Raw genomic sequence first — 56,129 nt, 5'->3', positions numbered from 1 at the left:
CCCGCAATGTTGCTTCGGCGCAGCGCCGGTGGTCGCTCCGAAAACCTTGCGTGAAACGATAAATCATTACGGACGGTAACCGAAACGCTGCTACCCGCCGCATTGTGTGTGCGGCGGGTGAGGTTAACGGAAGATGTCCGCCCCCCTATAGGGGTCTAGGCGATAGCGCCGGGCGGCAGCTTCAGCTTGAACGGCAGCGTCGTCACGAGCGCGAGGTCGGACGCTGTCTGCCGCATCAACGTGGGCGCGTTGCGCGAGCCGGGCTCCGGCAGGTCGAGGAGCCGGTCCACCGCCTCGACCAGCGGTCCCTCGTAAATCCACACGGCCTGGGCGGCCCGCTGGCTGTCCCGCACGGCAGGCAGGCGACCGGCGCGGGCCTCCGTCTCGGACCAGAACAGGATCGAGTCGATGAACCCTCTGCGCTGCTTGAACGCCATGATGCGGTCGAGCTGTCCGTCCTCGTCCCGTAGGTGGAGGAACTGGAACCCGCTTTCGCGCAGCTCGATGACCTTGCTCAGTGCGAGATCCATGACGCACCTACCTCTTGTTCCGAGGTCCCCTAGCAGGTACCGGTCGTACGACCCGAAATGATCGTACGGCAAGTGGACAATCCGCCATAGGGACTAGGCCGGTGGGGCGGTCTCAATGTGGGATCCGCCGTCATCTCGTTTCGATACGGATCGCAGCACCCGAACGGTTCGCACTAAAAAAGCGAGTGCGCCCAAAGTGACCAGGCTCACAGTGGGCCACATCCTGTTCCTCCACTGCATCGGGTGTCTTGTCACCCGAAGAGACGTCCGCCATGCGTGCGGGGTTGCACGATCAACGGCTCGTCAATCCCTACCTTCGCGTGAACCGCGAACGGGTGACGGCGCCGCCGGCTACGCTGTTCGGCGTGAGCATCGACCCGCCCAAGAGCCTCCCGGCGGTGCCCGAGTCGTTGCTACCCCACGAGCACGCGCTCTACCGGCCCCGGCACAGCAGCCGCCAGCGCTCGGCGTTGACGATGGCCGCCCTCTTCTTCTGCGCGCCAGCCCTGATGCTGATCGTCGGCGTCCGCCCGGCGGAGTTCGAGAACCGGAAGCTCGCCGACTTCCCGTCGGTCACCGCCGGCTGGGGCTTCTTCACCGGCCTCAACGCCTGGGCCAACGACCACATCCCGCTTCGGGATCACGCCGTCGCCGCCGCCAACGGCATCAGCCGCGGTGTGTTCGGCGAGGCCCCGCCGGTCGCCAAGCCGCCGCACCAGGAGCCGAACGGCCCGATCCCGCTGCCGCCCAAGGACCCGTCGCTGGACCGGCCCGAGCCCACCGCCTACGTCCGCGCCATCGAGGGCAAGGGTGACTGGCTCTACCTGGGTGAGGACATCGAGCGCGCCTGCGAGCCGCTGCTCCCGGTCCCGGAGGTCTTCGACCGGCTCCAGGCGCTGCGGACGGCGGTCGAGTCGTCCGGCCGGAAGATGGTGCTCGTCGTCGCGCCGGACAAGGTGACGACCGTGCCGCAGAACCTGCCCTCCAAGTACTTCGGCGCGCAGTGCGCGACCAAGGCGCGAGAGGCGTTCTGGCAGTCGGTCACCCGCGAGACCGGCGCGCTGGACCTGCGGGACGGCCTGCGTGCGGAGGCGGAGAACCGCAAGGAGCCCGTCTACCACCAGCTCGACTCGCACTGGACGACCGAGGGCGGCCTGGTGATGGTCCGCGCCGTCGCCGAGCGGATCCAGCCGGGCGTCACCAAGAGCTGGGACTTCCGCTCGGCGGGGTCGTCGGAGGCCGACGCCGGCCTGCCGCCGCTGCTCGGCCGCACCGGGAAGATGACGATCAACAACTACGACCTGGCGCCGGACGGCAAGACCGTGCGGGGGAAGAAGCTCGACGAGCCGTTCCCCGCGCCGCAGCGCTCCACCCAGACCGCGGGCACGGGCGTGGTGCGACCCAAGGTCGTCATGCTCGGCGACTCGTTCGCCGCACCCATGGCCGAGTACATGTCGGCCGCGTTCGCGGACTTCACCTTCATCCACCTCAACACCGCGGCCAGCGACCCGAAGCCCACCGGCCAGATGATGGCGACCGCGGACGTGGTGGTCGTCGAGGTGGTGGAGCGCAACATGCTGTCCGGCAACAGCTCGGTGATGTCGAGCCGGCACCTGGAAACCTTCAAAGCCGAACTCGCCAGGCAACCCCGCTGAGTAGAGTCCTCACGTGCACGAACTTCACCCCAAGCCGTCAGGCGGAACCATCGGGCTGTGGTGCGGCAGCGACCTGCCCGGCCTGGGTGACCAGATCGCCGCCCGCGTCCTCGCCCGGGAACTGCGGCACCGGCTCGGCGACTGGCAGGTACGCACCCTGGCGCCGTTCGGCTGGACCAGGCCGACGCGCGCCGACGGCGGCCTGGTAGCCGAGCCGCTGGGCGGGCGCACCCCCGGCCGGGTGCGGGAACTGGTCGAGTCGCACCACCTGAACGTGGTCGCGCCGTCGTTCCCGCTGGGTGCGGACCTGTCCGGGTGGTACGGGGAGGACGTTCCCGCGCAGGAGTTCTTCACCGGCGGGCTCGGGGTGGAACCCGAGGCGCTGTGCCTGGCCGTGCGGGTCGCCGAGGAGGTGCCCGCCGGTCTGGTCGAGTGGATGGCGCGGCAGCCGTTGGCGTCCGTGCGCGACGAGGTGTCGCGGGACCGGCTGCGCGCGGCCGGCCTGTCGCCGGACGTGGCCGTGGTGCCGAGCCCCGCCCTGCTGGTGGACCGGCTGCTGCCGGCGGGCGACATGCGCACCAGGGCGGCGCAGTTGCGCCAGCTCGGGCAGCTGCCGCCGGAGGGGCGCAGCTACCTGGTGGTCCACGTGCCGCACACGTCGTTCACCGCGCTGCGACCGGCGGTGGCGAAGACCGCCGAGCTGCTGGCGATCGGTGACGTCGTGCTGCTGTCCACCGGCGCTCCCGTGCCACCCGACACGGGTTGGCGAGCGTTGCCCGCGGACACGGTGCTGGAGGACCGGCTCGCAGTGCTGTCCGGCGCGGCGGCCGTGATCGCCGTTGACGAGCACGTGGCCGCCGCCGCCCACGCGTACGGGCGGCGCTGGGTGTTGTTCGACCCGAAGGCCGCCGACCGGGCCGCGGTGGAGCAGTTCGCGTCCGCCGACCGCGTGGTGGCCCGGCCCAGCGGGCTGGCCGCGGCGTTCCGGCGCACGTTGAAGGACGACGACGACCGCGCGCCCAAGGCGGTGCGGAGGCTGGACGAACACCTCGACGCGGTGGCGGTCGCGGCCGAGGAGGCCTTGGCCGCGCGCGGGGGCTGTGCCACGCCCCGGCTGGCGGCGCTGGTCGAGGAGAACCGGGCGCTTCGCCTGGCGCAGCAGCGGATGCGGGACCGGATCGTCGCGGACCGGCACGTGCTGGCCGAACGGCTGCTCGCGGTGCGGCCCGGCGGACCGGAGCTGGCCGAGGAACGCCGGCTGCACGGCGAACTCGCCCGACGGCACGAGGAAGTCCTGGCCCAGCTGGAAGCCGAACGGCGCGAACTGGCCGCGATGCGCGCCACCAAGCTGTTCCGCTGGACGCGCCTGCTGCGCGCTGCGTACGGGCGGCTTCGGTGACCCCGCGCGTCACGTTCGTCCTGGTCACGTACGGCGGCGGCGAGCTGGCGAAGCACTGCCTCGAAGTGCTGGCCCGGCACACCGACGTGCCTTACGAGGTGGTCGTGGTGGACAGCGCGTCCCCGGATGGCACCGGCCAGTGGCTGGAGGACAACCTCACCGGCGCGACCGTGGTGCGGATGGCGGAGAACCTCGGGTTCGGCGCGGGCTGCAACCTCGGGGTGCAGCACTCGCGCACCGAGTTCGTGTGCTTCCTCAACGCCGACGTCGAGGTCACGCCGGGGTGGCTCGCACCGCTGCTCGACTTCCTCGACCGCACGCCCGCCGCCGCGGCCGTCGCGCCGCTGATGGTGTTCCCGGACGGCCGGGTCCAGGAGGCGGGCAGCCTGCTCGGTGGCGACGCGTACAGCCGGGGCTGGGGCGACGGCTGGACCGACGTGACTTCCCTGTACCCCAGGGTGGTCGACTACGCGTCGGCCGCGTGCCTGGTGCTGCGGCGGCACGCGTTCCACGAGGTCGGCGGGTTCTCCCCGGAGTACCACATCGCCTATTACGAGGACGTCGACTTGCAGTTCCTGCTGCGGGCGCGCGGGTGGCAGGTGTGGGTGCAGCCGTCGTCGCACGTGCTGCACGTGCGGCACGGCACGTCGTCGACCAAGCGCGCCGAGGAGCTGTCCGACATCAACCGCGAGGTGTTCCGCCGGCGCTGGGCGGACGACCTGGCACTCCGGCCGCCGTCGGTCGGCGTCCACGAGCACCCGCACCGGTTGTGGTGGCTGCGTGATCAGCCGGCGTCGGTCCGCGTGCTGCTCCTGGCGTCACGGGTGCCCGGTGCCGAGGACGGGCGGACCGCCGCGATGGTGGCCGAGTGGCGCCGGTCCGATCCGGCCGCCGCGATCACGCTGCTCGCGGTCGGAGGTGCGGGCGAGGCCGCTGCCCGGTGGCGGGAGGTCGGGGTCGAGGTCGAGTCGGCCGACGACTGCGCGGTGTGGAGCCGGGACCGGGTGGGGCACTACGACGTGGTCGTGGCGCTCGGCACGGACGTGCCCGCGATCGAGGTGACCGAGTGGCAGCCCACGGCGGTGCGGGCGTTGGACCTCGGATCGTTGGCGCACCGGGAGTGGGAGAAGCGGTTCGCCGGTACCCGCGCGCGTGCGGACGCGGTGCGGGCGGGGGAGGCGCGGGCGGCGGCTGCGGCGTTGCTGGAGTGGGCCGAGGTCGTGTCGTGCCGGGACGAGGAGGACTCGTCGTGGGCCCGGCAGAGCGGCGGCCGGTCGGCGCACGTCGTTCCGGACCCCGGGCCGGATGCCGTCGTGACGGGGGAGTTCCGGTCGGCGATGGCGAAGGTGCTCGTCGAGTGCACGGTGGTGCCCACCGGCTGACCGCCGCCGGTCGGCCGGTCGTTCGGCACCGGTCGTTCGTGCGCCGGTAGTTCGTGCGCCGATAGCTCAGCGCTGAGCGCGACGCAGCAGGGCGGCGGCGAGGAGGCGGCGTTCGGCGCCCGCGGTCTGCGGCCGTTCCTCGCCCTCCAGCGCGAGCCGGACCAGCGGCCACAACCGGTGCTCGGCCGCGGCCAGGCGGGACAGCCGTGCCTGGTCCTCGACCGTCAGCCGGTCGTCGTTCCGCATCAGCAGCACGGCCGCGAACTGCGCGATCCGCCGCAACTCGTGCTCGGTGATGTGGTCCAGCTCCGCCTGCCGCGCGGCGATCCGGCCGACCCCGACCCCGACGCCCGCGGCGGCCAGGCCGCGCAGTCCGGGCAGGCCGTCGGCCAGGCGCGGAACCTGCCAGCCGGTGACGTTCGCGCCGTGCTGCCGGTAGGAGTGCAAGGGCCGGTCGACGAACGAGATCGTGCCGACGGACAGCGCGGTCGCGGCGATCCACTGGTCGTGGTACGCGCTCAGCGTCCCCGGCGGCAGCGGCAGCACCCGTTCCCGGACCAGGTCGGCGCGCACCACGGAGGCGGCGCCGGTCACCGTGTTGAGCAGCAGCAGCTGTTCCAGGTCGGTGAACTGGTTCACGCGGTTCGCCCACACGCTCTCCGCGACGACCTCGCCCGCGCCGTCCACCAGCCGCATGTCGCAGTACGCGAGCTGCACGGCCGGGTCGGTGAAGCGGGAGACCAGCACGGCGAGCTTGTCCGCGTCCCACAGGTCGTCCTGGTCCGACAGCGCCACCAGGTCCGCGTCCGCGGGCACGAGCGACAGCGCGCGCTCGAAGTTCCGGTAGAAGCCGACGTTCTCGTCGTGCTCGACGATGACGAACCTCGGGTCGTCGCCGACCACGTCGCGCAGCACCGCCACGCCCTCGTCACCGGAGCCGTCGTCGCTGATCACGCACACCCAGTTCGGGTGCGTCTGCGCGCGGATCGACTCGACCTGCTCGGCGAAGTGCAGGCGGGGCGCGCGGTAGGACGCCAGGCAGATCGCGACCCGCGGCCCGTCGCCCGGCCAGTCGACCTCGACCGGCGCCGCGTCCGAACCGCCTCCCCGCACGGCGGGCAGCTCACGCCGGAGCACCGTGCCGTCGACCAGCGTGACGAGGAGTTCGAGCCGCACCAAGCCCTCGCGGACCGGCACCCGCACCCGGAAACCGCTGTTCGCCTCACCGCCGATCGCCGCCGCCACGTCCGGCCGGGGGTGGCCGGTGGTCGCCCGGCACGTCTGCCCGTCCGCGACCACGGCGACCTGGCGCACCGGCAGGTCGGCGTGCGCGACCCACCCCTCGAGGTCGATCACCTGGCCGCGGCCGACGTTCACCATCGCGGGCACGTCCACCGCGTACATCAGCCGGTCGTCACGTCGGGTGACCGGCCGCACCCGGCTCGCCAGCAACGGCGTCACCGCGGGCACGCGCTTGCCGACGCGGCGCAGCACACCGTCCGGCTCCTGCCCGCCCCGGCCGAGCAACAGGTCACGCGTGCCGCGAGCGAGCCGTGCCGCCGGCCACAGGAAGTCCTCGCCGGCCCGCACCAGCGCCGACGACGTCAGCCGGTCCAGCTGCGCGCGCAGCCGCGCGTTCTCCGCGGCCAGCTCCTCGGCGGCCGTGCGCTGCGCGGCCAGCTCCCGCTCCGCGTCGGCGCGCTCCGCGTCGGCGGACGCCAGTTCCACCAGCGCCCGGCCGAACTCGCCGTCCACCCGGGCCACGTCGGCACGCAGCCGCCGTTCCGCCTCGGTGTGCTCCTCGCGTCGAGCCCTGACCACGTCCGGCAGCGAACCGGTCGTCGCGCCCAGCTCTGCCCGTGCCTCGATGATCTCGCGGTGCGCCTCGGCCAGGACGTGGCGCGTCTCGGCCAACTCGCCCGCCAGCCGCTCGCGGTCGTCCAGCGCCGCGCGAACGTCGTCCAGGCCGCCCCGCTCCCACAGCCGCATCCGGCCCGGCGCTTCGACGTCGGTGTCCAACGCGGCCCGCACGTCGTCCGCGGGGGTGCCGCTGACCAGCTCCTGGAGGGCCGACTCCGCCTCGATCAGCTCGGCCCAGCGGGAACGGGCCGCGTCGTCCAACCCGATCAGGGTCGCCAGGTGGACCACCAACTGCCGGGTGGAGGTCTCGGCGGGCCACGGGTGGGCCGCGCCGCAGCGCAGCACCTCGCGGGCGAACTCGACCAGCGCGCGCACGAGCACCAGCTCGGCGTCAACGCCGACACCCGCCAACCACTCCAGGTCGACCCGGCGGGGCGTGCCGTCCGGCAGGACGATCACGTTGCCCGGGTGCACGTCCAGGCAGTCCGGCGGCAGCACCGGCACGTCCGGGCGGCCGGGCAGGAACGGGTGGGTCTCGTCGTCGGCGAACGGCCGCGCGTCGACCAGGCAGCAGTCGCGCCACTGCTGGAGCAGGTCGCGGGTCGTGTCGAGGTCGTGCCCGGCCAGCGCGTTGAGCAGCAGCCGGTCCAGGGGCGCGCCCGGCAGCAGCGGCTCGTCCGCCGTCGGCTCCTGGCGCAGCCACCCGGTCGCGCTGCCCGTGCGGTGCGGCTCGGTCAGCCGCAGGTCCTCGGTCAACCGCCGCGACCGCCGCCACTCCGGCAGCCGTTGCGCGTTGACGAGCCACCCCAGATCGGGGCGCACGGCCTTCGCGACCGCCTCGGGCGTGCGGCCCGCGATCACCAGGAACGACGGCGCGACCGCGACGCCGAAGCCGTTGGCCACCGCCTGCCGGTGCGGCGACCGCACCGCGACCGCCGGCGACGGGCCGCGGAACACTCCCAGCAGCGGGTCGCGGACCAGCTTGTCCACCAGGTCCGACGCGTCGGGGAGGTCGTGCACGCGCTCGTCGAGGATCACCCTCGGCAGCTTGTAGTCCGGGTACGGCAGCAGCCAGCGCTGCGCGGTCAGGCCCGCGTCCGCGAGCATCGCCCGCAGCCGTGCCCTGCTCCACGTCTTCGCGCCCGGCGCCGGGTAGTCGGCCAGCCCCATCCATGCCTTCGCGTGGTGGTCCTCGGGCTGGCCGAGCAGGTAGCCGATGCCGAGCTGGTTCTCGATCGCGATGACCACGACGCCGTCGTCGGCGAGCGCGCCCGTCACGTCGGCGAGCATCGCGGCCGGGCCGTCGCCGTAGACGGGCGAGTACTCCAGCACCCCGCACAGCAGCGCCAGGTCGAACGTGCCGTGACGGCTCAGGCCGGACGCGTCCCCCGTGACGATCCGCACGTCCGGCAGGTCGCGGCAGCGTTCGGCCGCCGCGGCGGCGCGCGTCGGCGTGCCCTCCACGCCGACGACCCGCGCCCCGGCCTCGCCGAGGGCGCGGGTGAGAACGCCGCTGCCGCAGCCGACGTCCAGCACGCGCAGGCCTTCGCGCACGTCGAGCGGTGCGAGGAGCGCGGTCCGCTGCGGCGAGAAGTGGTAGGTCAGCTCCCAGTCGGTGAGGCCGGCGGCCAGTTCGGCCGAGCCGGCGCTCACGTCCTGGGCTGCCCGCAGCCGGGCGAGGACGTCGTCCTCGGCGCCGTCCGCGTACTCGGGTCCGCCGTTCATCAGCTGACCGGGAACTCCCTGACGACCGTGCCGCCGAACTCCTGGAACTTCTTGATCAGTTCCTTGTCGTCCACGCCGATCGGGGTCTGCACCGTGCCGACCCGAACGACCTTGGTGCCGGTGACGTAGACGCAGCGGTAGAAGCCCGGCTCGCCCTTGCGGACCAGCTGGTGGACCGTCGAGCTCTGCGGCATCACGCCCTTGGCGCCGGGCACCATCTTCGCCTTCAGCTGGAGCTCGACCAGCGCCTCGGCCAGTGCCTCGGCCTTGTTCGCGTCCTCGGCCTCGAACACCATCGCCTCGTACGTGAACGCGGCCTCGGTGCCGCCCTTGAAGTTCACCTCGGTGATGCCCGCGGCTTCCATCGCGGCGGCTTCCTCCGCGGTGAGGATCTTCGCCTCGACCGCCTTGGCCGCCTCGACGACGCCGTTCTCCGGGTTCGGCGTGCCGGGGGGCGCGGGCAGCAGCTCGATGGGCGGTTCGGTGGTGGTCGTCGTCGGGGCCGCGCTGGAGTTCGTCCCGGCCGCGGTGGTCGACCCGCCGCCCCCGGGCGTCCCGGAATCGCGGAAGCCGAAGAACCAGATCGCGCCGCCGATCAGGGCGATCACCAGCACGACGCCGACGATGGCGAAGACCTTCTTGCCGCCGCCGCCGGACGTGTCGTCGAACACCTCGGGGCCTTGGCGCAGCCAGCTGTCGCCGGACGTCGTCGCCCACGGCGCGGAGGTGTCACCACTGCCCCACGGCGAGGCCTGGGGCTGCGGCTGCGCGAACCCGTGTGGCGGCGACGGCTGGCCGTACTGCGGCTGAATCCCACCGCCGGGGACGACCTGCGTGCGGTCGACGTCCTGGGGCGGTCGCGCCGCCGGTCTGCCACCGGCCACGACCTGGGTGGCGTCCGGGTTCGGCGGCTGGCCCTGGCCCGCGTCCGGCGCGACCGGCCGCAGGTACTGGGTCGCGCTGTCCGACGGCTGCTGCCCCTGCTGCTGGGCCGGCGCCGACGGTGCGTTCGCCTGCCACTGCTGCTGAATCGGCGGAACGACATGAGCCGAAGCCAGCACCTGGTCGCGGCGCGTCCGGTACTCGTCGGCCGAGACCCGGCCGGACGCAAGCTCCTCATCCAGCTTGCGCAGCTCATCCTGCCAGTTCACGCCGGCAGCCCCTTTCTGCGGTTCATGCGATCGTGGCCATTGTGCACGGGTGGTGACATGGTCGGGCGGGGCACCACCAAGTCGTGATGCGTCGCACCACCCGAGGTGTGCGGCATTGCTCTGGTCAGCGCAGCGGGCCCCGGCGGCGGACCCGGTCGTAGCGGGTCAGTGCGTGCACGGCCGCCTTGCGCAACACCGGCACCACCCGCTGTGACGGTGAGGGCCGCGGCGGTGCGACCGGCTCCGGGGCACGGCGGGACCGCCAGGTCGCGTGCGCCTCGGCGACGCGTTCCCGCACCCAGTCGGCGGTCACCTGGAAGTTCCGCTCGGCGAGCAGCTGCTCCCGGGCCCGCAGCCCCCGCTCGGCGGCCCGCACCGGGTCGTCGGCCACCTCGCGCATCGCCGCCGCCGCCGCGTCCAGGTCGGGGTCGGCCCATCGGGCGTCCGGCGGGTACGGCGGCGCCCCCGGACCGACCTCCGTCAACCGGTACGGCACCGGCCAGGCGTGCTGCGCCGGCACGAACTCGGCCGTGCCGGAGTAGTCGGTGCTGATGACCGGCAGCCCCAGCGCGATCGCCTCGGCGACGGTGAAGCCGTAGCCCTCGGACCGGTGCAGCGACACGTAGCAGTCGGTGCCCGCGTACAGGTCGTGCAGCTCGTCGGCGGTCAGGTACCGCTCCAGCAGCGTGATCCGGTGGTCGCCCGCCACTGCGGCCCGCAGCCTGGCCAGCTCGACCAGGTGCTGCCCGCCGTTGATCGCCTTGACCACGAGTTCGACGTCGTCGCGGCCAGGGAACGCCCGTTGGAACGCCTCGACCAGGCCGAACGGGTTCTTCCGCGCCGCGACGCTGTTGAAGTCCATGGCGAACAGGAACCGCACCGGCACGCCGGGCTCGCGGCGCGACCGGTCCACGGCGGCGGTCGGGCGCACGGGCATCGGGATGACCCGCACCGGCTTGTCCGTGTGCGCGGCGATCGACGCCCGGCAGAACTCGCTGATAGTCCAGACCTCGTCCACGCACTCGAACTCGTGCATCACCGACGGGAAGTCGTCCAGCTCCCACGCCCAGACACCGATCCGGTACCGCTCGTGGCCCACCTCGGGGTGCTGCCCCAGCACGCCGCGGACCAGGTCGGCGTTCACGCACAGCACGCTGACCGGGAACTCGGGCAGGCCCACGTCGTCCGGTTGGTCGATGTCGGTCCGGTTGGCCACGAACCAGTCTTCGACCACCGACGCCACCGGCACGTCCGCCCGGCTGAGCGCTTCGTGGATCACGCGGGCCAGCTCGCCGACGCCCAGCACAGCGGTCAGGTGGCCGACCAGGTTCACCCCGAACCGGTCTTTCGGCGGCTGCGGCACCACGTCCGGCCCCGGCGCGGCCCACTCGGGCAGCAAACCTTCGGTGATCGCGGACGTCCGGCACCAGTGCGCGAACCCCGGCGACCTCGGCTGCCCGAACACGCCGTGCAGGTCGACCCGGTGGTGCCAGATCGCGGCGGTGAGCCGGCTCAGGCCGTGCTGCGCGGTGCGCTCGGTGAGCCAGTCCCGGAACGCCTTGCCGGTAAACGCGTGCGGCGGCACGGGCGCGGGCTTGCGAGGCGCGCGCGACGCCCGGACGCCCGCCCGGTAGACCTCGCGCATCAGCGTGGTGAGGGGCGTGCCGTCCGGCAGCTCCTCCAGCCACGACGGCAGCACGTCCACCTTCGACAGCCGGCCCGCCCCGGTGAGCCGCTCGGCGTAGTCGGCGGTCAGGTCGCGCAGGTCGGGGCGGTCGGACAGCAGGGTGGCCGGGCGGTTCGCGCACAGCTCGCTGAGCACCCAGGGCGTCTCCGGGTCGAAGCCGAACAGGTCGACGACCTTCGGCTCCACGCCGACCCGCTCGAACGCGTTCCAGGTGGTGAAGCCGACGGCGGGGTCCGTCACGGTGGTGCGCGGGAAGTGGCTGACCACGCGGTCGAACCACTCCTGGTCGCAGAACACCTCGCGGTCCAGGCGGATCGCGCGGTAGCCCAGCACCGCCTCGATCCACAGCTCCGCGAGCTCCGGCTCCGTGACCGTCAGGAAGCCGGGGTTGTGCACGCCGGCGCCGATCAGGTCCGCCTCGTCCGACTCGGCGTCGCGGCCCGTCACCGGGCGCAGGAAGTGCGGTGCGACGGTCAGCCCGGTCGCCTCCGGCAGCGGGCCCAGCACCAGGCTCGTCGGGCTCAGGTACGTGACGGACGGCGCGTCGGCCAACAGCCTGCGCAGCAGCCATGGCTTCACCGCCGCGGCCAGCTGCGGCGGCGTGTGCGCGGTGGCCAGCGCCAGGAACTCGTCCTTGGCGAGCCCGAACCGGTCCGGGCCGAGGAACGTGATCCCGTCCTCGTTCTGGACGCCGTCCGCGCCGTCGAGCACCGCGATCGCGAACCGGTGGCCCGGGTGGTGCTCCAGGTAGGACCGGGCCAGCACGGTCGCCGCGGCCAGCCCGCTCTCGGGCGTCACGGTGAAGGCGATCGGGGCGTTCATGGGTTCGTTTTCACCTTCTGTCGTTCGCGCTCGCGGAACCACCGGGCGATCGGGTTCTCCACGAAGCGGTACAGCAGTTCGGACCCGACGGCGACGGCGGCCAGCGCCACGACCAGCGCCACCCAGAAGCCGGTCGTCGGGGTGAGCAGTTCGAGCACCGGGAAGCCGAGCGGGATGTGCAGCAGGTAGGTCGCGTAGGTCCGCTTCGCCGCCGCGCCGACCCACGGCTTGCGCACCAGCGGGTTGTCCAGCCGGGTGGCGAGCAGCACCACGAGCACCAGGATCACCAACTGGCGCGGGAACTCGTCCTCGGGTGGCCACACCTGACTGCCCAGGTCCGCCCGGATGAACAGGAGGAACTGCACGGTTCCGCACACGACGCCCGCCGCCGCCGGTATCCGGCCCGCCCGCACCAGGGTGATGAGCTGGCCGATGAACAACACCGGCAGGAACGTCACGACCATGCGGAACCCGTTCGAGGGCGGCCCGCCGTTCGCCGGGACCACCGCGAGCAGCACCGACACCAGCGCCACCGACATCGCGGGCGGCAGCCACGGCCACCGCTTGAGCAGCGGCATCGTGCCCGCGACGTAGAGGTAGAAGAACATCTGCACGACCAGCGTCCAGGTGATCGCGAGCACGGACGACGTGGCCGGCACGAAGAGGTTCAGCAGCGCCATGTTCAGCGGCAGGTCGTCGAGGTCGGGCGGGAGGTTGGCGGTGAGCAGGCCGTTCTCGACCAGGACCCACGCCAGCGCCACGGCCACCCACATCGCGGGCAGGAGCCGCACCACGCGGCGGACCATGAACTGACCGCTGGTCTCCCGGAACGCCACGTGCGTCACTACCATGCCGCTGACCAGCAGGAACGTGCCGACGCCGACACCGAACAGGGTGATCGGCCGGTAGAGGTGCAGCGGGCCGCTGACCAGGCCGTCCACGGCCTTGCCCACCGGGAAGTCGTGGCCGTTGAGGCGCAGCCAGTTCGCGTAGTGGGTGAAGATGACGGCGAGCGCGGCGAGGATGCGGACCAGGTCCAGGCCGTGCATGTACTTGTTGGTGGACGTCGTGGCCCGCACGTCCGGCGTGGTGGTCGTCATCGGCTGCGGCCCATCCAACCCAGTGCGGCGGTCGCGCCCAGCGTGGTCAGCACGCCGGCGACCGCGGTCGACGCGTGCATGACCGCGAACCCGAACACGCCCTGGAGCAGCGCGAGCCAGAGCGCGTTGGCGGCGAGCCACGCCACGATCCGGTTCTCCGCGATCTTCGCGGCCGTCGGACCGGCGAACACGACCGCCGCGGCGAGCAGCAGACCCGCGTACGCGGCGGCCACCGGGTACCACCACTTGGCGAGTTCGACGGGGTACTGGTGCTCGGCCAGCACGAAGAGCAGCCACGCCGCGGGCGCGAGGACGAACTGGAACCGGCCGCGCAGGGCCACCACTTGGCCGATCACGACGACACCGGAGAACGCCGCGACGGTGACCGCGCGGTGGTCGTGGTCCACCAGCAGGATCACGGCCGCGGCGACCGCGACGTGCGCGGCCGGGACGATCACCCGCGCGTTGCCGGGGAGTCGGCGGACCAACGCGCCCGTCGCCAACGCGAGCAGTTCCAGCAGCACGATCCAGCCCAGCGGCACCAGCAGCGGTTTGACCGCGATGACCTGGCTGATCAGGCTCAGGTTGCCCGCCACCGTGAGGGGTGACGTGTGGTCGGCGGACGGGATGGTCCAGATCGTCGCGCCCAGGATGACCATGCCGGCGGCGAGCAGCACGGTGACCGCGAGCGGCAGGTACGTCAGGACCGCGCGTCGCACGGAGGGCTTCCGGGTGACGCTCTCGTAGCCGGCCGCGGCCAGCAGCAGCATCGCGCCGAGGGGACCGAAGTCCTCGCCGATGCCGAGCGGCCGGTTCAGCAACTCGCGGATCGGCGCCAGGTCGCTGTTCATCCCGACGAGGTAGCCGTAGACCAGCAGCACCGCGCCGGTCGCGCGCAGCAGGACGACGGCGGGCGCGGTCGTCGTAGGTTCTGCCACCGGTGCTTCCCGGGAGGTGGTCGCGGTGGTCATCAGCCCTCCGCCGGGCTCAGCGCGAGCTGCCGGTCCGTCAGCTCGGTGATCGCGGACGCGCTGTCGGGGCCGTAGCCCTCCACCCGGAACACGTCGTTGCCGCGGCGGTAGTGGCCGTGGAAGACGTTGTCCTTGTGGCGCATGAGCAACCCGGGGTGGTCGGTCGGCCGGAGCTCGTGACCGCCCTGCCCGTACAGCCGGTCGATCGCGGTCAGGGCCGGTCGCGGGTCCGCGCGGGCGGTGAACCGCCACACACCCAGGGTGGTGCCCTTGGCGTCGCGGGTGATCCGGCCGGTGATGTGCACCACGCCGTTGTCCGCGAGGAGCTTCACCTCGGGGTCGGTCAGCACGCCGGAGCCCAGGAACTTCGCCGGCGTCGCCGCCAGCTCGAACACCAGCGGGTTGGGCGGGGTGACCAGCAGGTCCGGCAGCGGCTCAACGTAGGGCAGGCGCGGGGTCGGGTCGGCCACCACGGCCGCCGGCGCGGCCCGAGGCCCGTCCGGCCGGGCGACCCAGGCGGCGACGGTGACCGCGCTCAGCAGCACGAGCACGATGATGACGGACGCCGGCTTCACAAGTACTCCCCCACGGTGGTGTGCCGGGCCATTGTCGCTGATCAACCAGCTGCCCTGAGCCGCGTACCATCGGTGCCATGGCGTGGTTCGGGCGTGACAAGAGTCAGATGGTCGCACAAGCGGACGCTCTCCCGGGCCGGAACGAGCCCATGGCCGTCCCGGACCGGCACACCGTCTTCCCGGACCGCGGGATCACGCCCCCGTTCCCCGAGGGGTTGGAGACCGCGGTCTTCGGCATGGGGTGCTTCTGGGGCGTGGAGCGGATCTTCTGGCAGACCGCGGGCGTGTACACGACGGCCGTCGGCTACGCCGGTGGTCACACGCCGAACCCGACGTACGAGGAGGTCTGCTCGGGTCGGACCGGGCACGCCGAGGTCGTGCTCGTGGTCTTCGACCCCGCGGTGGTGTCGTTCGAGGACCTGATGCGGGTGTTCTGGCAGGGCCACGACCCGACGCAGGGGATGCGCCAGGGCAACGACATGGGCACGCAGTACCGGTCGGCGGTGTACTGGACGTCCGAGGCGCAGCGGCAGGTGGCCGAGGCCAGCCGGACGGTGTACCAGGAGGCGCTGAACGGCGCCCGCCACGGCGGGATCACCACCGAGATCGCGCCCCTGGGCGACTTCTACTACGCCGAGGAGTACCACCAGCAGTACCTGTCGGACGCGAAGAACCCGAACGGCTACTGCGGCGTCGCCGGCACCGGTGTCTCCTGCCCGGTGGGCCTGGCGACGTAACACCCGATCAGGCGTTGGCGAAGCGCACCGCTCGCTGACCTTGGTGTGCATCCCGCAGTCCGCGTGACGTGGAGCAGGGGCACAGCAGGGGTGACGAGGTGGCTGAGCGCGCTGACTGGCGGCAGCTCCGGGATCGGCGGATGTCCGAGCCCGGGGCGGTGGAGGCGTTCGAGGCCGCCCGGATCGCCTTCGAACTCGGCCGATCCGTGCGGGTGAGGCGTGAGCGGCGGGGCCGGAGCCGGACGCGCCTCGCCGAGGCTGCCGGGATAACCCGGTCCGCGGTCGCCCGGTTCGAGGCCGGTGGCACCGTGCCCACGATCCCCGTTCCGGAACGCCTGGCGCACGCGTTGGACCTGGAGCCGGTCGGCCGGCTCGCACCACGGACGTCGGCCGCCTGACCACCGCGCCGGCCTCGGGTGGCCGCTCGGACCAGGCGAAATCCGGTGGACCGCCCACCTAGGATGTGGGAGCGCTCCCCCGCACGGCGTGGTGCGGGTTTCCCGTGGCCCCCGGTTCCAGGAGCTTCCGCACCATGCCTGATGGTCCGCTCGACCACCGCTACCGCGGCGAGCACCCCGTCCGCACCCTCCTCTACCTCTTCCGCGAAGACCGCACCCAGCTCCTCCTCGGCGCGGGCGCCTTCTTCGTCAAGCACAGCCCCACCTGGCTGACCCCGGTCATCACGGCCCACGTCATCGACGTCGTCGTGGAGCGCAGACCGATCATCGGGATGTGGCTCGGCGCGGGCCTGCTGCTGGTCATGCTGGTGCTCAACTACCCGTTCGCCGTCCTCTACACGCGCTGGTGGTACGGCAGCGCCCGCCGCATGGGCATGCGGGTCCGGTCGGCGCTCAGCCGCCGCATGCAGCAGCTGTCCATCGGCTACCACGCCCGGGTCAGCGCGGGGGTGTTGCAGACCAAGGTCATCCGCGACGTCGAGGCCATCGAGACGTCCAGCCAGCAGGTCGGCGACCAAGGCCTCGCGGCGCTCGCCACGCTGAGCGGCGCGCTGGTCGTCATCGGGCTGAGCGCCCCCGCGTTTCTGCCGGTCTTCCTGCTCGTCGTCCCCGCCGCCGCCGTGCTCGTCATGTGGCTGCGCGGTCGGCTGCGCGCGTACAACGAGTCGTTCCGCCACGAGGTCGAGCAGCTGTCGTCCCGGGTCGGCGAGATGACCACCCTCATCCCCATCACCCGCGCGCACGGCCTGGAACGCACCGCCCTCAACCGGATGGACGGCACGCTGCGCCAGGTCCTCGCCGCGAGCCTCAAGCTGGACGGCCTCAACGTCCGCTTCGGCGCCCTCGCCTGGATTTTGCTCAACGCCCTGGGCGTCGGCTGCCTGGCCGGCTCCGCCCTCGCCGCCTACCACGGCTGGCTCGCCGTCACCCCCGGCGACGTGGTCATGCTCAGCGCCTACTTCGCCTCGCTGACCGGCGCGGTCACCATGCTGATGAGCCTCACCCCGGTGATCAGCAAGGGCCTGGAGTCGGTGCGCTCGCTCGGCGAGGTGCTGGAAGCGCCCGACCTGGAGCACAACGCCGGCAAGGCCCACGTCGACGTCGTGCACGGTGGCGTGCGGTTCGAAGGCGTCGGGTACGCCTACCCGGAGGCCACCCGGCACTCCATCACCGACTTCACCCTCGACGTGCGGCCGGGCGAGACGATCGCGCTGATCGGCGCGTCCGGCGCGGGCAAGTCCACGGCGCTGAACCTGGTCATCGGCTTCCTCCGGCCGACCGAAGGGCGCATCCTGCTGGACGGTGTCGACATGGAGGCACTGGACCTGCGCAGCTACCGGCAGTTCGTCTCCGTGGTGCCCCAGGAGTCGATCCTGTTCGAGGGCACCATCCGGGACAACGTCACCTACGGCTTGGACGACGTGCCCGAGGACGTCGTCCGCCAGGCCCTCGCCGACGCCAACGCCCTGGAGTTCATCGACCGCCTGCCCACCGGCCTCGACACCGTGGTCGGCGACCGCGGCGCACGGCTGTCCGGTGGCCAGAAGCAGCGGCTCGCCATCGCCCGCGCGCTGGTCCGCGACCCGAGGGTGCTCGTGCTGGACGAGGCGACCTCCGCGCTGGACAACAGGTCCGAGGCGCTGGTGCAGCAGGCGCTCGCCCGACTCGTCCACGGCCGCACCGTGTTCGTGGTCGCGCACCGGCTCACCACGATCCGCAACGCCGACCGCATCGTGGTGATGGAGGACGGCCGGATCGCGGAGATCGGCTCGCACGACGAACTGCTCCGGACGGGCGGCCTTTACGCCCAGGCCCAGTCAGTCCAGGCCCAGTCAGCCCAGGCCCAGTCCGCCTAGCCCGTCCCGGTTTCAGCCCTTCTTGGTGAGCAGGGTGGGGCCGACGATCCGGCGCGCGATCCGGCGCAGTCGGCTGCGCGGCTTCGCCGGTTCGGCCGGCTTGGCGGGGGCTGCGGCCGGTGCGGCGGCTGGGGCGGGGTCGGCGTCGGGAGTCGGTCCTGCGGCGGGCTCGGCGGCTGCTGGCTGGGCGGCTGCTGGCTGGGCGGGAGCCGCGGGAGCAGCGGGAATGCCGTTGACCGCGCCGTTGACCGCGCCGTTGCCGTTGGCGGCACCGTTGAGCGTGCCGTTAGGAGCACCGTTGAGCGTGCCGTTGGTGGCACCGCTAAGCGTGCCGTTGGCGACGCCGTTGAGCGTGCCGTTGGCGGCACCGTTCGGCGGGCTGAGCGGGCTGAGCGGGCTGGGAGGGACGTGGCCGTTGGTCGGCGGCGTCTGGGGCTCGAACGCGACACCGGACGCCGGGACCGGCGGGATGTTGGTCGCGGTCATCGGTTCGGCGGTGGGCCAAGCGGGCTCGGGGGTGGCGGCGACGGGCTGGATGCGGACCGTGGGGGTGTCGTTGCTTCGCTGGGTCTGAGTGGGCACCTGGCTGGACGTCACACCTCGATCTTGCCAAAACACGCTGTGTGATCCAGTCCCGGGGAATCAGCAGAAGATGAGCCCGCACGGTCTGCGGGTCGTCGTGGTCGTGGTCGTCGTGGTGGTGGGCCGCCGCGTGGTGGTCGTGGTCGGCCGCGCCGTGGTGGTGGTCGTAGTCGTGGTGGTGGTGGCGTCCGTGGTGGTCGCCGTGGTGTCCGTCGTCGTGCTCGACGAAGTGCTCGTCGAGGTGCTCGACGAGGCGGAGGAACCGGAGTGCGCCGACGAGGACGAAGAACCGCCGGTCACGGTCACCGTCCGGCTCGGCTGACCGCTGCGCTTGACGACCACGATCTCACCGCCGTTCGGCGGCGGCAGGCCCTGCGGGGACTTGGCCACGGCCGCCTGCGACACCACGAGGGCCGCCAACGCCGCACCGATCAGGGCGCCGAAGGCGAGCCGTCCGGAACCACCGAGCGCGGTGAGCATCCACAACGACTACCGGCCTCACTCGTTCGGGTCAAATCATCCGGGACATCTGGTACCGGCCTGACACTTCGGGTATCAGACCGGTACCAGGTGTCACCGGGTCACGCCAGGGTGGCGGTCAACGTGATCTCGGTGCCCGTCAGCGCCTTGCTGACCGGGCAGTTCTGCTTGGCGTTCTCGGCGGCTGCCGCGAAACCCTCGGCGTCGAGGCCGGGCACGACCGCGGTGACGGTCAGGTGGATGCCGGTGATGCCGGTACCGGGCTGGAACGTCACCTCGGCCGACGTGTCGACCTGCTCCGGCGGGGTGCCCGCCTGCGCGAGGCCGTGCGACAGCGCCATCGAGTAGCAGGACGAGTGCGCGGCGGCGATCAGCTCTTCCGGGCTGGTCTTGCCGTTCGCCGCCTCGGCGCGGGACGGCCAGCTCACGTCGTACGTGCCGATGCCCGACGACTCCAGGGCGACACTGCCCTTGCCCTCCAGCAGGTTGCCTTCCCAGTGCGTGGTCGCCTTGCGGGTGGTGGCCATGTCTGCAACTCCGTCTTCGATGAGGAAAACCCTTCGGGACCAACCTAATGGGCATCATCGACAGCCGCCGAAACCGTCGGCGTGAACGCGCAGTGTGATCCGGGACATGCGAAAGGCCCCCCGGCGCGCTGACACCGAGGGGCCTTGCAGAGCGGATGACGAGACTCGAACTCGCGACCCTCACCTTGGCAAGGTGATGCGCTACCAACTGCGCTACATCCGCCTGTTGCGGAGAACTATACCGGACGTTCGGAAGTGGTTTCGACAGGGGGGTCGGGCACCGGGGCGCCGGTCTCGGCCAACAGCTGGTCGACCTCGGACAACCGCTCCTTGGGCCACCGCCACTCCCACAGCGGGCGGACCCGGTCGACCACCTCGGCGGGCAGCCACGGCGCCACCTCGTCCCGCAGCGCCCACTCGTCGAACACGTGCTCGTAGAAGCTCACCACGGACGCGTCGGACAGGAACCGCTCCGGCTGCCGGAAGCACCAGTGCGCGAACCCGTACACCCGGCCGAGCACTTCGCGGTCGCCGTCCCGGTGCGCTTCCAGCGCGAGTTGCCACAACTCGGACAGGAACACGTGGCAGGACCACGACTCGCGCTCGACAACGGCGCTCAGCTCGGGGAGGAGGGCGGAAGCCCTTGTGCGCCAATCGACCACGCGGCAGGAGGTTACTCGTCGCGGCTGCGTTTGCCGCCCCGCGGACCATCACCTGACGCCCACCCGTGACCGCGCCGTCACCGACCGCTAGTGGTCCGATTGCGCTAGTCAGGTGCCTTGACTAGCCCGAACGTCCCACGTCGTCCGTCTGGTCTTCGGTATCGGCTCGCTATCGCTTCGGGCCGGAATCAGCCGACTGTGGCATCTTGACCACTGGACCGAAGGCGGGGCGGGAGGTGTCGGGCGGGATGGCCGACGATGCCGATTTCGACCGGGAACTGCTCGCCAGGCTCAGGGCGGGTGACGACGGCGCGTTCGGCGAGCTGTTCACCCGGCACGCCGACGCCGTCCGCCGGTTCGCCCTCCGGCACGTGCGCGAGCACGCCGAGGCCGACGACCTGACCGCGGAGGCGTTCTTCCGGGTCCTCCAGGCGATCCGCCGGGGCAACGGGCCCACCGACCACGTCCGCACCTACCTGCTGACCGTCGCGCGCCGCGTGGCGTGGGAGTGGAGCGGGCGGCGGCGGGACGTGCCGGTGGAGGACGAGGAGCTGAGCCGCCGCGTCGAGCCGTTCCCGGACGTCACGGCGAACCGGCCGGAGCACACGCTGATCTCCCGCGCGTTCACCAGCCTGCCCGAGCGGTGGCGCACGGTGCTGTGGCAGGTCGAGGTGGAGGGCGAGCGGCCCGCCGCGGTCGCGCCGCACTTCGGCCTGAGCCCGAACGCGATGGCCGCGCTGGCCCGCCGCGCCCGGGAAGGGCTGCGCGCGGCGTACTTGCAGGCGCACCTGGCCGAGGACGCCGGGCCGCGCGCGTGCAGCTCCGTGGTCGCGAAGCTCGGCGCGTACACGGCGGGTGGCGCGCAGGGCGGCGAGCAGAAGCGCATCCGCAAGCACCTCCGCACGTGCGCCTCGTGCAACGCGCTGCACGCCGAGCTGGCCGAGGTGTGCTCGACGCTCCGGGCGCACGCGGCGAGCATCGCCGTCCCGGTCGCCGCGACCGCGCTGCTCGCACCCGCGGTCCTGGGCACGTCGGTCCTGGGCACGTCGGCGCTGGGTTCCTCGGCGCTGGGTTCGGCGGTGGTGAGCAAGGCCGCGCTCCTCACCGGGCGGGTGAAGCTGGTGTTCGCCGCCGCCGCTTCGGTCGCCGCCGTCGGCCTGTTCGGGATGGTCGCCGGCTCGTTCACCGGCGCGCCCGGTCCGGGCCTGGTCCAGTCCGGTCCCGACGGCGCGCCCGGCGAGCACGTGCTGGCGCTGTGCTCGACCGGCCCGACCACGACCGTGACCGGCACGGCGACCAGCGCGACGTCACCCCAAGCCCTGCACGTCGCGCACACGAAGACCGTCAACCCGAAGCGCTCGGCGCCCGCGACCACCTCCGCCGCGGTCCCGACCACGCGCTCGGCGTCGACCTCCGCCTCGACCCCCGCAGCCGAACCGCGCACCCTGCCCATCGGCACGGCGTCGTCACCGGCCACCACGTCGCAGCCCGGCCCGGAGATCCTGATCAGCACCACCGGGAGCACCACGGCCACCACGACCGCGACCACCACGCCGACCACCACGGTCACGACCACCGGCACGGCCAAGTCGGGCGAGCCGCCGCAGCCGACCACGACGACCGTGACCCTCAAGCCGACGCCGAGCCGCCTCGACCCGGCGTGACTGCGGGTTTCACCCACGAGGTGCAAGACTTTGCCGGTAGCGTGGCAAACGCTGAGTGATCGCTCGACGTCTTGAGGAGACGGTGATGACGCGGCTGGTGCGCGGCGCGGACGGCCGGATGTGGACGGTGCGCAGTCAGATCGAGTGGCGCAACGCGTCGGCCGACGCCGACTTCGAACACGACGTGAGCGGCGGATACGGCCCCGGTGTGCTCATGCTCGCGATCGTCGTGGTGATGGGTGTCGTGCTGGTGTCCTGGACACCGGCGGGCGTGGTCGTGCCGGGCTGGCTGATCCTGGCGCTGATCCTGGTGTTCCTGTTCTTCCCGGTCCGCTGGGCGGTGCGCCGGCCGTGGCTGGTGGCCGCCGAGTCGAAGAAGACCGAGGAGCTGCCGCCGGAGCGGTGGGTCGGCTCGGTGCGCGGTTTCCTGACCGTGCGCAACGAGGTCGCCAACGTGGCCCGCAAGATCGAGATGTACTCGCTGCCCGACCTGGACGGCCCGCTGCAACCGGTCGACTGATCGCCCGCGCGGGGTGACACTGGTCCGGTGCCTGAACTCCCCGAGGTCGAGGCGCTCGCCCACCACCTGCGCGAGCACGCCGTCGGACGACGCGTGCACCGGGTGGACGTCGCGTCGTTGCAGGTGTTGAAGACGTTCACGCCGCCCTGGACCGAGCTCCAGGGCCGCGAGGTGACGGGTGCCGGCCGGTTCGGCAAGCACCTCGACCTGGACTGCGGCGGCCTGCACCTGGTGGTGCACCTGGCGCGGGCCGGGTGGCTGCGCTGGTCGGAGCACCTGTCGGCGGCGCCGCCGAAGCCGGGCCGCGGTCCGCTGGCGCTGCGCGTGCACCTCGGTCCGCCCGGCGAGGGGCCGGGGTTCGACCTGACCGAGGCGGGCACGAAGAAGGGCCTGGCCGCGTGGGTGGTGGACGACCCGGCGGACGTCCCGGGGATCGCCCGGCTGGGACCGGACGCGCTGTCGGTGACGCGCACCCAGCTCGAAGACCTGTTCGCCGGGCGCACCGAGCGGCTGAAGACCGCGTTGACCGATCAGACGCTCATGGCGGGCGTCGGCAACGCGTACTCCGACGAGATCATGCACACGGCCAGGCTGTCGCCGTACGCGACGGTGGGGAAGCTGCCGGCGGAGGCGTTGGACCGGCTGCACGAGGCGTTGGTCGGCGTGCTGACGGACGCGGTGGCGCGGTCGGTCGGCCAGTCGGCGGCGACGTTGAAGGGCGAGAAGCGGTCGGGGCTGCGGGTGCACGCGCGGACCGGCCTGCCGTGCCCGGTGTGCGGTGACACGGTCCGCGAGGTGTCGTTCGCGGACAAGGCGTTCCAGTACTGCGCGAAGTGCCAGACCGGTGGCAAGCCGCTCGCCGACCGGCGGATGTCCCGGCTCCTCAAGTAGAACCACACGGACGTGTGGGTTGGTCCATTTGCCGACTGGGCGCTCCTCCGTCGGGTAGTTCCCCGGGTGTCCGACCGACTACCTGGAGGAAGCGATGAACCAGCGTCTCGCCGCCGCGCTGATCGGAACCACGATGGGACTGGCCACGTTCGCCGGGTCGACCATCGCCGTCTCGGTCGCCGCGCCGGAGGAGGAACCCCGGCTGAGTCAGGACCAGGTCTCCAAGGTGATCTGCCGGGTGCTGGAGGACCTGGACCTCCTCGACCACCCGGAGCTGAAGGACCTGGTGAAGGAGTTGGGGTGCAAGAAGTCGGGCAAACCGACGAAGACCACCACCAAGACCAAGACCACTTGACCCCGGGTTGCCGCCGACGCGCGTGGGCGTCGCGGCGGTGTGGGTGCGACCCGGGCGATCGGGTCGCACCCACTCTCCGTGATCATGCCCCCCGTTGATCACCCGATCGGGTAAGCAGATCGCCACGGTTGCCGCCAATTCATCGGATGGGCGAGTCTCACTCATCCCAGCCCCTTGCCTCCGGGGCCACCACAGAACAGCATGGACGCCGTGCGGGACCTCCTGACCGAGCGCGCTGTGCTCGGCCTCATCGCGAGCCTGGCCGTCCTCGGCCTCTTCGTGATGCTGTGCCGTGCCCGCCGCGTCAGCACGTCCGTCGAGGACGCCGTGATGGACATGCTGCACCGCATGTCCAAGGCGTCGGCCGACCTGCGCGAAGGCCTGACCGAGGACGCGGCGGACAAGGCCACCCCGCACCTGCGCGAGATGCTGCGGTGCGTCGCGGTCGGCATCACCGACCACGAGGGCACGCTGCTGTCGTGGGACGGCGGCGCGAACGACCACTACGAGTTCCTCCGCTCCTACATCGAGCGGGCCATCGGTGAGGGGCACAAGGAGCACGTCGAGCACCGCAAGCTGGAGTGCGAACTGCCCGGCCCGTGCTCGCTGCACACCGCCGTGATCGTGCCGCTGGTGGTGGAGAACGAGGTCGCCGGCACGCTGATCGTGGTCAGCGGCGTGGCGAACAAGCGGCAGATCCGGATGGCGGAGGAGACCGCGCGGTTCGTCTCCACGCAGCTGGAGCTCGAAGTGCTCCAGAAGTCGCGGCAGGCGTTGGCGCAGGCCGAGGTCCGGGCGCTGCGCGCGCAGATCTCGCCGCACTTCGTCTACAACGCGCTGAACACGATCTCGTCGCTGATCCGCACCGACCCGGCGCACGCGCGGGAGCTGCTGCAGGAGTTCGCCGAGTTCACCCGCTACTCGTTCCGCACCGACGGGTTCTTCACCACGCTGTCGGACGAGCTGAAGAACATCCACCGCTACCTGACCATCGAGCAGGCGCGGTACGGGCCGAGGCTGAACGTGCGGCTGAAGGTCGCGCCCGAGGTGCTGCAGGTCGTGCTGCCGTTCCTGGTGCTCCAGCCGCTGGTGGAGAACGCCGTCCGGCACGGTCTGGCGAAGAAGCCCGGCGGCGGCGAGCTGACGATCATCGCCGAGGACAACGGCGCGGAGGCGCTGATCTCGGTCGAGGACGACGGCGTCGGCATGGACCCGGACCGGCTCTTCGAGGACCTGAAGGACGCGCACCAGACCGGGGCGCACGTCGGCATCGGCAACATCAACCACCGGATGCGCGCGGTGTTCGGCGACGACTACGCGCTGGTCGTGGAGACCGCGCCGGACGCCGGCATGAAGATCATCCTGAAGATCCCCAAGTACCGGCCGGGCGTGCGGACGAACCTGCCCATCGTGCCGCCGCGCCTGGAGGACACCACCGAACAGCCGGTCGTGCGGGCCTGACGGGGTTCTGGCCTGACGGGTTCGAACCTGACGGGTTCAGGCCTGACGGTTCGGGTGCCGGACGATCAGGCCGCCGCGATCGCCAGCACGGTCACCATCATGACCGCGCACACGCTCCACGAGACCCACATCCAGTAGACGTGCATCGAGGTCGGACCGTCGGCGTTCTGCCTGCCCCGGACGTCCCACCACTCGACGTAGCGCTCGAGCCAGCGGATCGGGTTGAACGTCACCCCTGCGATGGTAGCCGTGCCCGCCGGCGCTTCCAGGGCGCACCGGACCGGCGAGCCGACGTAAGGTCGAGGCCATGAGCGTCACGGACAAGATCGCGGCCCGGCTGCCCAGGATCGTGAGCGAGCGGACCGAGCGCGGTCCCGTGGTGGCCGCCGTCCGCCTGCACGGCGTCATCACCCCGACGCCCACGCCGATGGCCCGCAACACCATCAGCATGCAGAACGTGGAGAGCGCGTTGACCCGCGCGTTCGAGCACGACCGGCTGGTCGCCGTCGCGCTGCTGATCAACTCGCCGGGCGGCGCGCCGACCCAGTCGGCCCTGATCGCCGAACGGGTCCGCGAGCTGGCCGGCCGGAAGAAGGTGCCCGTCCTGGCGTTCTGCGAGGACCTGGCGGCCTCCGGCGGCTACTGGCTGGCCTGCGCGGGCGACGAGATCTACGCGCACGGCACGTCCCTGGTCGGCTCGATCGGCGTGGTGAGCGCCGGTTTCGGCCTCAACGGCCTGATCGAGCGTTACGGCGTCGAACGGCGCGTGCACACGGCCGGCGACAACAAGGTCCGCCTCGACCCGTTCAGCCCGGAGAAGCCGGAGGACGTCGAGTGGCTGAAGGGCCTCCAGGCGCAGATGCACGAGCAGTTCGCCGACTGGGTCAAGGAACGCCGCGGCGTGAAGCTCAAGGGCGCCGACGACGAGCTGTTCAACGGCGAGGTGTGGACGGGGGCGAAGGCGCTCGAACTCGGTCTGGTGGACGGCATCGGCACCATGCGCGGCGTGGTGGCCAAGCGCTACCCCGGCGCGGAGATCGCGATCGCCGAGCCGCGCCGACCCCTGCTGGCCCGGCTCGGACTCGCCGGCACGACCACCCGATCGGGCGACTTCCTGCTGGAGGGGTTGGCGGCGCTGGAAGAGCGGGCGCGCTGGTCGCGATTCGGCTTGTGAGGTCACGGCCTCGTGGCCGTCCGGCAACCGGCGTAGACAGCGACCCCGCCGGGTCGGCAAGATGCGCGGCACAGTGAGTACCCCAGTGAGCAGCAACCCAGTGAGCAATCGCGCGGACAGCGCCGGCCTCCTCGTTCTGGCGGTGGACGACGAGGCACCCGGTCTGAGCGAGATCAAGTACCTGCTCGAGAGCAGCCCGCACATTCGACGTGTGCTCACGGCCTTCGACGCGGCCGAGGCACTGCGCATCCTCCGGGGTGACTACGACGTCGAGGTGATGGACCGCACGAGGGCGGGGATGCCGCCGGTCGACGCCGTGTTCGCCGACATCAACATGCCCGGCCTGAGCGGCACGGACCTCGCGCGCGTGCTCGGCGCGTTCCGCGCGCCACCGGCGTTGGTGTTCGTCACGGGGGTCGAGCACTCGGAGGCCGTGGTGGCGTTCGAGGTGGGAGCCTTGGACTTCGTGACCAAGCCGATCAACGAGGACCGGGTGAACAAGGCGATCTCGCGGGTCGTCGAGCGGGTCGCGGCGACACCGGCGGTCACACCGGAGCCCGCCGCGGCGGATCCGCAGGACGACGAGGTGATCCCGGTCGAGCTGGGTGGCACCATCAAGCTCGTGCCCCGGGCCACCGTCCGCTACGTCGAAGCGCAGGGCGACTACGCGCGCCTGCACACCAGCGACGGTTCGAGCCACCTGGTGCGCATCCCGCTGGCGCAGCTGGAAGAGCGGTGGGAGAACGCCGGGTTCGTGCGCATCCACCGCTCGTTCCTGGTGGCGCTGCCGCTGGTGACCGAGCTGCGGATGACGTCGAACGGGTACGCGGTGGTGATCGGCTCCGGTGACGGGGCGAAGGAGCTGCCGGTCAGCCGGCGGCACACGCGTGAGCTGAAGGAGAGGATCGTGCGCCCCCCCAAGAGCAGTTGGGGATGACCAGCCACTCCGGCCCTCCCGGCCAACCGGACCAGCCGCAGCCGGCCGAACGCGATGCCTGGCTGTCGGTGTCGGCGCGCAAGAACCGCCGCCGGCGGGTGGTGCTGGCGGACCCGCGCGGACGCGGTCGGGTGCTGCGCACGATCATCGAGCTGGAGGAGCAGACCAGCGTCGGCGAGAAGCTGATCCGCGACCTGATCCGGCAGCAGCTGCGCACGGGTCTGCTGCTTGGCGGCGGCACGCTGCTGTTCCTGGCGCTGCTGCCGGTGGCGTTCTACCTCCTGCCGTGGCTGTCGGACGTGCAGCTGCTGGGCGTGCGGCTGCCGTGGTTGCTGCTGGGCCTGCTGCCGTTCCCGCTCTGCTACGGCGTCGGCTACGCGTACCGGGGGCTGGCGGAGAGGCATGAGCAGGACTTCGTGAGTTCGGTGGACCGGTGATCCAGACAGGGTGGAGCCTGGTCCTCGTCGGCGTCATGGCGGTCTTGACGTTCCTGTTGGGCTACGTGGGTTCCCGCCGGGCGAACACGACACCGGACTTCCTGGTGGCCCGCCGCGCCGTCCCGGCCACCCGCAACGCCGCCGCGATCTCCGGCGAGTACCTGTCCGCCGCGTCGTTCCTGGGCGTGGCGGGGCTCGTGCTGAAGGACGGCATCGACGCCCTCTGGTACCCGATCGGCTTCACCGCGGGCTACCTGGCGATGATGCTGTTCGTGGCCGCGCCGCTGCGGCGGTCCGGCGCGTACACGCTGCCCGACTTCGCCGAGGCGCGGCTGGGGTCGCTGCGCCTGCGGAAGTTCTGCACGTTCTTCGTGATCTGCATCGGGGTGCTGTACCTGGTGCCGCAGCTGCAGTCGGCCGGGTTGACCTTGAACACGATCACCGGCCTGCCGCCGTGGCTCGGCGTCGTGGTGGTGATCGCGATCGTGGCGGTGAACGTCCTCGGCGGCGGGATGCGCGCGATCACGCTGGTGCAGGCGTTCCAGTACTGGGGCAAGCTCTTCGCCATCGCCGCGCCGACGTTCGTGCTGTTCGTGCTGTTCCTGGGCGGGCCGGGCAACGGCGCGCAGCCGGTGGACTCGTCGGGCGTGCTGCGGTTCCCCGAGGACGCGAAGGTGACGACCGTCGACGAGGTGCGGGTCCGGGTCGACGTGGCGATGGAGCTGTCCGCGACGGGGGTGCTGAACGGGTCGTACGCCGACGGCTCCGTGTACTGGCGGCCCGGCCTGTACGAGGTGGGCGCGCAGACCGAGCTGCGGTTCACCGCGGGCTCGCCGGTGCCGGTGGTGGAGGGCTCGCCGACGTCGAACCACGACTGGCTGCGGCCCCAGACCGACGGGCTGTCCGGGCTGTTCGAGACGTACTCGCTGATCTTCGCCACGTTCCTGGGCACGATGGGGCTGCCGCACATCCTGGTGCGCTTCTACACGAACCCGGACGGGCGGGCGGCGCGGCGCACGGCGTTGCACGTGCTGTACCTGCTGGGGCTGTTCTACCTGTTCCCGACCGTGCTGGGCGTGATCTCCCGGCAGTACCTGCCGCGGCTGCTGGTGACCGGCAAGACGGACACGGCGGTGCTGCTGCTGCCGAGCACGATGCAGCCGAACCTGCTGGGCCAGGTGCTGGGCGCGGTCGTGGCGGCGGGTGCGTTCGCGGCGTTCCTGTCCACGTCGTCCGGTCTCGTCGTGTCGGTGGCCGGTGTGGTGTCCACGGACATCCTGCCGGGCAAGGTGCGCGACTTCCGGTGGGCGACGGTGATCACGGGCGGGTTGGGGATCGCGCTGGCGCTGGCGCTGCCGGGGGCGGACGCGTCGCTGACGGTGGCGATGTCGTTCGCGCTGGCGGCGTCGACGTTCTGCCCGTTGCTGCTGCTGGGCATCTGGTGGCGCGGGCTGACGTGGGTCGGCGCGATGGTCGGGCTGGTGGTCGGCGGCGGGCTGGTGATCGGCGCGCAGGTGGTGACCGTGATCAGCTCCTACACCGGCAAGTGGGCGGCGTCGGTGTTCTCGCAGCCGGCGCTGGTGACGGTGCCGGTGGCGTTCCTGACCATGATCATGATCAGCAAGCTGACCGCGCGCCGGCGGCCGGAGGACGTCAGCCGGATACTGCTGCGGCTGCACGCGCCCGACCCGCTGGGGTTCATGCAGGACCGGGACGTCCAGCGGTTCGGCACGGCGGAGGAGAAGGCCCGCCAGGACGAGAACAAGCGCCGCGACGACTCCGCGTCACCGCCGCTGTCCTGACCGGCCGCCGGGCCCGAGCGGGTGTCCGGTCGTGAGTTCGCTCACAGGTGATCCGGCGTCGACCGCACGGTCCGGACCGCCCGCCCGGCGCTCCGGCGACCTTTCCGCGACGATGACCAGCGGGATACCGTCGGGCCTTCCGTCGAGGTTGCGCGGAGTTCCTATAGGTCTCAATCGGGTGAAGATATACCCACCGATCCGGTTACCGGTGATTCTGATCACCCGAGTGGTTGTTCGTCTCAGCATTCCTACCGCTCATCGCATCACCCGACAGTTGAGCGCAAGTCCACACCAAAGGTCTTTCTCGCGTGAGCCAGGTCTCCCTACGGTGCACCGCGTATCAGGAACGCACCAGGAGGACTTACGTGTCGTTCACACCGTCGTCAAGTACGCGAGGAGGGGACCGTGAGCACCTCTGAGCAGCACACCCCCGATGCCCCGGGCGATCACGTCTGGGTAGATGTGCAGAACAGCCCCGACTTCGTCGAACTGCGTCGGCGGCTGCGGAGCTTCGTCTTCCCCATGGCCGGCCTCTTCCTGGCCTGGTACGTGGCGTACGTGCTCCTGGCCGACTACGCCCACGGCTTCATGTCGACCAAGGTCGTCGGCAACATCAACGTGGGCCTGATCCTCGGCCTGCTCCAGTTCGTGTCGACGTTCGTCATCACGACGCTGTACGTGCGGCACGCGAACAAGAACCTCGACCCTTTGGCGGAGAAGCTCCGCAACGAGCTTGAAGGGGGTCAAGCGTGAACGGCAGCGCCCTGCTCAACATCGGCATCTTCGGCGTCTTCGTCGCGGCAACCCTGGTCGTCGTGATCCGGGCCAGCCGCAACACCAAGACGGCCGCCGACTACCTCGCCGCAGGCCGCGCGTTCACGGGCCCCCAGAACGGCATCGCCATCGCGGGCGACTACCTGTCCGCGGCTTCGTTCCTCGGCATCGCGGGCGCGATCGCGCTGAACGGCTACGACGGCTTCCTGTACTCGATCGGCTTCCTGGTCGCGTGGCTCATCGCGCTGCTGCTGGTCGCCGAACTGCTGCGCAACACCGGCAAGTACACGATGGGCGACGTGCTGAGCTTCCGCATGCGCCAGCGCCCGGTGCGCGCGGCGGCGGCGACGTCGACCATGGCCGTGTCGTTCTTCTACCTGCTGGCGCAGATGGCCGGCGCGGGTGGCCTGGTGGCGCTGCTGCTCGGCATCACCGGCAAGCTCGGCCAGGCGATCGTCATCGCCGTCGTCGGCGCGCTGATGATCGCGTACGTGCTCATCGGCGGCATGAAGGGCACCACCTGGGTGCAGATCATCAAGGCGGTGCTGCTGATCATCGGCGCCGGCGTGATGACGCTCTGGGTGCTGGGCAAGTACGGCATGAACCTCTCCAGCCTGCTCGGCGCGGCTGTGGACAACGCGCCCAAGGCGGGCGAGAAGCTCCTCGGCCCCGGTCTGGCGTACGGCAAGGACGGCACCACCAAGCTGGACTTCCTGTCGCTGGCCCTCGCGCTGGTGCTCGGCACCGCCGGCCTGCCGCACATCCTGATGCGCTTCTACACCGTGCCGACCGCGAAGGAAGCCCGCCGCTCGGTGGTCTGGGCGATCTGGCTGATCGGCCTGTTCTACCTGTTCACGCTGGTCCTGGGCTACGGCGCCGCGGCGCTGGTGGGTGCGGACAAGATCAGCAAGGCACCCGGTGGCCCGAACTCGGCGGCTCCGCTGCTCGCCGAGGCGCTGGGCGGCCCGCTGCTGCTGGGCCTGATCGCGGCGGTCGCGTTCGCCACGATCCTCGCCGTGGTGGCCGGTCTGACGATCACCGCTTCGGCGTCGTTCGCGCACGACATCTACGCCAACATCATCAAGAAGGGTGAGGCGGAGGACAAGGACGCCGAGGTCAAGGTGGCGCGGCGGACCGCGATCGTGATCGGCATCGTGTCGATCCTCGGCGGTATCGCGGCCAACGGCCAGAACATCGCGTTCCTGGTGGCCCTCGCGTTCGCGGTGGCGGCGTCGGCGAACCTGCCGACCATCCTGTACTCGCTGTTCTGGAAGCGGTTCAACACGTCCGGCGCGCTGTGGAGCATCTACGGCGGCCTCGCGGTGACGATCACGCTGATCGTCCTGTCGCCCGCCGTGTCCGGCACCCCGAAGTCGATGTTCAAGGACGTCGACTTCTCGCTGTTCCCGTTGTCCAACCCGGGCATCGTGTCGATCCCGGTGGCGTTCCTGCTGGGTTACATCGGCACCGTGCTGTCGAAGGAAGACGACAAGGAGAAGTACGCGGAGATGGAGGTGCGGGCGCTCACGGGCGTCGGCGCCGAGAAGGCGTCCGTCCACTAGGCGCTTCCTCCGCTGGAGACCACGCCGGCCGTCATCCCTTCGGGGGAGGGCGGCCGGCGTGCTTCCTTATCCCCGGTTTATCACCCGCATGGCAGCATGGACCCGTGACCGTTCCCAGCGTTGAAGTGTCCGAGGTGCCGGCCGAGCTGCCGGTGGGCAAGGTCCTGCTCGACGTGCGCGAAGCCGACGAGTGGGTGGCCGGCCACGCTCCGGGCGCCCTGCACATCCCGATGAGCGAGCTGGCCGGCCGGCTGGGCGACCTGCCGGGCGACAGCGAGTTCTACGTGGTGTGCCGCGCCGGCGGCCGTTCCGCGCGGGTCACCCAGTACCTGAACGCCAACGGCTGGGACGCGACGAACGTCGACGGCGGCATGCAGGTGTGGGCCGTCACCGGTCGTCCGCTGGTCGGTGAAGTCGACGGCGCGGAGCCCGAGGTCATCTGACATGGCGCTGCGACCGATGCGCGTGGACTGGGTGGCGAGCCCGCCACCCGGCGCCTACACGCAGCGTCGCCTCGGCGCGCCCCACCGCCGCTACACGGGGCCGCCGTCCTACCCGGTGCCACCGCGCTGGGGTTTCCCGCTGCTCGCGTGGCGCTGGCCGACGTCCGTGGCGACGGACGACGACCGGCCCGTCGACACCATCGACCAGGCCCAACGCGTGGCGCGCACGGCGTCCCACGCGCTGGGGCTGGCCGCGTTGACGGCGCTGTGGGCGGCGGGCAGTGAGATCTGGCGTTACGTGCTGTTGCTGCTCAGCCGCTTCGGGACGCTGTCCGCGACGACCGTGGGCGTGTCGGACGCGATGGTCGTGTCGTCGTCGGTGGTGACGTTCGTGGCCTGCGGGATGGGCCTGGTGTTCACCCTGCTGTGGCTGCGCCGGGCGCGGAACGCGGCGGCGACCGAGGCCGGCTACCGACCGTCGAGGTCGGACCGGGAGGTGCTGATCAGCCTCGTCGTGCCCGGCGTGAACCTGGTCGTGCCCGGTGCGGTGCTGGCCGAGCTGGAGCACGCGGCACTGCGCCTACCTGCGGAGACCCGCCCCAGGCCGTCCAAGGTCGTGCGCTGGTGGTGGGGCCTGTGGGTGGCGATGGGCCTGTTCTTCGCGTTCACGGTGATCTGGTCGTTCCGCTCCGGCGTGCAGGCACTGGCGGACGGCGTCCTCTTCCACGCCGTCGCCGACCTCCTGGCCGCCGCGGTCGCGATCGCGACCGCCGTCGTGGTCCGCCACATCACCGCGCTGCTGCTCCCGGTGGACGCCGCCGCCATCCGCCGCCTGCGCGTGGTGGACGTCAAGGACGCCCCGACCCCCACCCTCCGCGCCACCCGCCCCTCGGGCTCCCCCCGCTAACCAGAGAGTCCTACGTTCAGAACCCGTGAGTCCTACGTTCAGAACCACCGAGTTGAACGCTCAGGACCCCCGAGTTCAACGCTCAGAACGCGCGCGCAGGAAGTCCTCCCACGTCCGCGTGCCCACGTCGGCGCCGTCGAGCGACAGGTTCTCGCCGGCCCGGTAAGCGCGACCGGCCTTCCCTGGCATCCGGACCGGCACCATCAGCCGACGCCTGCCCCGCGCCTCCAGGTACCCGCGCACCAGGTCACCCAGCCCGTACACCTCGGGCCCGGCCAGGTCCGGCACCAGCCCGGCCGGCTCACCGAGCGCCAACGCCACCAGCCGGTCCGCCACGTCCCGCGCGTCGACCGGCTGGAACCTGAGCCCACCGGGCACCGGCACCACCGGCGACTTCGCCAGCTTCGCCACCACCGTCAGCACCAGGTCGTGGAACTGGGCGGCACGCAGCGTCGTCCACGGCAGCCCTGACCCCGCAACCGCCCGCTCCGCGTCGGCCTTGGCGCCGAACCACCCCAGCGGCACGCGGTCCGCCCCGATCACCGAGATGTACACGAGGTGCCGCACACCACCGGCGTCCGACGCCGCGCGCACCAGGTTCGCGGTCGCCTCGGCGTCACCCTTCGGCCCGCCGGCGAGGTGGACGACGATCTCGGCGCCGTCGACGGCAGCGTCGAGGCCTTCGCCCTTCACCAGGTCACCGACCACGTAGTCGACGCCGTCCACCGGCTCGTGCGGCTGCCGGCTGAGCAGCCGCACCGTCCCGCCGGCCGCCGCCAGCAGGGGCGTGACGAGCCGCCCGAGTGTGCCCGTGCCACCGGTGACCAGGATGGGTGTCATTGTTCCTCCGAACGGGTCGAGGTCGGTTTTCGTGGACCTGCTGCCATGACCCGCCGCGAGGAAGGAATGTGACACGGTGGACGACCGCGATCGGCCGGCCGAGCGTTTCGAGGAGCACCGGCCCCGGCTGCGCGCGGTGGCCTACCGGATGCTCGGATCGGTGGCCGAGGCCGACGACGCCGTCCAAGACGCCTGGCTCCGACTCGCCCGCACCGACGTGACCAGCGTGAACAACCTCGGCGCATGGCTGACGACCGTCGTCGCGCGCCTCTGCCTGAACGTCCTCCGCGCACGCGAGCAGCGACGTGAGGACTCGTTCGAGGTCCACGTGCCGGACCCGGTCGTCAGCTACGACGACGGCAGCGACCCCGAGCACGAGGCGGTGCTGGCCGACGAGGTCGGGTTGGCGCTGCTGGTAGTCCTCGACACCCTCGCACCCGCCGAACGGCTCGCGTTCGTGCTCCACGACATGTTCGCCGTCCCGTTCGAGGAGATCGCCACGCTGCTCGAACGCTCACCGGCCGCGACCCGGCAACTGGCGAGCCGGGCACGTCGCCGGGTGCAGGACCGAGCCCCCGTCCCCGACGCCGACCGCGCCCTCCGGCGCGAAGTCGTGAACGCCTTCTTCGCCGCCGCACGGGACGGTGACTTCGGCGCACTGGTCGCCGTGCTCGACCCGGCCGTCGTGCTCCGCTCCGACGCCGGCATCGGCTCGCGCCACACCGTGGTCGTCACCGGCGCCGACTCCGTGGCCGGCCAGGCCGTCACGTTCGGCAAGCTCTACGAGTTCGCCCGGCCGGCGCTCGTCAACGGTGCAGCCGGAGTGGTCGTCGTGGCCAACGGTCGACCGCTGTCGATCATGGGGTTCACCGTCGCGGGCGGGAGGATCGTCGCCATCGACGTCCTGGCCGATGCCGAACGCCTCCACCAGCTCCTCGTACTCCCAGACCAGCGCTAGCGGGATGCGCCTGCTGTACAGGCCCAGGGCGGATTCGGCGGACGAGTGCCGGCCGATCAGGGTCTTGCCGGTGTCGGGGTTGCGTCGGTAGATGACGGCGTGCGTCGCATCCTCCTCGACGATCTCCATGCCCCAGGCGAAGCTCCGGGTCGGGTCGGTCGGGTCGACGAGGCTGAACAGGTTCGCTTCCACGGGCCGACTGTCCCGCCGGGAGATCCACCGGATGCGGTGAAGCGCGGCGGGAATCCCGCTCCGGCGCGTTCCGGCGGATCATGCTGCCCTGTGCCCACTCCGCCACCGTTCCGCCGTCGTCGGTTGGGGAAGAAGCTCGCCCGGATGCGGGCCAAGGCCAGGATGACCCTCGACGAGGCGGCGAAGGCGCTCTACCGGACCAAGTCCACGCTCCACCGGCTGGAGAAGGGCGAGACGCTGCTGGACGTCCACCTCGCCAAGTCGATGATGGACCTCTACGACCAGTACGACGCCGAGCTGGTCGACCAGGCGCTGCGGGCGCGCGAGCCCGGCTGGTGGACCACTTTCGGCATCGAGAACCAGGGCTACATCGACGTCGAGACCGAGGCCACCGACGTCCGAGAGCTCGCATTGCTCGTCATCCCCGGCCTGCTCCAGACGACCGGGTACATGCGCGCGCTGTTCGAGGCGCACCGCCTGCCGCGCACCAAGCGATGGCTGGAGAACGACATCCGCGTCCGGCAGATCCGGCAGAGGCGGCTGGCTGATCCGGACAACCCGCTGCACCTGCACGCGATCATCGACGAAGCAGCCCTGCGCAAGGTCGTCGGCGGGCCGGAGGTCATGCGAGAGCAGCGGCGGCACCTGCGGGAGATGGCGGAACGGCCCAACGTGACGATCCGGGTGCTGGCCGACGAACGCGGGGCTCACGCGAGCGTCGTCGGTGGCTTCACCCTGCTCGGATTCGAGGACGGCGAGTCGCCGGTGCTCTTCATCGAGCACATGGCGGGGGCGGTGCACATCGAGGAAGAGCAGGGGCTCCGTGAAGCTAGACTCGTGTTCGAGCACCTGACTTCCCAAGCCCTGAGCCCGGAGGAGTCGATTGCGCTGATGGAACGGGTCCTGGCCGAGTGAAAGAGGCGATGGCTGTGTCCACTGTGGACCTCTCCGCCGCCGTGTGGCGGAAGAGCAGCCGCAGTGGTGGGGCCAGCAACACCAACTGCGTCGAAGTCGCGTTCGCCGGGTCTGCGGTGGCCGTTCGGGACTCCAAGAACCCGGGTGCCGCGACGCTCGCGTTCCCCGCTGTTCAGTGGTCGTTCTTCCTCCGGCGGTTGGGCGACTGACGACCCTCGTGCCACCGTGACCTCATGCGGGCACTTGCAGTGGCGTTGACCCTGATCGCGCTGATCCCGGGCGTGGCGGGCGCGGAGACAGGCCGGAAGTTCGACCTCCAAGCCCATCGCGGTGGGATCGGGCTGACGGTCGAGAGCACGTTGGCGGCGTTCGGGAAGGCCCTCGAACTGGGCGTCACGACCCTCGAACTGGACGTCCAGATCACCAAGGACGGCCACGAGGTGGTCACGCACGACCGCAAGACGAACCCCGCCAAGTGCATCGACACGGCACCGGCGACGCCCGGCGACCCGGCGTTCCCCTACGCGGGCAAGTACGTGAAGGACCTGACCTTCGACCAGGTCCGCACCCTGGACTGCGGTTCACGCCGCTGGGACCGGCACCCGGGCCAGGAGCTGTCACCGGGCGCGAAGATGCCGACCCTGGCCGAGGTGTTCGCCCTGGCCCGCGACCACCGCGCGTTCACCGTCAAGTTCAACATCGAGACCAAGGTCGAAGCCGCCGCGCCGCACGAGACCGCACCGCGCGAGCAGTTCGTGGACGTCACCGCCCGCGAGATCCGCAAGTCCGGCTTCTACCGCAACGTCACCGTCCAGTCCTTCGACTGGGGCACCCTGATGCTGTGGCGCCGGGCCGAGCCGCGCATCCCGCTGGTCGCCCTCACCCAGCCCGAGTTCCTCCGCCCCGGCTCACCGTGGACGGGCGGCCTCGAGCTGGCGGACTTCGGCGGCAGCGTGGTCAAGGCCGTGAAGAGCTTCGGCGCGTCCGCCCTCTCCCCGGTCCACGGCAACCCGCAGGGCGGTGCGGTCGGTGACCCGGACTACGTCCCGTTCACCACGGCAGCCCTGGTGGACGAGGCGCACGCGCACGGCCTGAAGGTCGTCCCGTGGACCGTCAACGACGTGCCCACCATGCACAAGCTGATCGACGACGGCGTGGACGGCATCATCACCGACTACCCGGACCGCCTCCGCGCCGTGATGGCCGAGCGGGGTCTCAAGCTCCCGAAGAAGTACCCGTTCAAGGGGTAGTCGACGCTCAGCCAGTGCTGGTCAGCGCTGGTCAGCGCGGGTCAGTGCTGGTGAGCGGCAGGTCGTGCAGGCCCCGGATGACGAACTCGGCCTTGCGCCGGGGCTCGGCGGCCAGTTCGGCGCCCGGCAGCTTGCGGGCCAGGGACGCCAGGGCCGCCTGGACCTCGATCCGGGCCAGCGGTGCGCCGAGGCAGTAGTGGATGCCCATGCCGAAGCCCAGGTGCGGGTTGGTCTTGCGGCCGACGTCGAAGGTGTCCGGAGCGGTGAAGACCGCCGGGTCGCGGGCTGCCGAGCCGAGCAGCGCGGCGATCTTCTGGCCGGGGACCAGCTCGTAGCCGGCGATGGTGACGGGCTCGGTGGCGGTCCGCTCGAACAGCTGCAACGGCGAGTCGTACCGGATCAGCTCCTCCACCGCCGTGGGCAGCAGGGTGTGGTCGTCCACCAGGCGACGCCACTCGGACGGGTGATTCATCAGCGCCCGCACGCCGTTGCCGATGACGTTCACGGTCGCCTCGTGGCCGGCCATCAGCAGCAGCACCGCCGTCGCCACCAGCTCGTCCTCGGTCAGCTTCGCGCCGTCCGTGTCCGTCACCGCGACCAGGTCGGACACCATGTCGTCACCGGGCGACCTGCGCCGCAACGCCACCAGTTCCCGCAGGTACGCGACGAACTCGGTCGACGCCCTCTCGGCCGCCGCGCGCTTGTCCTCGGCCAGCCCGTACTCGTACATCTTCACGATCGCGTTCGACCACGGCTGGAGCAGCGGCCGGTCCGACGTCGGCACGCCCAGCAGCTCGGCGATCACCTCGACCGGCAGCGGCGACGCCACGTGGGTCAGCAGGTCCGCCCGCCCCTCGGACCTGATCTCCGCCACCAGCCCGTCCACCAGCCGGTCCGCCAGGTCCGCGATCCACGGCCGCAGCCGCTCCACGTGACCGCGCCCGAACGCGGCGGCGACGAGCCGGCGCAGCCTGCCGTGGGTGGGCGGCTCGTTCTCCAGCAGCGAGTTGCGGTGCAGCAGGTTGAACGCGGTGAACTGCTCGACGGGCTTCGCGTCGGTCCAGATCCGGCCCAGCGACCGGTGCCTGAGCACGGCCGACGCCGCCGCGTGCGAGACCGCCATCGGGACGTGCATCTGCTCGTGCCAGTGCACCTCGCCTTGGGCGCGCATCGCGGCGAACGCGGGGTAGGGGTCCGCGATGAACGCCACGTCGTGCTGGTCGAAAGAGGCCACGTTGACGGACGGTAGGTCTTTCGCGCGCGATTCGTCCATCGGGATGTGGTTGTTCTTTCAAACATTCAGGGAGCTGTGACGTGCGGTAGTCGAAGTTGACCTGATCGGTACTCCACCAGGAGCATCCGGAGTCGTGTCGCCTGAAGTCGTCGCCCACCGCGGTGCGTCCACCCGCCGCCCCGAGCACACCCTCGCCGCGTACGAACTGGCCCTGAGGGAGGGCGCGGACGGGCTGGAGTGCGACGTGCGGCTCACCAAGGACGGTCACCTCGTGTGCGTGCACGACCGCACCATCGACCGCACCAGCAGCGGGTCCGGCGTGGTCAGCGAGCTGACGCTGGACGAGCTGCGCCGGTACGACTTCGGCAGCTGGCACGGCGGCGAACCGGCCGAGGTGCTGACCCTGGACGCGCTGCTCGGGCTGGCGTCCGACCACGGCACCCGCGTGTTCATCGAGACCAAGCACCCCGTCCGGTACCGGGGAGAGGTGGAGCGCGCGCTCGCCGAGCAGCTGGGCGGACACCGGGTGGACGCGGTGATGATGTCGTTCTCGGTGTTCGCCGTGCACCGGTTCAAGCAGCTCCGCCCCGACGTGCCGACCGTCCTGCTCTACGACCGGCTGTGGCCCCGGACGCGGCCCCGGTTCGCGGACTACGCCGGACCGGGCGTCCAGCTGCTCAGACGTCACCCTGACCGGGGACAGGGCGTCTACACGTGGACGGCGGACGATCCGGCGGACGTGGCGCTGTGCCGCGAGCGCGGCGTCCGGTTCCTCGCCACCAACAACCCGGGCGCAACGCGTGCGCACCTTGCGGCTAACTTGACGCCCGACCAGCCCTGAGGACCGAGGAGGCGCGCGGTGGCGAAGCGGACAGCCGTGAAGAACAATCCGGCGGACGGCGTCAACCCGCGGCAGCCGTGCCCGTGCGGCTCCGGCAAGCGCTACAAGGCGTGCCACGGCGGGGCCGGCGGCGGCGCGGACGTGATCGTGTCGCGGCCGTTCGAGGGCCTGGCCGCCGAGGCCGAGCTGATCGCGCTGCGCGAGTTCGTGCCCTCGGCCACCGTGAAGCTGCCGCTCAAGGAAGGCGCGCGCGAGATCGTGCTCGCCACCGTGCTGCCGATGGCGGCGGCCGGCCTGGTCCGCGCGGACGGCACCGCGTTCGTCGGCCTCCAGGTGCAGACCCGCTCCGGCGACCTCAGCCGCGACCTGGCCCGCGCCGTGCAGTGGGCGCTGACCGCCGAGACCGGTGACGCGCTCGCGGTCGTCGGCCCGGACGACGGCGCGAACCCCGGCCGGCTCCAGGACCTGCTCGACCCCGAGGCCACGTTGAGCCCCGAGCTGCACCCCGACTTCGCGTGGTGGCTGCCGCCGGACAACGAGCCCACCGGCGACGTCGCCCTGTCCCTGGAACGCGCCAACGCCGCCATCCTGCCCACCGAGCGCCTCGACGCACCCGGTGTCCAGGCGGCCTACTGGGTCGACGCGGGCGACAAGGCGCACCTGCGCTGGGTCCGCCCCGAGCCCGAGGAGACGCTGCTCGCGGCCCTCGCGCGGCTGTCCGTGCGCGGTGAACTGGACCTCGGCGAGGGCTCCCGGTACGCGGGCTCGTTCCGCGCGCACGGCCTGCTCGTGCCGGTGTGGGACCTGGACCGCGAGCTGCACTCCAGCGAGTGGGCACCGGGCGCGGAGGCGTTGGGCAAGCGTTTGCAGGATGCCCTGACCAGCCTCGACACCGAACCGCTCACCGAGCCGGAACGGCGTTCGCGCGACGGTCTGCGCGGGCGGCAGATCACTCTGCGTTGATGGCGCCGCGCCGACCTGTCCACAGGTATCCCCAGCTTTGTCCACAGGCTGCTGTGGACAACCAGGAGGCGGCGTGATCCTGCGGATCAGCCTCAAAGCCGACTGGACCCGTGCCCGCGAGGACGGCGCGATCCCGCTCGACCCGGACGGGTTCGTGCACTGCTCGGACCCGGGCACCGTGCACCTGCCCGCGAACCGGCTGTACCCGGGCCGGCACGACCTCGTGCTGCTGGTCGTCGACCCGGAGGGCCTGCCGGTGCTGTGGGAGCCGGGTGAGACCGAGGACGGCCCGTGGTTCCCGCACGTCTACGGGCCGATCCCGGCGGACGCGGTGGTGGCCGTGCACGAGTTCACGCCCGACTCGGACGGCGCCTTCCGCCCGTTGCCCGTGCTGTGACCTGATTCGTGACCTCCGGGTGACAACCGGGAGCCCCCTTCGCGCGTGAACGTCCTGACGGCGGTCGGGAGGTCGCCGGGAGGGGGCGACGAGGTGACGGCGGTCCTGCCGGTCGAGTGGGTGGACGTGGACGTCCGGGCGGATTTCGGCGAGTTCGTGCGGATGTCGCTGCCCACCCTGCTGCGGTACGGCCACGCGTTGACCGGCAACCCGCACGACGCCGCCGACCTGGTGCAGACCGTGCTGGAGAAGCTGGGCGCGCGGTGGGCCGCGGTGCTGCGCAAAGGCGTCGAACCGCTCGCGTACGCGCGCCGGTCGATGGCGAACGCGCACGTCAGCCGGTGGCGCAGGCATCGTCGGGAGCGGCTGGTCGCCGAGTTCCCGGACGCCATCGGCGAGTCGGGGATCGACCGGCTGGAGCACGAGCCGCTGTGGCAGGCCCTGCGCGACCTCCCGCCCCGACAGCGCGCGGTGGTGGTGCTGCGGTTCTACGAGGGGCTGTCGGAGCTGGAGATCGCGGCCACCCTCGGCATCTCGCCGGGCACCGTCAAGAGCCAGAACAGCCGGGCGATGGCGACGTTGCGCAAGAAGCTGGGGGAGGGGTGACGGCGGTGGACCTGGACGACCGGTTGCGCGAGCTGTTCGCCGACGGACGCCTCGACCTGCCCGCCCACCCGGACGCGGCGGAGGTGATCGTGACGGGGGCGCGCCGGCGGCGGCGGGCGCGGACCGCGGTGGCCACGGCGTTCTCGTTGACGGTGCTGGTCGCGGTCGGTGTGGCGGTGAGCGCGACCGGGCGGCTGGTCGGCGAACCGGCGACGCCCGCGCGGTCCACGGTGGTGGAGACGGTGAGGGTGACCGTGCCGCCGTCGAAACCGGTGGAACCGGGCGCGTACGGCGGTCTGGCGCTGGGGATGACCCGCGAGGAACTGCGGGACGCGCAGACCGTCCTCTACCCCGTGCGGATGGACGCGTGCGAGTTCTACTCGACCGGGGCCGTGACCGGTGAGGCCGTCGTGGTGTCCCCGCGTGACGGGGTCGTGCGGATCACGCTGCCGCCGTTGGGGGTGACACCGTCCGGTGTGGGCGTGGGGTCGTCCGCGGACGAGGTGCTGGGCCGCTACCCGACGGCGGTGCGGGAGCGGCACGACCTGCTGACCGTCCGGATGCCCGGCACACCCGCCTGGCGGTACGTGTTCCCGCTGGACGCCGCCGGGCAGGTGGCGGTCGTGCGGCTGGAGTCGACCGGGCACGACTGCGACCCGGGGGACTGGTGAAACCCGTCGTCATGGCGCTGCTCGCGCTCGTGCTGACCGCGTGCGACCCGGCACCGCCGCCGGCCCTGCCGCCCGTCACGATCACCGTCAGCCAGACGGTCGAGGTGGACGACACCCCGGTGCTCGACGCGCGCGGGATCGGTCGGGTGCGGCTGGGCATGACGTCGGCCGAGCTCCAGGCCACGGGGGAGGTCGGCGGACCGGTCGGCGGGCCGGAGTTCTCGTGCGTCGTGTACGCGTTGAAGGCCGTGAGGGGCTGGGTCGGCGTCGAGGGCGGTGTCGCGGTGGACCTGCGGGTCGAATCAAGTGCCCGCACGACGGAGGGCCTGCGCATCGGCGACTCGCGGGCGCGGATGCACGAGCTGTACCCCCGGGTGGAGCAGTTCCCGCACGGTTTCGACCAGTCCTTGGACGCCGGCGAGCGTTACCGGTTCTTCTTCATGGACGCGGGCAACACCCTCACGGGTATCGGGTTGAGCCCGCCCGACCGGAGCTGCCTGAACTGAAAACGCCCGCCGCGATGCGCGGCGGGCGTTCACGGCGACTCGAATCTAGAGAGCCCCGCCGGCGACCCTCGGAGCGGTCGGGTCCGCGCCTTCCTCGCCGACGCTTTCGCGGACGAGGAAGTTCTCGACGTGGAACAGGTTGCCGTCGGCGCGGTCGATCACGGTCAGCAGCGTGGTCATCGACGCGACCTCCTCGACCTGTTCCTTGAGGAACCACTGGAGGAACTGCTCGCCGAGGTAGTCGCCCTCGTCCCGGGCCGCCTTGGCGAGCGTCACGATCTGGTCGGTGACCGCCTTCTCCTGCTCCAGCGCGAGCGCGACCGGGTCACGCGGACCGGCGAAGTCGTTGCGCACGTCGGCCACACCGGGAATGGTCACCGGCAGTCCGCTGTCCATCAGGTACCGCACGATCATCATCGCGTGGTTGCGCTCTTCCAACGCCTGCGCGTAGAAGTGCGAAGCGAGTCGGGGCAGGTCGTTGGCGTCGTACCAGACCGCGATGGCCACGTACTGGTGCGAGGCCGTGAACTCGTTGCGAACCTGCTGTTGGAGCAGGTCCTGAAACTTCGTAGCCCGTGCGGGTGAAATCTTCTTGAGGTTGACCGCCATGCCGCAAGAATAACCGAGAGTGCGATTTAATGCATTGCAGGTAAGGCTATCAAGAGTAAGGAAAGGGTTGCCGAAGAAAGCTTAGGCAACCCTTTCCCGCTGATTCACACGAGGGCGGCGCGGTCGATCGGGCAGGACATGCAGCGCGGCCCGCCCCGGCCCGAGCCCAGCTCCGAACCGCTGATCCGCAGCACCTCGACGCCCGCGTCCTCCAGTCGCGCGTTCGTCTCCACGTTCCGCTCGTAGGCCACGACGAGGCCCGGCCCGACGGCCAGCGTGTTGTTCCCGTCGTCCCACTGCTCGCGTTCCGCGGTCACCGGGTCGAGCCCGGTGTCGATCACGCGCAGCTTCTCGATGCCCATCGCGTCGGCCGCCGCCTCCAGGAACGGCCGCCGGTCCTCCACCACGACGCCGCCTGCGCCGTCCGACCGGACCGGGTACGCGAACAGGTGCTCGCGCACCGCCGGGTACATCACCACGGCGTCCCGGTCGACCATCGTGCACACCGTGTCCAGGTGCATGGTCGCCCGCTCCTGCGTGATCGGCACCGCCAGCACGGTGTGCGCCAGGCCGTCGCTCAGCGCGGACCGGGCGAACGACTCGGCGCCCGCCGGCGTGGTCCGCTCGCCGACGCCGATCGCCAGCACACCCGGCGCGAGCAGCAGCACGTCACCGCCCTCGACCGGCGCCGAGTGCGCGCCGTACGCGCGGCCCGTGGCGCGGAACCGCGGGTGGTAGGCGTAGATCATGTCGGTCAGCGCGGTCTCCCGGTCGCGGGCGGGCAGCGCCAGGGACGTGATCGCGACCCGGTCCGCCACCCACACCGACGAGTCGCGGGTGAACAGCAGGTTCGGCAGCGGGTCGACGGCGAAGTCGATCGGGTGGTGCATCTTGCGCACCAGGGACGCGCCCTCCGCCGCCGGCAGCTCCTCGAACGTCATGCCGGTCATCAGCGCGGTGGCCAGCTGGTCCGGGCCGATCGACGCGAGGTGCGAGCGCAGCGCGTCGGCCAGGTCGATGCCCAGCCGCCGCTCGTTGACCGCGCTGTGGATGCCCGCGATCCGGGCCCGGTCGTCGTGCAGCGCGTCGACCAGCAGGTCCGACAGCAGCAGCACCTCCACGCCGCGACCGCGCAGCAGCTCGGCGAACGCGTCGTGCTCCTCCTGGGCGCGGTCGACCCACGGCACGCCGTCGAACAGCAGCTGGTCGTTGTTGCGCGGGGTGAGCCGCTTGAGCTCGGCGCCGGGCCGGTGCAGCAGCACCGTGCGGAGGGGACCGACTTCGCTGTCGACCCGGGGCGCCGGTGCCGGCACGCCGTCGGTGGACGCGGTCTGGGCGATGTGCGCAGTCACGAGACCGAGAGTAACCCGTGGTCGGTCCGATCAGCAGCTCTGCGTGGGCCGTTCCGGCGAAACTCGATCGTATGACAGCCTCTGAACGACGATTCGTTGTGCAATTGCGGTAGTTGGCTCATGGAACGTTGCGTCGTCCGGCGGGCCGCCGGTCCGGTGACCCGGTTGCGGGATGATCGTGTTCTACAGGGGAGGATCAGTGGCGGACTTCCGCTTGTTCATCGACGCACCCGGCCAGACCGACTCGGCGACGAACCAGCTGCTCCAGGAGCTGGTCAGGGCCGCTCGGGTGGACGCACGCCCCGCGCCGGCCGAAGCGCCGTCCGGCGCCAAGAGCGGCGCGGGCGCCACCATCGCCGAACTCGTGCTCAACGGCGCCCTGCCCGCCGCCGTGGCCGCCGCCGTCGCGTCCGTGGTGACGTCGTTCGTGCAGCGCGGCAGCGCGCGCAAGGTGACGATCAAGGACGGCGAGGACGAGATCACCGTCGAAGGCGTCGACGCGCGGTCCCAGAAAGCCGCCCTGGAGACGTGGCTGCGCGAGCACGAGGGCGAGGGGTGAGGTGGGCCGGTACGCGCTCCTGGTCGCGACCGGCGAGTACGAGGACGTCCGGCTGAGCCGGCTGCGCGCGCCCGAGCAGGACGTGGAACGGCTCGCCGCCGTGCTGGAGGACCCGGACGTCGGCGGGTTCACGTCGGTCGAGGTGCTGCGCGACCGGGCCGACCACGAGATCCGCCGCGCGGTCGAGGAGGTCCTGACCGCGCGCGGTCCCGACGACCTGGTGCTGCTGTACTTCTCGTGCCACGGCCTCACCACGCCCGCGCGGCGGCTCTACTTCGCCGCGTCCAACACGGTGCAGGACCGGCCCGCCGGCACCGCGATCCCGCGGTCGTTCCTCAACGAGCAGCTGGAGGACTGCCGGGCGTCCGGGCGGGTCCTGGTGCTGGACTGCTGCTTCAGCGGCGCGTTCGTGGAGGGCTTCAAGGCTTCCGCCGACGCCGCCGCAGCCGTGCTGGACGACGTGGGCACCGGGTACGTGGTGATGACCGCTTCCAACGCCTACGAGTACGCGTTCGAGCAGGACTCGCTGTCGCTGGACGCGCCGCTGGCCTCGTTGTTCACCGACGTGCTGATCGAGGGCCTGACGAGCGGTGCGGCGGACCTCGACGGCGACGGGTGGATCGACGTCAACGAGCTGTTCGCGTACGCGCAGGGCGAGGTGCGGGTGCGCCGGCCCGACCAGACGCCGCAGTTCTTCGCGCACGGCTCGTCGCAGCCGCTGCGGATCGCGCGGACCGGTGGCGCGCCGGGGCGGAGGGTGCGGCGCACGGCCACCTACACGTCCGGGCAGTGGCTGGTGGCGCGAGGTTTCCGGGCCGCCGCCGAGCCGGTGTGCCGGACGTTGGGGCCGCTGGGCCGGCGGGCCGTGGTGTTCGTCGACCGGCGGCCGGTGGAGCTGTCCGACGCGTCCGCGATCGTCGCCGCGTTCCAGCCGGACGACCCGCGCGACTCGCTCGGCGCGGGGTACGTGCGGGACCTCGTGGAGGAGGTGCGGCGGGACGCGGGTGACGGCGCGGCGTCGGCGGTGGCCGTGGCGCGCGGCGCGATCGGCGGGCTGGTCGAGGCGATGCGGGACGGCCACGACCCGGTGCGGCTGAGGCGCGGCGTGCTGGCGGCGGCCGTCCGGGCGGGCGAGTTGATCAGCGAGGCCGCGGTGCCGCTGGAGCTGTCGGCCGTGCCCGCGCTGGCCACCGCCGCCGCCGGTTCGGCCGAGATCGGCGACCTCGTCGCGGACGTGGTCAGGACGACCGGGTGGGACGGACCCGTCCTGGTGGAGGAGACCCGCGGTTTCGGGCTGGAGTTCGAGGCGCGCCGCGGCCTGCGCCTCGACGTCGGGTACGCGTCCGGCCAGTTCGCCACGGACACCACGCGCGGCGTCGCGGTGCTGGAGGACGCTCGGGTGCTGCTGGTCGGCGGTCGGCTGACCGACGTCCGCGACCTGGTGACCAGGATGGACCTCGGCGCGCGCAGCCTGTTCGTGGTCTGCGAGCGGTTGCCGCACGCCGAACTCGCCGCCCTGCTGGACATGGGGAGTCCGGGTCGGATCGTCGCCGTGACCGCCGAGGGCGAGGTGCTGGAGCGGCTGCACGGCGTGGTCGGCGGGGCGATCCAGTACGCGGTGCTCGCGGGCGAGCCCTGGTTGAAGTCGTCGTTGGGCGATGCGGCGAAGGTCGTGGTCACCGAGCGGGACACGGTGGTGTTCGCCGCCCCCGGTTCGCGCTCGGGCGCGGGCTCCGGCTCTGGCTCCGGCTCTGGCTCTCGGAAAGGCGACGACGCCGCTCTGATCCGTGCCGACGCCGCCGACGTGGCCAAGGTGGAGCGGGCGGTCCGCGCCGTCCACAGCGCCGGCAGGGAAGGTGTGCTGCGCGGTGGCGGCCTGGGCCTGGCCGACATCGGCGTCCGCCTCGCCTCGGAGGCCGCAGGCACCCCCGAGGAAGCCGCCGGCCGGCAGGCCTTTGCCGCCGCCCTGGCCGAACCGTCCCGCCACATCGCCGAGAACGCCGCCCTGACCGTCCCCGACCTGGACGCGTCCCTGCTCGACTCCGCCGGCGTGGCCCGCACCGCCGTCACCGCCGCCGCCCGGACCGCCGCCCGCTTCCTCCTCCTCGCCTAACCGAGAGTCCTACGTCCAGAACGCGTGAGTCGTACCTTCAGAACAACCGTGTCCTACGTTCAGGACCCCCGAATTCAACGCTCAGAACAGGTGTCACGCAGTCGGCGGGAAGGTGCACCGGTCAGCTCGACGCCGCGGGCACGACGACGGCGACCATGATCGCGGACTGGACCTCCTCGATCGCCTTGCGCACCGCGGTCGCCGCCCAGTCACCCTCGGAGATCACCTTCAACCGCTTCCGCACCACCGCGCGCGGCAGGTCGGCGAACACCTTGCGGTCGTAGCCGACGGCCTTCACCAGCGCGCACAACGCCGCCGTCCGCGGGTCGACCGGCCCGTCGTCGGTGATCGCCGCCGTCATCCGCGCCCGCGCGTCGGTCTCCGCCGCCGGCTGCACGCCGTCCGGAGCGGGGAACCGGGTGCGCGGGAACACCAGCAGCACCCGGTCCTCCTCACGGCGCAGCACGCCGCCGGCCACGAGCCCGTCCAGCACCTGCTCGGTCAGCTTCTTGCCCAGCTTCTCGATCCAGTGCGCCGGCTTGCGCGGCTTGTCATCCGCGATCCTGGCCAACGCCTGGTCGAGCAGCGGCCGTCCGACCGGCGCGGGGTCCAGCACGGTGACCTTCTTGCCCACCACGTCGACCCGACGCGCCAACGCCAGCTCGATCAGCAGCGCACCGGCCAACCCGTAGCCGAGCGCCGGTTGACCCAGCTTGCGCGAACCGTCGTCGTCGTACGCGAGCAACGCCAGCTCGTCGGCCAAGGTGAGGTCGTCCATGACCCCACTTTAGGTTCAACCGATGAACCGCACGTCCGGGTGACGCGGCGGGTCACCCCGGAAGAGCGGGCTGTGCCGCCCCTTCAAGTGCACGTCGAAGTACGCGGCGAAGTAGTCGTGCTGCGCGGCCAACGACCGGGTCGCGTCGATCGCGCCGACCAGCTCCCGCTGCTTCACCGGGGTCAGCAGACCACCCAACTGGGGTACCGCGATCTGGAGGTCGGTGAAGCTGTAGTGCGTGCTCGCGTCGAAGTGCAGGTCCCGCTTCCACCCGCGCTGGTTCGGCCAGAAGTCCGCCCACGTCGGGTCGAAACCGGGGTCCTGGTGCGAGTGCACGATCCGCGCGCCCGTCACCGGGTCCGTGAAATCACCGCCGACCAGCATGAACGGCCGGTCCAACCCGCGCGTCACGACCTCACCGGGCCGGTAGTCGTCCGCGGAGCCGTAGCCCATGGAACCGTCCACGTTGATCCCCGCGTCGATCCGCCGGTCGTGCACCATCGTCTCGCCCGCCGTGTAACCGCCGTACGAGTGGCCGAACATGCCGACCCGGGACAGGTCCAGCGCGGCACCGAGACCGCGAGGCAACGGGTCGTGCTCGGCGTCCGGGTTGTCACCGCGCGCGATCCGCCCGAGCTGGTCGAGGACGAACCGGGTGTCGGCGACCCTCGTGTCGATGGCGGTCTTGCGCTGGTCGATGAGCTCGTCGTCGACCAGCGGCGGCTCGACCCGTCCGCCCGGGAACTCGACCACGGCGGACTCGTGCGTGTGCGACATGGACACCACGACGTACCCGCGGCTCGCCAGGTCGTCGGTGAGGCCCGCGTTGAACTCCCGCAACGACCCGAAACCCGGCGAGAACAACACCACCGGCCACCCACCCCGGGCCGTCGGCGCGTTCACCACCGCCTGACGCCGGGTCGAAGCCCAGTCCACCGAACCGGGCGGCAGGCCGAGCAGGGACGGCGTCGCGAGCGTGTCGATGACCGTCGCCACGCCCGGAGTCAGCCACGGCGCGCGTTCACCGCCCGAGCCGCGGGCCGGGTAGGAGACGGTGACCATCAGCTCGCGGTCGGTTGTCGGCTGCCACGGGTCCGGGCGCTGGTCCACCAGGTGCAGTTCCGCGGTGCCGACCGCGTGCCGTCCGCTCAGCTCCGGCATGATGATCTTGGTCCCGGTGGAGGCGGCGGCGGTGGGTGTTGCTACGACAAGGGTTGCGATGACCGTGACGGCCAGCGCTCTGGTGCGCATCAGGGATTTCCCTCTCAGTGGGCAGGTGCCCCGATGCTGTCGGTGCGACGTGTGCGCGTGCATCCGTCTCACGGTGGAGCGGCGCATACCTCGCACGACCTACTCATGGCAGCCAGGACACGTGACCGCGCAACGCCGTGTAGCCGACGAACGCGACCACGTCCAGCAACGCGTGCGCGGCCACCAGCACCCACAACCGGTTCGTGCGCTGCCACACCTTGCCGAACACCAACCCCATCACCAGGTTGCCGACGAACCCGCCGAACCCCTGGTACAGGTGGTACGAGCCGCGCAGCACCGCGCTGGCCAGCAACGCCGTGTTGTCCCGCCAGCCCAGCTGCTTGAGCCGGGTCAGGAAGTAGCCGACGACCAGCACCTCCTCGGCCCACGCGTTGCCCACCGCGGCCAGCACGAGCACGACGCTGCGCCACCACGACTCGTCCAAAGTGGACGGCTGCACGGCCAGGTTCAGCCCGAGGTTCCACGCGACCAGGTAGAAGACCAGCCCCGGGATGCCGATCAACGCGGCCAGGCCGAGGCTGCCCAGCGCGTCCGGACCGATCCGGGTGCGGTCCAGCCCCAGCGCCTTCAGCTTGATCCCGCCGCGCCACAGCAGGTACAGCCCGAGCCCGCCCCACGTCGCCAGCTGCACCACGCTCAGCAGCTGCGCGATCAGGTCGAGCAGGTCGAACCGCGCCTGCGGGACGTTGATCGCGACCTTCTGCTCGTTCAGCGGCACCGGGTCGAGCAGGCTGTCCAGCAGCCGCACCAGGCTCCGCAGCCCGGACAGGCCCAGCGTCATGGCGAAGACGAGCAGCAGTTCCAGCCGGTAGCCGTGGCGGGACCGGGCGTCGAGGTCGTCGATCACCCCCACACGGTAACCGCGCGGTTGTCCGTGGAGTCGGGCTCGGTGGCGGCGGGCTGGGTGGCGGCGGGCTTAGCGGTGTCGGGCTCGCTGGGGTCGGGCTCAGCGGCGTTGGGCGAGGAACGGGCAGCCCATCAGCCGGCGCAGCTCACCCGCCAGCTCCTGCGCCGTCGACACCGACTGGGAGAACGCGATGCGCACGTCGTGGTCCTCGTCCGCCATCTCCACCCGCAGCCGCAGCCCGAAGCGGTCCAGCCCGAGCGGGCGCACGTGACCGCCCTTCAGGTTGTCCGGCAGGTGCTGCGCGAGCTGGCCGACCACATCGCGGTGCGACAGCTCCAGGTGACGCAGCCAGTGGTCCTCGAACGCGGCGAACGGGTCCGGCTCGGCCTGCGCGAAGAGCTCCGGCCGCAGCGACGTGGTGCCCTCGGCGTCGGCCACCACCAGCGACGCGGGCGTCAACCTGAGCACCGACGCACCGTGCCCGATGTCGAGCAGCCGCGGGTCCGGGCGCACGTCGGCGACCCGCAGACCGGCCTCGCGGGCCTCGTCCAGGTCGAGCGTGCGCAGCCAGCCGGTGATCCAGAGCAGACCGCGCACCGGTTCGCGCAGCTGCACGGGCGCCTGGTCGGCGAGCTCCAGCATCGCGGTCAGCTCGGTCGCACGGGCGGACACCACCAGCGGGTGCTCGTCCGGCAGCACGATCGTCGCCTCGCCGTGCGGGTGGACGTGGTGCAGCACCGGGGTGACCCGGTTCTCCGCGCCGTCCGACGGCAGCAGGGCCGCGCGCCCACCCCGGGCGGCGATGGTGCGAGCCCGCTCCGCCGCGTGCGGTGCCGGCGGTCGACGTGTCTCGTTCACCGCTCACCTCCCAACTTAGGGCAGCCTAACTTGCCGGAGCCCGGTGGCGGTAGTCCCTCGACCGGCCCAACCGGTCACGATCCCGCAGGTCCGAATGGTTCACGCAGGCTAGGGCGTGCGCAACCGACGCGCCGAGCGGGGTGGCCCGGGTGGTCGCCGGGATCGGGCCGGTTGGCCGATTCGGCGGTCCCGGCGTTCGTCGTAATCTTGGTTCGCCTGGCGGAGGTGGCTCGTGGTCGTGCCGAACAAGCCGTCCACCGAAGGTGCGGCTGTCGATGACCGGTGGACCCGGTACTGCCTGGAGATGGCCGGCCGGCGCGCGTTCGGCTGGGTCGTCCTCGGGGTGCTCGCGTTCGCGCTCCAACTCGCCCTGACCTTCGTCTTCGACGTCTCGTCCCCGCTGCCGCTCGTGCTGCTGCTGTTCTCCGTGGTGGTGCTGGGGTTGGGGCTCGCCCGGCGGCAACCGCACACGAAGGTCATGGGCGACCGCACCTGGGTGTACGTGCGGGTGCACTGGCGCGGAGGACTGCTCGTCGTGCACGGCGCGCGGCCGGTGGTGCTCGACGTGAGCGCGGGACCGATGGCGCGAGGACGGATCCGCAGGCACCGGCGGGCCTGGGTCGTGGCACCCGACCGCGGTGGGAACACCGTGGTGACGTTCCGGGGCCTGCCGAGGCTGTTCCCGGCGAAGATCGTCCGCGGATGAGTTTGCGTGATCGTTTATTCGGCTACCCCCGGCGCGTACTTCTGGTTTGCTGGGAGCGGTGGTGGGTGAGGCTTGGGTAACGAAGTGCCTGACCGGCGCGGATCGCCGCGCGGTCGGGTTCATCGCGCTCGGACTGGTCGCGTTCCTGGTGCTCTGGATCGTGTCGCAGCGGATCGGGTCGCCGTGGGTGTTCGTGCTCACGCCGTTGTGCATCGAGTTCGCCGTGCCGGGGCTGCGGCACTTCTTCTCGCGGCGCAGCCTGCTGCGACTGCTCGACAGCTACCCGCGGCACGCCGTGTCGGTGGCCTTCGTGCCGGGGCGGACGCGGGTCGGGCGGCAGACGTACCTGGAGACGGCCGGGTCCGACCGGACGTTCCTGCGGCTGTCGGAGTTGCCGGAACGGGTGCGCGAGAACATCCGGCGCGGCGGGCAGGTGTGGATGGCCGGCCCCGACCCGCGCGGACGCGCGGCGGTGCTGACCCGAGGCGCGCCGTTCCTGACCCTGGGGCGCGTGGTGATCAGGTAGTGGATTAGGGGACGGGGGGGGGACCAGGGGGCCGGGGATCAGCGGTGCTGCGGTGCTGCGTTGCAGCGGTCTGCGGTTCAGCGGCCGACCGGGATGCCGCTCTGCTCGGCCCAGGCGGCGACGTCCTCGCGGCGCAACGCGGTCGCCAGCAGATCGGGGAACCGGTCCGGGGTGCAGGCGAACGCGGGCGCGCCCAGGTCGGACAGGTGGGCGGCCAGCTCGTGGTCGTAGGCGGGCGTGCCGCTGTCCGACAACGCCAGCAGGACGACGACCGTCACGCCGCTCTGCACCAGCTCGCGAACCCGCCGCTGCAACTCCCGCGCGACACCGCCTTCGTACAGGTCGCTGATCAGGACCATGACGGTGTCGGTCGGGCGGCGAACCAGAGACTGCCCGTAAGCCACCGCGCGGTTGATGTCCGTGCCGCCGCCGAGCTGGGTGGAAAACAGCAGGTCGACCGGGTCTTTCAGCTGTTCGGTGAGGTCGACGACCTCGGTGTCGAACACGACCAGCTTCGTGTCGACGGCCTTGAGCGAGGCGAGCGATGCGCCGAGCACGGCCGAGTAGACGACGGACTCGGCCATCGAACCGGACTGGTCGACCAGCAGGATCACGTCGCGCAGGGAGGCCTGCCGGCTGCGGCGGCTGTTGCCGACCAGGTCTTGGACGACGACGGTGCGCTGGTCGGGCTGGTAGTGGCGGAGGTTCTTCCGGATCGTGCGATTCCAGTCCACATCGGACAGACGTGGGCGGCTCGTGCGGCGGGATCGGTCGATCGCGCCGTGGACGGCGGCGAGGAGGCGGTCGGCGAGCTTGCGCTCGATGTCCTCCACCACCTTGCGGACCACCGCGCGGGCGGTCTCGCGGGTGCGTTCGGGGATGGCGCGGGACAGCGAGACGAGCGTGCCCACCAGGCTCACGTCCGGTTCCACGCTGGACAGCAGTTCCGGTTCGAGGAGGAGCTGACGGAGCCCCAACCGCTCCACCGCGTCGCGCTGCATGACTTGGACGACGGAACTGGGGAAGTAGGTGCGCACGTCGCCGAGCCAGCGGTGGAGGACGGGCGACGACCCGCCGAGACCCGCACTCCGCTTGCCGCCGCCGGAAGGGCTGTCCTCACCGGCGCCGCCATACAACCCGGTCAACGCGGAATCCCGCCGCTGATCGTCAGCGCTCAAGGCCCCGAGATCACCAGCCGCCCCACCCAACAACAACCTCCACCGCCGCTGCCTCTCGGCCGCGATGTCGTCCGTCACGCCAAACCCCGCCCCTCCCGGCCACCGAGGGCCCGTACTCACACCATTGGGTGATCATCACCGAAATATGTACGGAAACACCGTTACCGTCCCTCGGTTAAAAACCATGAGGAACCCCGACCAACCCCACTTCGAACGTCCCGCCTCCAACCACTTCGAACACCCCCACCGCCCGACCCCGCCCCGTCCCGCCACATCCCGTTCCGCCACATCCCGTTCCGCGCCGCGCTGGACCACAGCCGGCCCGCAGCAGCCGCAGCCCGCGCTGCTGGTCGCAGCCCACTCCGCGCTGGGTGCCCGCCGCGTCCGCCCGCCGCAGGTGCTCGCTGCGCGTGCCCCCTGGGTCACGTGCGGGGCACTGCCCGTCGTGAGGAGGACGCCGCGCGTCACGTGCCGGCTGCCAACAGTTCGCGGACGTGCCCCGCGAGCCGTGCTGCCAGCTCCTCGTCCCACTCGCTCGAAGCCGCCGCACCACCAGCCGCACCACCCGCTGCCGTGCCCTTGACCCGGTCGCCGAGCATCCGGCGCTCCGCCGGGCTGAACTCGCCGACCGCCCGCCGCAGCAACGGCAGCGCAGCCGCGAAGTCCGCCCCCGACAACCCCGTCAGCCACTCGTCCACCACGCCGAACAGCCGCGAATCGGCTGTGAGCAGCGACGCGGACCCGCGCACGAACCCGGCCACGAACGCCGTCGCGCCGGCCGCCAGGGACACCGCCCGGTGGAGGCGTGCGGCTACCTCGTCCGAGTCGATCGCACCCGTCTCCCACAGCAGCCGCGTCGCGCGACCTGTCGGCAAGCCGTGTGCGTCCGGCATCGCGACGAGCGATTTCAGTGCCCGCTGCCACGTCTCCCGGTGCTCCTCGTCGGCCGCCAACCTGACCGCGTCGTCCGCACCCTCGACCGCCCTGACCGCGCGTTCCGCCGTGTCCTCATCCACCCCCCGACACGCCAACGGCAACCCGACCGCCCCGCGCGCCAGCAACCCGTGCAACGCCACCCGCAGCAACTCCGGGTCCGTCCCGCGCACCGAGCCGTATCGCACCGTCGTCGCCAAGTCCGGCAGCGCGGCCAGCAGTTCCAACGCGTCGGTCGCAGCCGCCGCGCACCGGTCGAGCGCCTGGCGTGCCGCCGCGACCGCCTCGGGGATCTCGCACCCGACGGACCGGCTCAGCGACTCCGCCGCGTCGACCACCCGCCTCGCATCCCCCGCCCCCGTCACGAGCACCGTCCGGGCGGCGGCCTCGACCGTCGTGCCGTGCCGGGCGGCCACCGCGAGCGCGACCTCGAACTCCGGCTTCCAGTGCAGCTGCCACGCCTCGGCGAACGTGCCCAACGTCCTGGTCGTGTCCGGCGTCCCCCACGGCACGTCCAGCACCTCCAGCCGCCGCAACAACTTCGACCGCTCCCGATCGGTGTCCTTCCGCAGGTCGAGGCGGATCGGCTTGGCCATCGCACTCACCGGCAGCCGCAGCCGCTTCCGCAACCGCGCCAAGTCCGCCGCCAACGGCGAGGTCGGCACGTCGTCACCGACCTCGCCCAGCCGCTCACCGACCACCAACTGCTCGTGCACGAGCCGCAACGGCGTCGCGTCGCCGCCGCACAACACCGCCAGCGACGCCTCCATCACCTCCGACAACCCCGGCGACGGCCGCCCCCGCATCGCCGCCAACGCGTCCGCCAGCCGCACCGCCTCCACCGCGCTCGCCGTGGACGCCGGCAAGTCCTCCGCCCGCAACACCGCGCACGCCCTGGCGAACCAGCGCGGCACGGCGTCGCCGCGTTCGGCGCACTCCCACAGGTGCGCGTACCACCCCGGCGAGGCGATCCCCGCGCCGTAACCGGACGCCGACGCCAGCCGCCCGTGGCTCCACGGCACCCACGTGCCCGAGATCTTCTTGCGCGGCAGGCCTTTCAGGGCTGCGGCGTCCACCGATGCGGGTGGCAGGGTGCGCAGGGCGGGCACGTGCCACGCGCCGGCGACCACCGCGATCGGCCCCTCCACGTCCTTCAACGCCTGCCGCACGTTCTGCCGCATCGCCGCCTCACGGCGCAGCGTCCGCGCGTCGACCTGGTCGGCGAACTCCTCGCGCAACGCACCCATCGCCTCGGCGACCGCCTCGGCCAGGTCCTCGGGATCGGTGTGGTGCTCGACCACGTCCTCCCACCAGCGCTCCGGGTCGTCGAACCCGGCCGCCTCCGCCAACGTGCCCAACGGGTCGAGGGCCGCTTTCGGCTCGTCGCCACCACACTCGCCACCACACTCGCCACCAGACTCGCCACCGGGCTCGTCACCGGGCTCGTCACCGGGGGCATCCGGGGAGTCCGGGGAGTCCGAAGGCTCGGCCAACGACGCGGCGGCCGGCAGGTCGAAGAAGCGCACCGGAACACCGTTCGCGTGCGCCCACTTCATCGCCCGCCACTCCGGCGAGAACTCGGCGAACGGCCAGAACGCGGCCCGCGCCGGCTCCGCCTCGTCGTGCAGCAACAACGCCACCGGCGGCGTCAGGTCGGGCACGTGGGGCAGCAGGGCGTCACCCTCCGGCGGCCCCTCGATCAGCACCACCTCCGGCCGCACGGCTTCCAGCGCCGCCGCGACCATCCGCGCCGATCCGGGACCGTGGTGCCGGATGCCGAGCAGCGTCACCCGCTCGGGCAAGGGCTGTTCGCGCGCCATCAGCCCACCGCGTCCTGGCACGCCCGGTACAGGTCGCGCCACTCCGCACGTTCCTTGACCACCGCTTCCAGGTATTCCCGCCACGCCGCCGTGTCCGACACCCGGTCCTTGACCACCGC

56 protein-coding genes and 1 tRNA gene (1 of these 57 cut by a window edge) are annotated in these 56,129 nt (G+C 71.7%); 34 read left to right on the top strand and 23 right to left on the bottom strand.

The annotated features are described in order from the left end of the window. Positions 1-155: 155 nt before the first annotated feature. Positions 156-530 carry a hypothetical protein gene (locus OQ02_RS00820; protein ID WP_033436232.1) on the bottom strand — a complete coding sequence of 125 codons (375 nt, stop codon included), beginning with the start codon at positions 528-530 and terminating at the stop codon, positions 156-158. Between the two features lie 365 nt (positions 531-895). On the opposite strand from OQ02_RS00820, the gene OQ02_RS00815 reads away from it, so the two are divergent. From OQ02_RS00815 to OQ02_RS39980, 3 genes are read left to right on the top strand one after another with little or no spacing between them, the layout of a single operon-like run. Beyond that, on the top strand, positions 896-2,185 hold the full coding sequence (locus tag OQ02_RS00815; RefSeq protein ID WP_033436888.1) for an alginate O-acetyltransferase AlgX-related protein: 1,290 nt from the start codon (positions 896-898) through the stop codon (positions 2,183-2,185). A gap of 13 nt (positions 2,186-2,198) precedes the next feature. After that, positions 2,199-3,584 (top strand): polysaccharide pyruvyl transferase family protein, encoded by a 1,386-nt coding sequence (locus tag OQ02_RS00810; protein WP_033436231.1) that lies wholly within the window; start codon positions 2,199-2,201, stop codon positions 3,582-3,584. Beyond that, positions 3,581-4,966 (top strand): glycosyltransferase family 2 protein, encoded by a 1,386-nt coding sequence (locus OQ02_RS39980; RefSeq protein WP_037329514.1) that lies wholly within the window; start codon positions 3,581-3,583, stop codon positions 4,964-4,966. Before OQ02_RS00810 ends, OQ02_RS39980 begins: the two co-directional genes overlap by 4 nt. A 66-nt stretch (positions 4,967-5,032) precedes the next feature. Here the strand turns inward: OQ02_RS39980 and OQ02_RS00800 are convergent, their stop codons facing one another. From OQ02_RS00800 to OQ02_RS00775, 6 genes are all read right to left on the bottom strand, one after another. Further along, positions 5,033-8,551 carry a glycosyltransferase gene (locus OQ02_RS00800; RefSeq protein ID WP_033436230.1) on the bottom strand — a complete coding sequence of 1,173 codons (3,519 nt, stop codon included), beginning with the start codon at positions 8,549-8,551 and terminating at the stop codon, positions 5,033-5,035. Beyond that, positions 8,551-9,702, bottom strand: a complete 1,152-nt coding sequence (locus OQ02_RS40685; protein WP_051771450.1) for a hypothetical protein — start codon at positions 9,700-9,702, stop codon at positions 8,551-8,553. The genes OQ02_RS00800 and OQ02_RS40685 overlap by 1 nt, the downstream gene beginning before the upstream one ends. Positions 9,703-9,826: 124 nt before the next feature. Then, positions 9,827-12,211 (bottom strand): glycosyltransferase family 4 protein, encoded by a 2,385-nt coding sequence (locus tag OQ02_RS00790; RefSeq protein ID WP_051771448.1) that lies wholly within the window; start codon positions 12,209-12,211, stop codon positions 9,827-9,829. Continuing rightward, positions 12,208-13,311, bottom strand: a complete 1,104-nt coding sequence (locus OQ02_RS00785; RefSeq protein ID WP_033436229.1) for an acyltransferase family protein — start codon at positions 13,309-13,311, stop codon at positions 12,208-12,210. Before OQ02_RS00785 ends, OQ02_RS00790 begins: the two co-directional genes overlap by 4 nt. Beyond that, complete coding sequence (locus OQ02_RS00780; RefSeq protein WP_033436228.1) at positions 13,308-14,282, bottom strand: hypothetical protein; 975 nt, start codon at positions 14,280-14,282, stop codon at positions 13,308-13,310. Before OQ02_RS00780 ends, OQ02_RS00785 begins: the two co-directional genes overlap by 4 nt. Continuing rightward, positions 14,282-14,857 (bottom strand): hypothetical protein, encoded by a 576-nt coding sequence (locus OQ02_RS00775; RefSeq protein WP_033436227.1) that lies wholly within the window; start codon positions 14,855-14,857, stop codon positions 14,282-14,284. Before OQ02_RS00775 ends, OQ02_RS00780 begins: the two co-directional genes overlap by 1 nt. A 77-nt stretch (positions 14,858-14,934) precedes the next feature. Here OQ02_RS00775 and msrA point away from each other — a divergent pair, with 77 nt between their 5' ends. The 3 genes from msrA to OQ02_RS00760 all read left to right on the top strand — a co-directional run bounded on the left by msrA (position 14,935) and on the right by OQ02_RS00760 (position 17,908). Beyond that, positions 14,935-15,594 (top strand): peptide-methionine (S)-S-oxide reductase MsrA, encoded by a 660-nt coding sequence (msrA, locus tag OQ02_RS00770; RefSeq protein WP_033436226.1) that lies wholly within the window; start codon positions 14,935-14,937, stop codon positions 15,592-15,594. A gap of 98 nt (positions 15,595-15,692) precedes the next feature. After that, positions 15,693-15,992: a helix-turn-helix domain-containing protein gene (locus tag OQ02_RS00765; protein ID WP_033436884.1), complete on the top strand. Its 300-nt coding sequence runs from the start codon at positions 15,693-15,695 to the stop codon at positions 15,990-15,992. A 134-nt stretch (positions 15,993-16,126) separates the two neighbouring features. Then, positions 16,127-17,908 (top strand): ABC transporter ATP-binding protein, encoded by a 1,782-nt coding sequence (locus tag OQ02_RS00760; RefSeq protein ID WP_033436225.1) that lies wholly within the window; start codon positions 16,127-16,129, stop codon positions 17,906-17,908. Positions 17,909-17,920: 12 nt separating this feature from the next. Here OQ02_RS00760 and OQ02_RS44645 read toward each other — a convergent pair whose 3' ends face one another. Beyond that, positions 17,921-18,505 carry a hypothetical protein gene (locus OQ02_RS44645; protein ID WP_033436224.1) on the bottom strand — a complete coding sequence of 195 codons (585 nt, stop codon included), beginning with the start codon at positions 18,503-18,505 and terminating at the stop codon, positions 17,921-17,923. Positions 18,506-18,560: 55 nt separating this feature from the next. Between OQ02_RS44645 and OQ02_RS00750 the strand changes: the two genes are divergently transcribed. Continuing rightward, positions 18,561-18,812, top strand: coding sequence for a hypothetical protein (locus tag OQ02_RS00750; protein ID WP_033436223.1), 252 nt, complete (start codon positions 18,561-18,563; stop codon positions 18,810-18,812). Between the two features lie 259 nt (positions 18,813-19,071). Here the strand turns inward: OQ02_RS00750 and OQ02_RS00745 are convergent, their stop codons facing one another. The 3 genes from OQ02_RS00745 to OQ02_RS00735 all read right to left on the bottom strand — a co-directional run bounded on the left by OQ02_RS00745 (position 19,072) and on the right by OQ02_RS00735 (position 20,159). Next, a complete protein-coding gene (locus OQ02_RS00745; protein WP_033436222.1) occupies positions 19,072-19,497 on the bottom strand; it encodes an OsmC family protein in 426 nt (141 codons plus the stop codon). Positions 19,498-19,647: 150 nt separating this feature from the next. Then, positions 19,648-19,720, bottom strand: a tRNA-Gly gene (locus tag OQ02_RS00740). 13 nt (positions 19,721-19,733) lie between these two features. Next, positions 19,734-20,159: a DUF7674 family protein gene (locus tag OQ02_RS00735; RefSeq protein WP_051771446.1), complete on the bottom strand. Its 426-nt coding sequence runs from the start codon at positions 20,157-20,159 to the stop codon at positions 19,734-19,736. A 206-nt stretch (positions 20,160-20,365) separates the two neighbouring features. On the opposite strand from OQ02_RS00735, the gene OQ02_RS00730 reads away from it, so the two are divergent. The 5 genes from OQ02_RS00730 (at position 20,366) to OQ02_RS00710 (ending at position 25,050) form a co-directional block, all read left to right on the top strand. Beyond that, the gene (locus OQ02_RS00730) at positions 20,366-21,823 is read left to right on the top strand and encodes a sigma-70 family RNA polymerase sigma factor (protein WP_231499815.1); all 1,458 of its coding nucleotides are present in this window, start codon (positions 20,366-20,368) and stop codon (positions 21,821-21,823) included. Between the two features lie 85 nt (positions 21,824-21,908). After that, positions 21,909-22,343: a hypothetical protein gene (locus OQ02_RS00725; protein WP_033436220.1), complete on the top strand. Its 435-nt coding sequence runs from the start codon at positions 21,909-21,911 to the stop codon at positions 22,341-22,343. Between the two features lie 27 nt (positions 22,344-22,370). Beyond that, a complete protein-coding gene (locus tag OQ02_RS00720; RefSeq protein ID WP_033436219.1) occupies positions 22,371-23,234 on the top strand; it encodes a DNA-formamidopyrimidine glycosylase family protein in 864 nt (287 codons plus the stop codon). A gap of 94 nt (positions 23,235-23,328) precedes the next feature. Beyond that, the gene (locus OQ02_RS00715; protein WP_033436218.1) at positions 23,329-23,589 is read left to right on the top strand and encodes a hypothetical protein; all 261 of its coding nucleotides are present in this window, start codon (positions 23,329-23,331) and stop codon (positions 23,587-23,589) included. 201 nt (positions 23,590-23,790) lie between these two features. Continuing rightward, positions 23,791-25,050 carry a sensor histidine kinase gene (locus tag OQ02_RS00710; protein WP_051771443.1) on the top strand — a complete coding sequence of 420 codons (1,260 nt, stop codon included), beginning with the start codon at positions 23,791-23,793 and terminating at the stop codon, positions 25,048-25,050. Between the two features lie 65 nt (positions 25,051-25,115). Here the strand turns inward: OQ02_RS00710 and OQ02_RS44640 are convergent, their stop codons facing one another. Further along, on the bottom strand, positions 25,116-25,283 hold the full coding sequence (locus OQ02_RS44640; RefSeq protein WP_197043184.1) for a hypothetical protein: 168 nt from the start codon (positions 25,281-25,283) through the stop codon (positions 25,116-25,118). A gap of 74 nt (positions 25,284-25,357) precedes the next feature. Between OQ02_RS44640 and OQ02_RS00705 the strand changes: the two genes are divergently transcribed. The 8 genes from OQ02_RS00705 (at position 25,358) to OQ02_RS00670 (ending at position 33,086) form a co-directional block, all read left to right on the top strand. Then, the gene (locus tag OQ02_RS00705) at positions 25,358-26,224 is read left to right on the top strand and encodes a S49 family peptidase (protein ID WP_033436217.1); all 867 of its coding nucleotides are present in this window, start codon (positions 25,358-25,360) and stop codon (positions 26,222-26,224) included. 61 nt (positions 26,225-26,285) lie between these two features. After that, entirely contained in the window at positions 26,286-27,161 is an 876-nt protein-coding gene (locus OQ02_RS00700; RefSeq protein WP_081915311.1) for a LytR/AlgR family response regulator transcription factor, read from the top strand. After that, positions 27,158-27,598 (top strand): hypothetical protein, encoded by a 441-nt coding sequence (locus OQ02_RS00695; protein WP_081915310.1) that lies wholly within the window; start codon positions 27,158-27,160, stop codon positions 27,596-27,598. The genes OQ02_RS00700 and OQ02_RS00695 overlap by 4 nt, the downstream gene beginning before the upstream one ends. Positions 27,599-27,633: 35 nt before the next feature. Next, positions 27,634-29,400, top strand: coding sequence for a sodium/solute symporter (locus tag OQ02_RS00690; RefSeq protein ID WP_051771731.1), 1,767 nt, complete (start codon positions 27,634-27,636; stop codon positions 29,398-29,400). A 405-nt stretch (positions 29,401-29,805) separates the two neighbouring features. Next, positions 29,806-30,153, top strand: coding sequence for a DUF485 domain-containing protein (locus OQ02_RS00685; protein ID WP_033436215.1), 348 nt, complete (start codon positions 29,806-29,808; stop codon positions 30,151-30,153). Further along, complete coding sequence (locus tag OQ02_RS00680; RefSeq protein WP_033436214.1) at positions 30,150-31,736, top strand: solute symporter family protein; 1,587 nt, start codon at positions 30,150-30,152, stop codon at positions 31,734-31,736. The genes OQ02_RS00685 and OQ02_RS00680 overlap by 4 nt, the downstream gene beginning before the upstream one ends. Before the next feature lie 104 nt (positions 31,737-31,840). Continuing rightward, on the top strand, positions 31,841-32,179 hold the full coding sequence (locus OQ02_RS00675) for a rhodanese-like domain-containing protein (RefSeq protein WP_033436213.1): 339 nt from the start codon (positions 31,841-31,843) through the stop codon (positions 32,177-32,179). Between the two features lies 1 nt (position 32,180). Then, a complete protein-coding gene (locus OQ02_RS00670; RefSeq protein WP_033436212.1) occupies positions 32,181-33,086 on the top strand; it encodes a DUF4328 domain-containing protein in 906 nt (301 codons plus the stop codon). A 75-nt stretch (positions 33,087-33,161) separates the two neighbouring features. Here OQ02_RS00670 and OQ02_RS00665 read toward each other — a convergent pair whose 3' ends face one another. Further along, a complete protein-coding gene (locus OQ02_RS00665) occupies positions 33,162-33,926 on the bottom strand; it encodes an SDR family oxidoreductase (RefSeq protein ID WP_033436211.1) in 765 nt (254 codons plus the stop codon). 76 nt (positions 33,927-34,002) lie between these two features. Between OQ02_RS00665 and OQ02_RS00660 the strand changes: the two genes are divergently transcribed. From OQ02_RS00660 to OQ02_RS00645, 4 genes are all read left to right on the top strand, one after another. Then, positions 34,003-34,884: a sigma-70 family RNA polymerase sigma factor gene (locus OQ02_RS00660; protein ID WP_033436210.1), complete on the top strand. Its 882-nt coding sequence runs from the start codon at positions 34,003-34,005 to the stop codon at positions 34,882-34,884. Between the two features lie 282 nt (positions 34,885-35,166). Then, positions 35,167-35,991 (top strand): helix-turn-helix domain-containing protein, encoded by an 825-nt coding sequence (locus OQ02_RS00655; protein WP_033436209.1) that lies wholly within the window; start codon positions 35,167-35,169, stop codon positions 35,989-35,991. An 8-nt stretch (positions 35,992-35,999) separates the two neighbouring features. Continuing rightward, positions 36,000-36,200 (top strand): DUF397 domain-containing protein, encoded by a 201-nt coding sequence (locus OQ02_RS00650; RefSeq protein WP_197043183.1) that lies wholly within the window; start codon positions 36,000-36,002, stop codon positions 36,198-36,200. Positions 36,201-36,224: 24 nt separating this feature from the next. Beyond that, entirely contained in the window at positions 36,225-37,241 is a 1,017-nt protein-coding gene (locus tag OQ02_RS00645) for a glycerophosphodiester phosphodiesterase (protein ID WP_033436208.1), read from the top strand. A gap of 31 nt (positions 37,242-37,272) precedes the next feature. On the opposite strand, the gene OQ02_RS00640 is transcribed toward OQ02_RS00645, so the two are convergent. Beyond that, a complete protein-coding gene (locus OQ02_RS00640; protein ID WP_051771439.1) occupies positions 37,273-38,514 on the bottom strand; it encodes a cytochrome P450 in 1,242 nt (413 codons plus the stop codon). Between the two features lie 94 nt (positions 38,515-38,608). Between OQ02_RS00640 and OQ02_RS00635 the strand changes: the two genes are divergently transcribed. The 6 genes from OQ02_RS00635 (at position 38,609) to OQ02_RS00610 (ending at position 42,459) form a co-directional block, all read left to right on the top strand. Beyond that, positions 38,609-39,316, top strand: a complete 708-nt coding sequence (locus OQ02_RS00635) for a glycerophosphodiester phosphodiesterase family protein (protein WP_033436207.1) — start codon at positions 38,609-38,611, stop codon at positions 39,314-39,316. A gap of 18 nt (positions 39,317-39,334) precedes the next feature. Then, positions 39,335-40,279 (top strand): DUF5926 family protein, encoded by a 945-nt coding sequence (locus OQ02_RS00630; RefSeq protein ID WP_033436206.1) that lies wholly within the window; start codon positions 39,335-39,337, stop codon positions 40,277-40,279. 73 nt (positions 40,280-40,352) lie between these two features. Beyond that, entirely contained in the window at positions 40,353-40,676 is a 324-nt protein-coding gene (locus tag OQ02_RS00625) for a DUF952 domain-containing protein (protein WP_033436205.1), read from the top strand. 93 nt (positions 40,677-40,769) lie between these two features. Further along, positions 40,770-41,282: a SigE family RNA polymerase sigma factor gene (locus OQ02_RS00620; RefSeq protein ID WP_063746998.1), complete on the top strand. Its 513-nt coding sequence runs from the start codon at positions 40,770-40,772 to the stop codon at positions 41,280-41,282. Further along, positions 41,279-41,953, top strand: coding sequence for a hypothetical protein (locus OQ02_RS00615; RefSeq protein WP_033436204.1), 675 nt, complete (start codon positions 41,279-41,281; stop codon positions 41,951-41,953). The genes OQ02_RS00620 and OQ02_RS00615 overlap by 4 nt, the downstream gene beginning before the upstream one ends. Further along, complete coding sequence (locus tag OQ02_RS00610) at positions 41,950-42,459, top strand: hypothetical protein (RefSeq protein WP_033436203.1); 510 nt, start codon at positions 41,950-41,952, stop codon at positions 42,457-42,459. Before OQ02_RS00615 ends, OQ02_RS00610 begins: the two co-directional genes overlap by 4 nt. A gap of 45 nt (positions 42,460-42,504) precedes the next feature. Here the strand turns inward: OQ02_RS00610 and OQ02_RS00605 are convergent, their stop codons facing one another. Next, complete coding sequence (locus tag OQ02_RS00605) at positions 42,505-43,068, bottom strand: ferritin (RefSeq protein ID WP_033436202.1); 564 nt, start codon at positions 43,066-43,068, stop codon at positions 42,505-42,507. A 104-nt stretch (positions 43,069-43,172) separates the two neighbouring features. After that, a complete protein-coding gene (locus OQ02_RS00600) occupies positions 43,173-44,420 on the bottom strand; it encodes an arginine deiminase (RefSeq protein WP_051771436.1) in 1,248 nt (415 codons plus the stop codon). A gap of 199 nt (positions 44,421-44,619) precedes the next feature. Here OQ02_RS00600 and OQ02_RS00595 point away from each other — a divergent pair, with 199 nt between their 5' ends. Together OQ02_RS00595 and OQ02_RS46580 are read left to right on the top strand one after the other, a co-directional pair. Next, a complete protein-coding gene (locus tag OQ02_RS00595) occupies positions 44,620-44,979 on the top strand; it encodes a hypothetical protein (RefSeq protein WP_033436201.1) in 360 nt (119 codons plus the stop codon). Between the two features lies 1 nt (position 44,980). Next, positions 44,981-47,092: a caspase, EACC1-associated type gene (locus OQ02_RS46580; RefSeq protein WP_051771433.1), complete on the top strand. Its 2,112-nt coding sequence runs from the start codon at positions 44,981-44,983 to the stop codon at positions 47,090-47,092. 121 nt (positions 47,093-47,213) lie between these two features. Here the strand turns inward: OQ02_RS46580 and OQ02_RS00585 are convergent, their stop codons facing one another. The 4 genes from OQ02_RS00585 to OQ02_RS00570 form a co-directional block, all read right to left on the bottom strand. Further along, a complete protein-coding gene (locus OQ02_RS00585) occupies positions 47,214-47,870 on the bottom strand; it encodes a GOLPH3/VPS74 family protein (protein ID WP_033436200.1) in 657 nt (218 codons plus the stop codon). Between the two features lie 15 nt (positions 47,871-47,885). Next, positions 47,886-49,121, bottom strand: a complete 1,236-nt coding sequence (locus OQ02_RS00580) for an alpha/beta hydrolase family protein (RefSeq protein WP_033436199.1) — start codon at positions 49,119-49,121, stop codon at positions 47,886-47,888. A 103-nt stretch (positions 49,122-49,224) separates the two neighbouring features. Continuing rightward, on the bottom strand, positions 49,225-49,923 hold the full coding sequence (locus tag OQ02_RS00575; protein ID WP_156076875.1) for a CPBP family intramembrane glutamic endopeptidase: 699 nt from the start codon (positions 49,921-49,923) through the stop codon (positions 49,225-49,227). A gap of 165 nt (positions 49,924-50,088) precedes the next feature. Continuing rightward, complete coding sequence (locus tag OQ02_RS00570; protein ID WP_033436198.1) at positions 50,089-50,847, bottom strand: DUF2470 domain-containing protein; 759 nt, start codon at positions 50,845-50,847, stop codon at positions 50,089-50,091. A gap of 232 nt (positions 50,848-51,079) precedes the next feature. Here OQ02_RS00570 and OQ02_RS00565 point away from each other — a divergent pair, with 232 nt between their 5' ends. After that, the gene (locus OQ02_RS00565; RefSeq protein ID WP_231499814.1) at positions 51,080-51,553 is read left to right on the top strand and encodes a hypothetical protein; all 474 of its coding nucleotides are present in this window, start codon (positions 51,080-51,082) and stop codon (positions 51,551-51,553) included. A gap of 61 nt (positions 51,554-51,614) precedes the next feature. After that, positions 51,615-52,079, top strand: coding sequence for a hypothetical protein (locus tag OQ02_RS00560; RefSeq protein ID WP_156076821.1), 465 nt, complete (start codon positions 51,615-51,617; stop codon positions 52,077-52,079). A gap of 77 nt (positions 52,080-52,156) precedes the next feature. Here OQ02_RS00560 and OQ02_RS00555 read toward each other — a convergent pair whose 3' ends face one another. The 3 genes from OQ02_RS00555 to OQ02_RS00545 all read right to left on the bottom strand — a co-directional run. Continuing rightward, entirely contained in the window at positions 52,157-53,323 is a 1,167-nt protein-coding gene (locus tag OQ02_RS00555) for a VWA domain-containing protein (protein WP_033436872.1), read from the bottom strand. 398 nt (positions 53,324-53,721) lie between these two features. Then, positions 53,722-56,010, bottom strand: a complete 2,289-nt coding sequence (locus OQ02_RS00550) for a DUF5682 family protein (protein WP_051771431.1) — start codon at positions 56,008-56,010, stop codon at positions 53,722-53,724. Further along, positions 56,010-56,129 carry the 3' end of an ATP-binding protein gene (locus OQ02_RS00545; protein WP_033436196.1) on the bottom strand. It continues 969 nt past the right edge of the window, so only the last 120 of its 1,089 coding nucleotides appear in the window; the start codon falls outside the window, past its right edge — the gene reads right to left on this strand; its stop codon occupies positions 56,010-56,012. The genes OQ02_RS00550 and OQ02_RS00545 overlap by 1 nt, the downstream gene beginning before the upstream one ends.

Origin of the sequence: Saccharothrix sp. NRRL B-16314, from assembly GCF_000716595.1 — a bacterium.
Lineage (GTDB): Bacteria > Actinomycetota > Actinomycetes > Mycobacteriales > Pseudonocardiaceae > Actinosynnema.
This window is presented reverse-complemented; position numbering and strand designations above follow the sequence as displayed.

Excerpts from the sequence above, each read along its gene's own strand:
- OQ02_RS00645 (WP_033436208.1), top strand. The coding sequence starts at position 36,225 with ATGCGGGCACTTGCAGTGGCGTTGACCCTGATCGCGCTGATCCCGGGC.
- OQ02_RS00665 (WP_033436211.1), bottom strand. The coding sequence starts at position 33,926 with ATGACACCCATCCTGGTCACCGGTGGCACGGGCACACTCGGGCGGCTC.
- OQ02_RS00715 (WP_033436218.1), top strand. The coding sequence starts at position 23,329 with ATGAACCAGCGTCTCGCCGCCGCGCTGATCGGAACCACGATGGGACTG.
- OQ02_RS00605 (WP_033436202.1), bottom strand. The coding sequence starts at position 43,068 with ATGGCGGTCAACCTCAAGAAGATTTCACCCGCACGGGCTACGAAGTTT.
- OQ02_RS00580 (WP_033436199.1), bottom strand. The coding sequence starts at position 49,121 with ATGCGCACCAGAGCGCTGGCCGTCACGGTCATCGCAACCCTTGTCGTA.
- OQ02_RS00550 (WP_051771431.1), bottom strand. The coding sequence starts at position 56,010 with ATGGCGCGCGAACAGCCCTTGCCCGAGCGGGTGACGCTGCTCGGCATC.
- OQ02_RS00745 (WP_033436222.1), bottom strand. The coding sequence starts at position 19,497 with ATGGCCACCACCCGCAAGGCGACCACGCACTGGGAAGGCAACCTGCTG.
- OQ02_RS00585 (WP_033436200.1), bottom strand. The coding sequence starts at position 47,870 with ATGGACGACCTCACCTTGGCCGACGAGCTGGCGTTGCTCGCGTACGAC.
- OQ02_RS00780 (WP_033436228.1), bottom strand. The coding sequence starts at position 14,282 with ATGACCACCGCGACCACCTCCCGGGAAGCACCGGTGGCAGAACCTACG.
- OQ02_RS00670 (WP_033436212.1), top strand. The coding sequence starts at position 32,181 with ATGGCGCTGCGACCGATGCGCGTGGACTGGGTGGCGAGCCCGCCACCC.
- OQ02_RS00705 (WP_033436217.1), top strand. The coding sequence starts at position 25,358 with ATGAGCGTCACGGACAAGATCGCGGCCCGGCTGCCCAGGATCGTGAGC.
- OQ02_RS00725 (WP_033436220.1), top strand. The coding sequence starts at position 21,909 with ATGACGCGGCTGGTGCGCGGCGCGGACGGCCGGATGTGGACGGTGCGC.
- OQ02_RS00710 (WP_051771443.1), top strand. The coding sequence starts at position 23,791 with ATGGACGCCGTGCGGGACCTCCTGACCGAGCGCGCTGTGCTCGGCCTC.
- OQ02_RS00790 (WP_051771448.1), bottom strand. The coding sequence starts at position 12,211 with ATGAACGCCCCGATCGCCTTCACCGTGACGCCCGAGAGCGGGCTGGCC.
- OQ02_RS00800 (WP_033436230.1), bottom strand. The coding sequence starts at position 8,551 with ATGAACGGCGGACCCGAGTACGCGGACGGCGCCGAGGACGACGTCCTC.
- OQ02_RS00700 (WP_081915311.1), top strand. The coding sequence starts at position 26,286 with ATGCGCGGCACAGTGAGTACCCCAGTGAGCAGCAACCCAGTGAGCAAT.
- OQ02_RS00785 (WP_033436229.1), bottom strand. The coding sequence starts at position 13,311 with ATGACGACCACCACGCCGGACGTGCGGGCCACGACGTCCACCAACAAG.
- OQ02_RS00750 (WP_033436223.1), top strand. The coding sequence starts at position 18,561 with ATGAGCCCGCACGGTCTGCGGGTCGTCGTGGTCGTGGTCGTCGTGGTG.
- OQ02_RS00820 (WP_033436232.1), bottom strand. The coding sequence starts at position 530 with ATGGATCTCGCACTGAGCAAGGTCATCGAGCTGCGCGAAAGCGGGTTC.
- OQ02_RS00575 (WP_156076875.1), bottom strand. The coding sequence starts at position 49,923 with ATGACGCTGGGCCTGTCCGGGCTGCGGAGCCTGGTGCGGCTGCTGGAC.
- OQ02_RS00695 (WP_081915310.1), top strand. The coding sequence starts at position 27,158 with ATGACCAGCCACTCCGGCCCTCCCGGCCAACCGGACCAGCCGCAGCCG.
- OQ02_RS00640 (WP_051771439.1), bottom strand. The coding sequence starts at position 38,514 with ATGGACGAATCGCGCGCGAAAGACCTACCGTCCGTCAACGTGGCCTCT.
- msrA (WP_033436226.1), top strand. The coding sequence starts at position 14,935 with ATGGCGTGGTTCGGGCGTGACAAGAGTCAGATGGTCGCACAAGCGGAC.
- OQ02_RS00650 (WP_197043183.1), top strand. The coding sequence starts at position 36,000 with ATGGCTGTGTCCACTGTGGACCTCTCCGCCGCCGTGTGGCGGAAGAGC.
- OQ02_RS00690 (WP_051771731.1), top strand. The coding sequence starts at position 27,634 with ATGGCGGTCTTGACGTTCCTGTTGGGCTACGTGGGTTCCCGCCGGGCG.
- OQ02_RS00760 (WP_033436225.1), top strand. The coding sequence starts at position 16,127 with ATGCCTGATGGTCCGCTCGACCACCGCTACCGCGGCGAGCACCCCGTC.